General features: G+C 46.6%; 42 protein-coding genes (2 of these 42 cut by a window edge). 19 read left to right on the top strand and 23 right to left on the bottom strand.

Going from position 1 to position 57,671, the window contains the following annotated elements; translation table 11 throughout:
* Nucleotides 1–2,638, bottom strand: the 5' portion of a protein-coding gene (gene purL / locus GZ78_RS07265) for a phosphoribosylformylglycinamidine synthase (RefSeq protein WP_034833834.1). The gene continues 1,268 nt to the left of window position 1, outside the view; 2,638 of the gene's 3,906 nt are visible here — the first part of the coding sequence; it begins with the start codon at nt 2,636–2,638; its stop codon lies beyond the left edge, outside the window.
* A 198-nt stretch (nt 2,639–2,836) separates the two neighbouring features.
* Nucleotides 2,837–3,337 (bottom strand): tRNA adenosine(34) deaminase TadA, encoded by a 501-nt coding sequence (tadA, locus tag GZ78_RS07260; RefSeq protein ID WP_081869726.1) that lies wholly within the window; start codon nt 3,335–3,337, stop codon nt 2,837–2,839.
* Nucleotides 3,338–3,580: 243 nt separating this feature from the next.
* Between tadA and GZ78_RS07255 the strand changes: the two genes are divergently transcribed.
* The 9 genes from GZ78_RS07255 (at nt 3,581) to sctU (ending at nt 10,951) form a co-directional block, all read left to right on the top strand.
* Complete coding sequence (locus tag GZ78_RS07255; RefSeq protein WP_034833831.1) at nt 3,581–4,078, top strand: type III secretion system chaperone; 498 nt, start codon at nt 3,581–3,583, stop codon at nt 4,076–4,078.
* Nucleotides 4,079–4,184: 106 nt separating this feature from the next.
* A complete protein-coding gene (gene sctN, locus GZ78_RS07250; RefSeq protein WP_034834433.1) occupies nt 4,185–5,516 on the top strand; it encodes a type III secretion system ATPase SctN in 1,332 nt (443 codons plus the stop codon).
* A 5-nt stretch (nt 5,517–5,521) separates the two neighbouring features.
* Entirely contained in the window at nt 5,522–5,983 is a 462-nt protein-coding gene (sctO, locus tag GZ78_RS07245; protein ID WP_034833830.1) for a type III secretion system stalk subunit SctO, read from the top strand.
* A 96-nt stretch (nt 5,984–6,079) separates the two neighbouring features.
* Nucleotides 6,080–6,817, top strand: coding sequence for a type III secretion HpaP family protein (locus GZ78_RS07240; RefSeq protein WP_034833829.1), 738 nt, complete (start codon nt 6,080–6,082; stop codon nt 6,815–6,817).
* Nucleotides 6,818–6,872: 55 nt separating this feature from the next.
* On the top strand, nt 6,873–7,913 hold the full coding sequence (gene sctQ, locus GZ78_RS07235; protein WP_034833828.1) for a type III secretion system cytoplasmic ring protein SctQ: 1,041 nt from the start codon (nt 6,873–6,875) through the stop codon (nt 7,911–7,913).
* Nucleotides 7,914–7,981: 68 nt separating this feature from the next.
* A complete protein-coding gene (gene sctR, locus GZ78_RS07230; protein WP_051785907.1) occupies nt 7,982–8,641 on the top strand; it encodes a type III secretion system export apparatus subunit SctR in 660 nt (219 codons plus the stop codon).
* Nucleotides 8,642–8,835: 194 nt separating this feature from the next.
* Complete coding sequence (sctS, locus tag GZ78_RS07225) at nt 8,836–9,099, top strand: type III secretion system export apparatus subunit SctS (protein WP_034833827.1); 264 nt, start codon at nt 8,836–8,838, stop codon at nt 9,097–9,099.
* A 14-nt stretch (nt 9,100–9,113) separates the two neighbouring features.
* Nucleotides 9,114–9,905, top strand: coding sequence for a type III secretion system export apparatus subunit SctT (sctT, locus tag GZ78_RS07220; RefSeq protein ID WP_051785906.1), 792 nt, complete (start codon nt 9,114–9,116; stop codon nt 9,903–9,905).
* Nucleotides 9,902–10,951 (top strand): type III secretion system export apparatus subunit SctU, encoded by a 1,050-nt coding sequence (gene sctU / locus GZ78_RS07215; RefSeq protein WP_034833826.1) that lies wholly within the window; start codon nt 9,902–9,904, stop codon nt 10,949–10,951. Before sctT ends, sctU begins: the two co-directional genes overlap by 4 nt.
* Nucleotides 10,952–11,124: 173 nt before the next feature.
* Here the strand turns inward: sctU and GZ78_RS07210 are convergent, their stop codons facing one another.
* Nucleotides 11,125–13,455, bottom strand: a complete 2,331-nt coding sequence (locus GZ78_RS07210) for an inositol phosphate phosphatase SopB (RefSeq protein ID WP_034833824.1) — start codon at nt 13,453–13,455, stop codon at nt 11,125–11,127.
* Nucleotides 13,456–13,467: 12 nt separating this feature from the next.
* Nucleotides 13,468–14,076 (bottom strand): Yip1 family protein, encoded by a 609-nt coding sequence (locus tag GZ78_RS07205; RefSeq protein ID WP_034833822.1) that lies wholly within the window; start codon nt 14,074–14,076, stop codon nt 13,468–13,470.
* 231 nt (nt 14,077–14,307) lie between these two features.
* Here GZ78_RS07205 and aspA point away from each other — a divergent pair, with 231 nt between their 5' ends.
* From aspA to GZ78_RS07190, 3 genes are all read left to right on the top strand, one after another.
* Nucleotides 14,308–15,744 carry an aspartate ammonia-lyase gene (gene aspA, locus GZ78_RS07200; RefSeq protein ID WP_034833819.1) on the top strand — a complete coding sequence of 479 codons (1,437 nt, stop codon included), beginning with the start codon at nt 14,308–14,310 and terminating at the stop codon, nt 15,742–15,744.
* A gap of 686 nt (nt 15,745–16,430) precedes the next feature.
* Entirely contained in the window at nt 16,431–17,084 is a 654-nt protein-coding gene (locus GZ78_RS07195) for a response regulator transcription factor (RefSeq protein ID WP_034833817.1), read from the top strand.
* Between the two features lie 433 nt (nt 17,085–17,517).
* Complete coding sequence (locus GZ78_RS07190) at nt 17,518–18,024, top strand: response regulator (protein ID WP_034833816.1); 507 nt, start codon at nt 17,518–17,520, stop codon at nt 18,022–18,024.
* A 6-nt stretch (nt 18,025–18,030) separates the two neighbouring features.
* On the opposite strand, the gene sbcB is transcribed toward GZ78_RS07190, so the two are convergent.
* From sbcB to GZ78_RS07155, 7 genes are all read right to left on the bottom strand, one after another.
* On the bottom strand, nt 18,031–19,455 hold the full coding sequence (sbcB, locus tag GZ78_RS07185) for an exodeoxyribonuclease I (RefSeq protein WP_034833814.1): 1,425 nt from the start codon (nt 19,453–19,455) through the stop codon (nt 18,031–18,033).
* A gap of 2 nt (nt 19,456–19,457) precedes the next feature.
* Nucleotides 19,458–20,096, bottom strand: coding sequence for a YigZ family protein (locus tag GZ78_RS07180; RefSeq protein ID WP_081869703.1), 639 nt, complete (start codon nt 20,094–20,096; stop codon nt 19,458–19,460).
* A gap of 83 nt (nt 20,097–20,179) precedes the next feature.
* Entirely contained in the window at nt 20,180–20,545 is a 366-nt protein-coding gene (locus tag GZ78_RS07175) for a PilZ domain-containing protein (RefSeq protein ID WP_034833812.1), read from the bottom strand.
* A 35-nt stretch (nt 20,546–20,580) separates the two neighbouring features.
* Nucleotides 20,581–31,335 carry a hypothetical protein gene (locus GZ78_RS07170; protein ID WP_034833811.1) on the bottom strand — a complete coding sequence of 3,585 codons (10,755 nt, stop codon included), beginning with the start codon at nt 31,333–31,335 and terminating at the stop codon, nt 20,581–20,583.
* Nucleotides 31,336–31,512: 177 nt separating this feature from the next.
* A complete protein-coding gene (locus GZ78_RS07165) occupies nt 31,513–31,707 on the bottom strand; it encodes a hypothetical protein (protein WP_034833809.1) in 195 nt (64 codons plus the stop codon).
* Between the two features lie 216 nt (nt 31,708–31,923).
* Nucleotides 31,924–32,868, bottom strand: a complete 945-nt coding sequence (locus GZ78_RS07160) for a hypothetical protein (RefSeq protein WP_152558591.1) — start codon at nt 32,866–32,868, stop codon at nt 31,924–31,926.
* Nucleotides 32,869–32,994: 126 nt separating this feature from the next.
* On the bottom strand, nt 32,995–33,807 hold the full coding sequence (locus tag GZ78_RS07155; protein ID WP_034833805.1) for a hypothetical protein: 813 nt from the start codon (nt 33,805–33,807) through the stop codon (nt 32,995–32,997).
* A 315-nt stretch (nt 33,808–34,122) separates the two neighbouring features.
* Between GZ78_RS07155 and sodB the strand changes: the two genes are divergently transcribed.
* Nucleotides 34,123–34,704: a superoxide dismutase [Fe] gene (sodB, locus tag GZ78_RS07150; RefSeq protein ID WP_034834422.1), complete on the top strand. Its 582-nt coding sequence runs from the start codon at nt 34,123–34,125 to the stop codon at nt 34,702–34,704.
* Between the two features lie 88 nt (nt 34,705–34,792).
* On the opposite strand, the gene GZ78_RS07145 is transcribed toward sodB, so the two are convergent.
* The 3 genes from GZ78_RS07145 to GZ78_RS07135 form a co-directional block, all read right to left on the bottom strand.
* A complete protein-coding gene (locus GZ78_RS07145) occupies nt 34,793–37,201 on the bottom strand; it encodes a plasma-membrane proton-efflux P-type ATPase (RefSeq protein WP_034833803.1) in 2,409 nt (802 codons plus the stop codon).
* A gap of 89 nt (nt 37,202–37,290) precedes the next feature.
* Nucleotides 37,291–37,767: a hypothetical protein gene (locus tag GZ78_RS07140; RefSeq protein WP_034833794.1), complete on the bottom strand. Its 477-nt coding sequence runs from the start codon at nt 37,765–37,767 to the stop codon at nt 37,291–37,293.
* Between the two features lie 20 nt (nt 37,768–37,787).
* Nucleotides 37,788–38,828 (bottom strand): protein kinase family protein, encoded by a 1,041-nt coding sequence (locus GZ78_RS07135; RefSeq protein ID WP_034833792.1) that lies wholly within the window; start codon nt 38,826–38,828, stop codon nt 37,788–37,790.
* Between the two features lie 193 nt (nt 38,829–39,021).
* Here GZ78_RS07135 and gltS point away from each other — a divergent pair, with 193 nt between their 5' ends.
* From gltS to GZ78_RS07120, 3 genes are all read left to right on the top strand, one after another.
* On the top strand, nt 39,022–40,218 hold the full coding sequence (gene gltS / locus GZ78_RS07130) for a sodium/glutamate symporter (protein WP_034833791.1): 1,197 nt from the start codon (nt 39,022–39,024) through the stop codon (nt 40,216–40,218).
* Nucleotides 40,219–40,357: 139 nt separating this feature from the next.
* Nucleotides 40,358–40,567, top strand: coding sequence for a hypothetical protein (locus GZ78_RS29815; RefSeq protein ID WP_034833789.1), 210 nt, complete (start codon nt 40,358–40,360; stop codon nt 40,565–40,567).
* Nucleotides 40,568–40,951: 384 nt separating this feature from the next.
* Nucleotides 40,952–42,040: an AraC family transcriptional regulator gene (locus tag GZ78_RS07120; RefSeq protein WP_034833788.1), complete on the top strand. Its 1,089-nt coding sequence runs from the start codon at nt 40,952–40,954 to the stop codon at nt 42,038–42,040.
* Nucleotides 42,041–42,193: 153 nt separating this feature from the next.
* Here the strand turns inward: GZ78_RS07120 and GZ78_RS07115 are convergent, their stop codons facing one another.
* A complete protein-coding gene (locus GZ78_RS07115) occupies nt 42,194–43,363 on the bottom strand; it encodes an acyl-CoA dehydrogenase family protein (RefSeq protein ID WP_034833786.1) in 1,170 nt (389 codons plus the stop codon).
* 108 nt (nt 43,364–43,471) lie between these two features.
* On the opposite strand from GZ78_RS07115, the gene GZ78_RS07110 reads away from it, so the two are divergent.
* Nucleotides 43,472–43,858, top strand: coding sequence for a hypothetical protein (locus GZ78_RS07110; RefSeq protein WP_152558589.1), 387 nt, complete (start codon nt 43,472–43,474; stop codon nt 43,856–43,858).
* Nucleotides 43,806–44,468, top strand: a complete 663-nt coding sequence (locus tag GZ78_RS07105) for a hypothetical protein (RefSeq protein ID WP_161787330.1) — start codon at nt 43,806–43,808, stop codon at nt 44,466–44,468. Before GZ78_RS07110 ends, GZ78_RS07105 begins: the two co-directional genes overlap by 53 nt.
* Nucleotides 44,469–44,526: 58 nt before the next feature.
* Here the strand turns inward: GZ78_RS07105 and GZ78_RS07100 are convergent, their stop codons facing one another.
* From GZ78_RS07100 to GZ78_RS07075, 6 genes are all read right to left on the bottom strand, one after another.
* The gene (locus GZ78_RS07100) at nt 44,527–45,903 is read right to left on the bottom strand and encodes a DUF1329 domain-containing protein (protein WP_034833781.1); all 1,377 of its coding nucleotides are present in this window, start codon (nt 45,901–45,903) and stop codon (nt 44,527–44,529) included.
* 39 nt (nt 45,904–45,942) lie between these two features.
* On the bottom strand, nt 45,943–47,478 hold the full coding sequence (locus GZ78_RS07095) for a DUF1302 domain-containing protein (RefSeq protein WP_051785904.1): 1,536 nt from the start codon (nt 47,476–47,478) through the stop codon (nt 45,943–45,945).
* A 267-nt stretch (nt 47,479–47,745) separates the two neighbouring features.
* Complete coding sequence (locus GZ78_RS07090; RefSeq protein WP_034833779.1) at nt 47,746–49,122, bottom strand: DUF1329 domain-containing protein; 1,377 nt, start codon at nt 49,120–49,122, stop codon at nt 47,746–47,748.
* A 529-nt stretch (nt 49,123–49,651) separates the two neighbouring features.
* Entirely contained in the window at nt 49,652–51,037 is a 1,386-nt protein-coding gene (locus GZ78_RS07085; RefSeq protein WP_236631491.1) for a DUF1329 domain-containing protein, read from the bottom strand.
* A 229-nt stretch (nt 51,038–51,266) separates the two neighbouring features.
* Complete coding sequence (locus GZ78_RS07080; protein ID WP_034833778.1) at nt 51,267–52,640, bottom strand: DUF1329 domain-containing protein; 1,374 nt, start codon at nt 52,638–52,640, stop codon at nt 51,267–51,269.
* 112 nt (nt 52,641–52,752) lie between these two features.
* Nucleotides 52,753–54,528 (bottom strand): DUF1302 domain-containing protein, encoded by a 1,776-nt coding sequence (locus tag GZ78_RS07075; protein WP_034833776.1) that lies wholly within the window; start codon nt 54,526–54,528, stop codon nt 52,753–52,755.
* A 378-nt stretch (nt 54,529–54,906) separates the two neighbouring features.
* On the opposite strand from GZ78_RS07075, the gene GZ78_RS07070 reads away from it, so the two are divergent.
* Nucleotides 54,907–55,827 carry a hypothetical protein gene (locus GZ78_RS07070; RefSeq protein WP_034833775.1) on the top strand — a complete coding sequence of 307 codons (921 nt, stop codon included), beginning with the start codon at nt 54,907–54,909 and terminating at the stop codon, nt 55,825–55,827.
* 150 nt (nt 55,828–55,977) lie between these two features.
* Here GZ78_RS07070 and GZ78_RS07065 read toward each other — a convergent pair whose 3' ends face one another.
* Both GZ78_RS07065 and GZ78_RS07060 read right to left on the bottom strand, forming a co-directional pair.
* A complete protein-coding gene (locus GZ78_RS07065; protein WP_034834415.1) occupies nt 55,978–56,835 on the bottom strand; it encodes an SDR family NAD(P)-dependent oxidoreductase in 858 nt (285 codons plus the stop codon).
* A 187-nt stretch (nt 56,836–57,022) separates the two neighbouring features.
* A protein-coding gene (locus tag GZ78_RS07060) for an acyl-CoA dehydrogenase family protein (protein WP_034833774.1) crosses the window boundary here: on the bottom strand, nt 57,023–57,671 show its 3' portion. Its footprint extends 491 nt past the window's final position; 649 of the gene's 1,140 nt are visible here — the last part of the coding sequence; the start codon falls outside the window, past its right edge; its stop codon occupies nt 57,023–57,025.

The following is a 57,671-nucleotide window of genomic DNA, read 5'->3' as shown; positions in this document are numbered from 1 at the left end:
AGTCTGCTTCCAGACATTGCTGGATACCCTTAAAGAATCCTTTAAGGTCTTCAGCTGACGAAACATCAGGTGCGACGTCACCAATCTGGCCATACACCTGTGCCAGAGCAGAACCACCCAGACGATTCTGGTCACGACCCAGATCCACCAGCAACAGATCCGTTTCACCCTTATCAGTGCGAAGCTCTGGAGTCACAGTCTTACGAATGTCTGTCACGGGAGCAAAGGCAGAAATCACCAGAGACAGAGGTGAAGTCACACTTTTTTCTGCTTCGCCGTCCTTCCAGCTGGTACGCATAGACATAGAATCTTTGCCCACTGGAATAGCAATGCCCAGCTCCGGGCAGAGTTCCATACCCACCGCTTTACAGGTTTCATAAAGCTTGGCGTCTTCACCCGGATGTCCAGCAGCAGCCATCCAGTTCGCAGAAAGTTTCACATCGCCCAATTTGGCAATGCGAGTGCTGGCAATGTTAGTGATAGCTTCACCCACCGCCATACGACCGGATGCAGGTGCATCGATCAGGGCCAGAGGGGTTCTCTCACCCATGGACATAGCTTCACCAGCAAAGGTATCAAATGCTGAAGCGGTTACCGCACAGTCAGCAACCGGTACCTGCCATGGGCCAACCATCTGTTCACGCGCTACCAAACCCGTGATGGAGCGATCACCAATAGTAATCAGGAAGTTTTTACTGGCCACTGTGGGCAGCTTCAGAACCCGCTCACTGGCTTCTTGCAGAGAAATACCGGAAAGATCCAGCGCGCTCTGAGAGATATTCTCAGCCTGCACATCACGGTGCATACGGGGTGGCTTACCCAGCAAAACATCCAGAGGCATATCAACAGGATTATTGTCGAAGTGACTGTCTTCAACCAGCAGATGAGGCTCATTCGTTGCCTCACCCACCACAGCGTAGAGGCACCGCTCTCGCTTACAAATCGATTCAAACAGCTCCATATTTTCCGGAGCAACCGCCATCACATAACGTTCCTGGGATTCATTACACCAGAGCGCCAGTGGTGACATACCCGGTTCATCATTCAAAATATCTCTGAGCTGGAAACGACCACCACGGCCTCCATCACTGACCAGCTCAGGTAGAGCATTAGATAATCCACCAGCACCCACATCGTGGATGAAAGCGACAGGGTTCTCATCCCCCAGCTGCCAACACTGATCGATAACTTCCTGACAGCGGCGCTCCATTTCCGGATTGTCGCGCTGAACACTGGCGAAATCGAGGTCTTCCTGGCCTTCACCGGAAGTCATGGATGAGGCCGCACCGCCACCCAGGCCGATCTGCATGGCCGGACCACCCAGAACAATCAGCTTGGCACCAACAGGAATATCACCTTTCTCGACATGGTCTGCCCGAATATTACCCAGACCACCGGCCAGCATGATGGGTTTATGATATCCCCTCACCTCTTCACCGGCTGAACCTTTGGCAGTTGTTTCGAAAGTACGGAAGTAACCGCAGAGATTAGGACGACCAAATTCATTATTAAAGCCAGCACCACCCAGAGGACCGTCCAGCATAATATCCAGAGCTGTAACAATTCGATCTGGCTTGCCGTACTCTTTTTCCCAGGGCTGTTTGTAACCGGGGATATTCAGGTTGGATACTGAAAAGCCGGTCAGACCCGCCTTTGGCTTGGAGCCTCGGCCGGTAGCACCTTCATCACGGATCTCACCACCTGCACCGGTAGAAGCACCGGGCCAGGGCGAAATAGCCGTAGGATGGTTATGAGTTTCGACTTTCATCAGGATATGAATGTCTTCCTGATGATATTGGTAGTCTTTCTTTTCAGGAGACGGGAAGAATCGTCCTGCTTTAGAGCCTACAATGACTGAAGCATTGTCTTTGTAAGCTGAAAGCACACCTTCACTGTTCATATTGTGAGTATTGCGAATCATCTGAAACAAAGAATGATCCTGCTTCTCACCATCAATGCTCCACGTCGCATTAAAAATTTTATGACGGCAATGCTCAGAGTTGGCCTGGGCAAACATCATCAGCTCAACATCAGTCGGGTTCCTGTCCAACCCCTGATAGCTGGTGACGAGATAGTCAATTTCATCTTCTGCCAGAGCAAGCCCCAGAGCCAGGTTCGCTTCAGCCAGAGCTTCACGTCCCCCAGCAAGAATATCGACACAATTCAGAGGGGCAGGTTCAGTCTCTGCAAACAAAACTTCAGCCTCACTCGCATCAGCCAGAACCGCTTCAGTCATGCGGTCATGAATCAGGCTTGCTACCTGTTCTTTCTGGTGTTGACTGAGGCCTTCTTCAGCAGACACATAATAAGCCAGACCGCGCTCAATACGGTGAACTTTGCTGAGACCACAGTTTTCAGCAATGTTGGTGGCTTTACTGGACCAGGGAGAAATTGTGCCTGGACGGGGTACAACAAGAAACAGAGCGCCTGAGCACTCACCTTCCTGCATCCGGGGACCATAGGTCAGAAGCTGCTCCAGAACTTTCAGTTCCTGGTCAGATAATGCCTCGTCAACCCGAACAAAGTGCTGGTATTCAGCAAAAACACCGGCTATTTCAGGGATCCTGTGTTGCAGGGTTTCCAGCAGCTTTTGGCTGCGAAACGGCGATAGAGCCGGAGCACCACGCAAAATCAGCATGTTAAAAACTGTCCTCAATTGGACTCAGGGAGATAATCAGGTGCGGTATAATAATCGAAACTCCAGTATGGAAACCAGTGATTGATCTACGGATCTGGTCAATATCGAGACCAAAAAATGCATAAAGCTACTTTGATCAGGAGAAATACCACTAAAATACTGGAAGATTCTCAGCTCACAGAGCCTGAAACTATCGAGTCAGCAGAGCTTAAGGCGTTGCTTCTCAGCCTTTTTGGCTTCACGGCGAGCTTTAAAAAACGCTGAAATCATTTCACTGCATTCGTCTTCGAGAACACCTGCCGTCATTTCCACCCGATAATTCATAAAAGGCAACTCTAACGTTCTGGCCTGGCTGATCAGCGCGCCGGCTTTAGGTTCCAAAGCACCAAAAACTACCCGTTTGACCCGGCTGTGAATAATGGCACCGGCACACATAGTACAAGGCTCAAGGGTCACATAGAGCTCACAGTCCACCAACCGATAGTTGTCCGCGTGGGCTGCAGCCTCTTGCAATGCTAACACTTCAGCATGCGCCACCGGGTTGCAGCCACTGATAGGCTGATTGAATCCCCGACCTATGATTTTCCCTTCTCTGATGACAACAGCTCCCACAGGTACTTCACCTTTGTCCCGGGCCTTTTCAGCCTCCTTCAGGGCTTCTCGCATCCAGAAACTATCGGTGCTCTCTTGATCTACCAAAAAGAATCTCACTACTCAACGAAGAAAAAAAGTTCAAACAAGTATACAGACGTTCGTTACTTTGACCGATAAAGACATTTAATCGTTAAAAGACTTCAATCTGGCCGTGGAGTTCCCGGAACAAGTATCTAGCAGAAAACAATGTTCCGAATTCTTCAACGCAACCCAAAAGAGCGATATATACTGAAAGTTAGTTCTCATTATTTCAGTTTCTTACTAAGTACCATTGGAGGGTATGATCGAATGAGTTACAAGCAAAATGTAGAAGAGAATCTACAGCATTTTGCAGAGAGCATCGGTCTTGGCGAGCTCAGCTTAAATGAACACGATGCTTGTGGTCTCTGTTTTGATGATACCCTGATCGTGAATATGGAATACCTGGAAGAAGATGAAGCCTTGGTGTTTGTCTCTTCGGTAAAACCCATGGACGCCCACGACGACGCTAAAACCAGCCTCTACGAAAAGCTCCTGTCACTGAACCTTCAGCATCACAGTATGCAAGGGGCATTTAATGCCCTGAATCATGACAAATCTGAAGTTTTGCTGATTCGTTCAATGCTGGCTTCCTCTGACTACGGTAATTTTGAATCAACCCTTGAGAAGTTTGTAAACACACTCGAATGGGTTATTTCTGAAGTCGACAATACCGAGAGCGATGGCACTGCTGCTCCTAAAGAGAGTGGGCCAAAAACGCCTCCAACCGCTCCAGGCGGACCTGGAGATATGGGTATGATGGTCTGACTCTTGACTCAAGTGTCAAAAAAAGAGGGCTTTTTTAGCCCTCTTTTTATTTCCAGCAGATCAGCCCCCTAAAATAACAGTATGAGTGGCAGAGGAGACAGGGATCGTGGCCGAAGCACTTAACTACCTCACTTCAGCTCTGCAAGGTGCCGTCGAAAGCAGCCGGTTAGTGGATATCCGTGGTCGTGTGACCGAAGTTCAGGGCATGATCATTAAAGCAGCCGTTCCCGGGGTAAAAATCGGCGAGCTCTGTGAGCTGGTGACTCCCAACGATGAAAAAACCGGATACGCCGAAGTTGTTGGCTTTCAGGGTCATGAAACAGTGTTATCTCCCATGGGCGAAATCATGGGTATCTCCTCTACCACAGAAGTGATTCCCACTGGCAAAGTTCACCATGTAGGTGTTGGCAGTCACCTTCTTGGTCACGTACTGGATGGAATGGGCAACCCCTTAAACCCAAAGGCCTTTGATGGCATAGAGCCAGAAACCTGGTACCCGGTTTATGCCAACAGCCCGGACCCGATGACTCGCAGGATTATTGATAAGCCCCTGCCACTTGGTTTGAAAGCTCTGGATGGAGTACTCACCTGCGGTGAAGGTCAGCGGATGGGTATTTTCGCAGCGGCCGGTGGTGGTAAAAGTACGCTTCTCTCGATGCTGGTCAAAGGAGCGGAGGTCGATGTAACCGTTCTGGCGCTCATCGGTGAAAGGGGCCGGGAACTCAGAGAATTTATTGAGCATGACCTGGGCCCGGAAGGGGTTAAGAAATCCGTAATCATTGTTGCTACCTCAGATAAGTCTTCCATGGAAAGAGCCAAGGCTGCCTACACAGCCACGGCCGTTGCAGAATATTTCAGGGATAAAGGCAAAAAAGTCTTACTGCTGATGGATTCTGTCACCCGTTTTGCTCGTGCCCAGCGTGAAATAGGATTAGCGGCCGGCGAGCCTCCCACTCGTCGGGGTTTCCCTCCTTCAGTATTTGCCACCCTTCCCAAACTGATGGAGCGTGCCGGCATGTCGGACACAGGTTCAATCACAGCGCTCTACACCGTGCTGGTAGAAGGTGATGATATGACCGAACCCGTGGCGGACGAAACCCGATCCATACTGGACGGTCATATCATCCTTTCAAGAAAGCTGGCTGCAGCCAACCACTATCCGGCCATTGATGTTTTATCCAGTGCCAGCCGTGTCATGAACGCTATCACCCCGGAAGAACATAAAGCTGCTGCCGGTAAGCTCAGAGAGCTTCTCGCCAAGTTTGAAGAGATAGAACTACTGGTGAAAGTCGGTGAATACAAAGCCGGATCCGATGCTGTGGCCGATGAAGCTTTACAGAAAATTGATGCTATCCGGACTTTTCTAAAGCAACGCACAGATGAATTGAACGATTATGACGCCACTATTCAGCAGTTGCGTCAGGTAGTTGGAGTCTAACCTGAATGCTTCACGAGCTGCTCAAAGTCAAGCAGATCAGGGAAAGATCTGCTCGGGACGAAGTTCGTAAATGCGAGTACCGCCTTGAACAAGCTCAGCTAGAAGTCAAAAACAAAGAGCAGGAGCTGGAAGAGTACATTGACTGGCGATGTAAAGAAGAACAACGGCTCTACGATAACATTATCAATACCGAGATAAAGCAGAACGATCTGGATCAGCTGAAAGCAAAGGTGGCCCAGATGCGTGAAAAGGATGTACTGCTGGAACAGGCCATCAACGAAGCCAAACAAAATGTCGTTAAGGCCAAAGAACAGCTCGAGCAGGCCCGTGATAAGCACATGAAGGCCATGCAGGCTGTGGAAAAGTTTGAAGAGTTCACCAAGGTTCTGGACGAGGACGCCGCTAAAGAAGCTGCTCGCCTCGAAGACCTGGAGATGGAAGAATTTACTGTTCGCCCAAAATTCTAGGGCGCTCAGACAATCAGCCATGAGCAGAAAATGCCAGCCACGTTACTGGCAGGAACGTTGATCAAAGGCATTTTCATAATAAACAGGAGGCGAACCATGCAGCCGACCAATCAGAATCAGAATGTTCAGCAAAATACCAACAATAGCCAACCGACTCAGAATCAAAGCCAAAAGGTTTCTGAAGATCAGGCTTCTGACTTTTCCAAGAAGATGAAAAAGAAAGAAGATCCGAAGAGCGCCAAAGGGGAATCCAAGGACGATCAAAGTCTGGAAAGCCTGATGGCAGAGCGGAGAAAGTCTGCCAAAGAAGCTCTGGAAGGTAAGTTCAAGGATCAGGGCGGTGGCCGGGAAGGACAAAAGGGCCAGGAAGAAGGCGCCATGAAGTCCCTGCTTGAAGGCAATGAGCAAGCTATAGGTCAGGTCAGAGAAACCCAGCAGGCCGCTGAAGCTCAACTCAAAAGTATTCAGGCTGTTAGCGGACCCAAAGAAATCAACGAAGTGATCAATAAGCTGGTTGATAAGATCATGGTGTCTTCAAAAGACGCTATTGAAGGCGCTGAAGTACGCATCACCCTGAAGGATAATATATTACCTGGTACCGAAATTCGAATTCAAAGAGTTTCAGGTGAATTGCAAGTGACCATGAACACCTCTTCGGCTGATTCCCATAACTTCCTGGTAGCCAACGAAGCCAGCTTGATGAAAAGCCTGGAAAAGCTCGGAGAGAAAGTACAGGTCAATATCAACATGTCCGGCGGGGGCGGAGATCAAAATGATGGTCGTTCACAGCAGGAATATGTGGGTGAAGAAGAACAGGAAGATGATGACTCCTGAACCAGGAACTGCTGAGTGAGAAAAAACCTCAACAGCCCCTAACAGGTAAAAAGTAATGGAAGCGATACCACTGAAGTTTGAGTCAGTATCAGCAACTGAACTTCAGTTGGGCCAACTCCTGTGCCAACGTAAAACCTGCTACCAGATTAACCTGAATGGCATAGATTTCACCGTGTCCCTTGCTGGCCTTGACCACCAGACTTCCAGCTGGCAAGCAGACGTTGAGCTGGCTGGCTATCCAAGTAAATTATATCTGGGCCACCAGGTCCTGGATTTTTTATTGCCCAACAAGCTTGACCATCAGGTTATTAAAAAACTACCCGACGACCTTCGTGCAGCGGCTATTTCCAGCAGCCTGGCTCCCATTTTCAATTTCCTGAGCCAGATGCTGGGCCAGTCTGTCACGCTTAATCACCTCAAGCCAGCTGAGCAAACAGACGCCACGTTAATTGCTGTGGATCTTGAAACCGAAAACATCCATTCAAGAATTCAGATTGAGCACTCTCAGGTCATTGAGAATTTATTAAAGTCAATTCCACCTCATCAATCCATCTCACTGCCCGATATACCTTTATGGGTGTCCCTGCAAAAAGGCAGTACCGTGTTAGCGCGCAGCGAACTCAATCACTTGGAAAAAGGCGACATTGTTTTTCTTGAAAATCATGTCGGTGATTCAGAGGTGATTGTAAGAATCAAAAAGAATGCTGCTTTTCTCGGCACTCTTGAGGATACCCGGGTCACTATTTCACAGAGGCTTCAGGCTATGGAAGAATATTCTGCCGAAGAGCACGCTGAGCATGAAGAGCCTATGCCCCAGGAAGCAGCACCGGAAACTCCGGAAGCACCTGCGGCCCCGATTGACCTTCATGATCTGCCCGTGGTTCTGATGTTCGAAGTAGGTGAGCAACAGCTGACATTCGCAGAACTTCAGCATCTCACTCCCGGATATGTCTTCCAACTCAGTAACCCACTGGAAGCACCCGTAAGAATCAGGGCCAATGGTCAACTGATTGGGAAATGCCAACTGGTAGAAATAGAAGGCCGACTCGGAGCCCGGATCACAGAACTTAAAGGCAAGGAATCTGGCCAGGAATAAATAGCTTAGCCAGACTTCAGGGCTAAACCCTAACAACCCGGCAGTAATCCAGTTAAGCAGGTTCCCGCATGGAAAGCGGCATACTGAATCTTACCAGCCCATTTTATTTAATGGTGCCACTGGCACTGATGGCGCTGATCCCGTTCATGGCAGTAATGGGCACTTCTTTCCTGAAATTGGTGGTGGTCTTTTCCATTCTCAGAAACGCCACGGGTCTCCAGCAGATTCCTCCGAACATTGCCATGAATGCTTTGGCGATCATACTGACGCTCTACATCATGGCACCCGTAGGTTATCAGACCTATGAAATTTTAGAGCCAGAAAAGCTCAACTTTGATGACCTCTCCTGGATTGAGACCGTCAAGCTGGCCAGTGCACCCTACAAACAGTTCCTGAAAGACAACACCAATGAAAATGAACGCAATTTTTTCCTGAAGTCAGCCCGCCTGCTCTGGCCAAAAAAATATCAGCAAGAGCTTTCTGGAGATGACTTTATAGTACTGCTGCCTTCATTCTGTATTACGGAACTGACCAAAGCATTCCAGATCGGATTTTTACTCTACTTACCTTTCATAGTCATTGACTTAATCGTCTCAAACATTTTGCTGGCCATGGGTATGATGATGGTATCCCCCATGACAATTTCACTGCCTTTCAAACTGCTGCTGTTTGTCCTTTTGGACGGCTGGACTCGCCTGATCCAGGGGCTGATTCTGAGCTACGGCTAGGAGGTTGACCGAGAATAGACAGCCCGGCCTAAAATCCAGAAAGAACGGCCATCTTTTCCACTGAATTTGCTTAAATAGGTCAACTATTCGCACAAATTCAGTGAAAAAGCTGACTCGTTCTACTGAATTTTATGCTCGGACGCTATTCTCGGTCAGCCTCCTAGAGGCTACTTAATGCTTCAAGGGATAAGAACATGGTAGATTCCGACATCATCCAGCTAACAGCTCAGGCGTTAATGCTGACACTGATTCTCTCAATGCCTCCCATTATCGCGGCTGCCGGCGTGGGCCTGCTGATCAGTTTAATTCAGGCTCTGACCCAGATTCAGGAACAGACTCTGCCTTTTGCTTTTAAATTGATCGCCGTCATCATCAGCATCTTTGCAACAGCACGATGGCTTGGCCTTGAGATCTATCACTACTCGCTGGCGATCATGAACAAAATACCGGACCTCTAACCGGACAGAACACCATGATCATCCCAATTGATGAGCTTAAAGAGTGGTTTTATATTTTCACCATGGGCATGCCCAGGATTGTTGCCCTGTTCACTCTGATACCTTTCCTGCACAAACGAATGCTGGGTGGTGCCATGATGCGAAATGGCATTTGCGCCTGCCTGATTCTCTTTCTTCACCCCATGCTGGCAGAGCATAAGCCCGATGAAACCATCACTATCTATGCCACGGCAGGCATTGTCCTTAAAGAAGCTTTTATAGGCGCCATTATCGGCTTTTGCATCACTATCCCATTTTGGGCACTGGAGTCTGCAGGCTTTTTTATCGATAACCAACGGGGTGCTTCTATGGCGAGCGCCCTGAACCCTCTGTCGGGCGCAGAAACCTCTCCCATGGGAGTATTATTCTCCCAGGCTTTCACTGCCATTTTTATGGTCAGTGGCTTGTTTTTATTGTTGTTGCAAAGCTTGTTTATCAGTTACGACGCCTGGCCCGTATTCAGTTTTTACCCCAAACTGAATCCTGAAGCATCGATCTTTTTCCTTAACCAGTTTGACTTGATTATTGGACTGGCCATGTGGCTCGCTGCTCCTGTTGTTATTTCTATGTTCATCACTGAATTCGGCATTGCACTGATCAGCCGATCAGCCCCCCAGCTGAACGTATTTATTCTGGCCATGCCCATCAAATCCGGTGTGGCCGCAGCCATACTGGTGGTCTACGTCAGCACCATTCTCAAACTGGCCAAAAAGCATGACGAAGGCATTCCCATGATTTTCAGGACCGTGGGAGAGCTCTGGAAATGAGCGGTGAAAAGACAGAGAAACCCACACCTAAAAAACTGCGCGATGCCCGCAAGAAAGGACAAGTGGCCAAGAGTAAAGAGGTCTCCAGCACCTTTGGTATCATAGCCGTTGTCTGCACTATCTGGTTTATGAGTGAAATGTTTCTCACAACCATTCAGGAAATGGTCATCCTCCCTGCTACTGTCTATAACGAAGACTTTAACGACGCTTTCAAGATAGTTACCCAGGGAATTCTTGAAAAATCCATTGAACTTTTGCTGCCTTTGGTGATGGTTTCCATGCTGTCCGCCATCATTGGTAATGTGATGCAGTTTGGCTTTCTGTTAGCCGGCGAATCCATAAAACCTGATATCAAGAAGATCAGCCCTATCGCAGGCTTCAAACGAATTTTTGCCATCAAAAACCTGGTGGAATTTTTCAAGTCTGTTATTAAAATCGTTTTTCTTTCCATCGTTGTTTACTTCGTTATCAAGGGCAGCCTTGGTGATATGGTTAACCTTCCCTACTGTGGTAGTAGCTGCATTCTCCCTGTGGTTGGGATCTTGATGAAAAAACTACTGATTTATGCCATTGCCGCTTTCATAGTGATATCAGTACTGGATTTTCTCTTCGAAAAGCAGCAGTTCACCAAGCAAAACAAGATGTCTAAAGATGAAGTAAAGCGTGAGTACAAAGAGATGGAAGGTAGTCCCGAAATCAAAGGTAAGCGGAAAGAGATTCATCAGGAAATTCTTAACGAAGCTGAAAACACCAAAAAGTCAGATGTCGTGATCAAAAACCCAACGCACCTGGCTATCGGCCTGCACTATAAACAGGATGTCACACCCCTGCCTGTTGTCACTGTAAAAGGCCGGGGTGGACGGGCACGTTTTATCGTGAAAATTGCAGATAAAGAAGGCATACCTGTCATGGAAAACGTTCCACTGGCTCACGCCTTGTTTGATACCGACATTGCCAGCTACATACCCAGTGACTTGATTGAACCAGTAGCAGAAGTTTTCCGCTGGGTTGAAGATCTCAAAGAGAAACAGGGTCAGTTTGAATAGATCTGTTTTCTATCGGCCTATAGCCTATTAATACCCCCCCTCCAGTAGAGAGCCTCTGTTCATTCAATTTTTATAAGAGAAAATTTATTACTATCAGTTCGACCACCTATTCAAAAAAAACTCAAAAAAAACTCAAAAAAAACTCAAAAAAAACGCAAACCGATAAAGATCAATCAAGACCCTACAGTTTTAGACAGACCGCGAATTTCCTCACGGATAGCTGAGTCACCGACTCGCTCAGTAATCGATTTAACGCCCTCAGTCTTATATCCACGGACACCGACATTCTGCTCTTGAACTTCAAGGTTGCCACTTTCCTGAAGAATCTTCTGAAACAATTCTCTATCGGCTGGATCCTTAATAGGCCCTGGTTTTGGAACCTCTCCGGTACCCTGATCAATTCTGGCGGCAAGAAATTTGATTTCAGCATCCAGCATACCCGTTCTATCCTTACCACTCTTGCAGTTTGATAAAGGCACACCACCTACCATATGAGTCAGTAAAGCCACTCTGGCAGCCAGTTTGTATGCATCATGATGATGGTGGTGATGCTTACCCTTTCTGTAGATTTCCTGAATCTGCGCCGTGAGATCCTGCACCGACCGATGATCTTTGTTCAACTGATCCAGCTGGACATTCAACTCAGAGGCTTTTTCCATATTACCTGCGCTTTTGGCATCCCTTATTTGTTCTCTGATGGCCGAATTCTTTTGCGACGTTGCTCTGAGAAAATCAGCTGCCATACCACCAGGAATACCCGATTTATTCGGTTTGCCCACCAGCATTTCCATAGCAGGATCGTTCATCTTTTTCTGGAACTTCCGACCACCCGTCAATAGAGAAATGCCACCGACTCCCCCCCAGTTAACCGGAATATTAAAACGTGCCTGCTTGACATTAAGTTTGATTTTTCTGACCTGCCCATCCGGGCCTGGAAGTTCAAGTGTGATTGGCTGTTTGGATGGATCGGTAAAGTGCTTGAAAGCCTCATTCTGGGCCTTTTGCATTTTTTTCTCTTTACTGGACCCAAGGCCTGTCGTTACTAACGAAGTTGATGTCGTCATCAAGGTAGGAACAGGACCCCCTTCTGTCGCGGCCAAAGCCGCTTCAAAAATATCAGGACGGGTAGCCAGCGCAGAAAGAAGCACTTCCTTAGCCTTTGTTTTTCCACCTTCTGCCTTAAGATCCGGGGCTCCCTTGATACCATATGGATCGGCAATACCATGGCGTATTCCGGTATAGACATGCCTGTCATTGATGGAAAAGTCGCTGCGATTCAAATTCGAGGCATGATCTGTATTCTTCGTATCAACACAGCTGGTTCCGCACCCCTCATAATCTTTGTCATACAGGCGAGAAACGTCTCCTTGCGCGGACTCTGGTACTTTAATTTCAGCCGCTGGCTGTTGTCTGGAGTTATAATCAACCCCCGCCAATGAAAAAGACTTTTCTATTGTTTTCCATGGTCGGTTATTCAACTGCTCCACATAGGCAGCCCTGAAATCTTTTGCCACAGTCTGCTTATCCACACCTGCTGAAACCAGAGCATCCTGCAAAATTTTGGGATAGTGCTCCTTAGCCTTGTGCATCTCTTCTTTGCTGACAGGCTCATCGCCTTTCAACTGCACTGTCTGCTGCAGTCTTCTTAACTCATTCAATAACTGCCTATCCAGCTTGGTCAGCCGGGCTGCATCCTCTGCACGCCCCTCTCCCAGAGCCACCTGCACTTCATGCTTCACGACCCCCCTGGCTGAACTAAATTGCAATTTTTGCAACTTAAACAACTCCTTGTGATCGTGAGTGCTTCCCGGCACAGCAACTTCAGAATCAGATACAGGCATTTGATAATGATTCAACAAGGTCTGAGTGTCCCTGCTCCCTTGCAAATGGGCTTTGAACACGTCACCCGCCACTTCCCTGTCGACATTTCGCAGAGATAATTCATTGAGCAGCCGATGCGGAAGTTCTCTGAGGTCCTTTACCATCTCTTCTGTCACAGGCTCATCCATTTCAAGGATTTTCTGCTCATGCTGATTGATAAAGTCTTTCATCTCCAGGATGAGCTCACCGCTATCAGGCAACCCTCTGGCTTCACTGAGCACCTCTTTAGCAACAGAAACCGCTGCACTCTCATACTGGTTTCTTGCCTGCTGATAGGCCCGCTGTACCTCAGGACTGTCTCCCTGGCCCATTTCCACCTTGGCAAAGACATCCCCTACCTGCTTGAAGATAGTGTCAGCCTGTGCATGAGGACGAGTATTACCCGGCATCATTTTTGGCACAGGCTGACTGACTGAAGCAACTTGTCGTTGCTGGAGGGGAACAGCGCGAGGAGCCCGATGACCTCGCCCGGGCAATTTCTTCAGAACATTCTTGATAGACCTGACGGCTCTGTTCAGACGACTGCTGTGCCTGACCTCTTCCGTCTCACTCACATCTGATGATGTGGCATGAGGATTTATTGAAGTGGGCTGGATGCCCGTTGGGAGCTTGCTGCCGTCCATTGCTCTAACTCCTTAATCAGGAATAAATTCTGGTCCCAGTCCTAACTCCCAGAAAAAGACTGTGACCACTTTCATAGAAACCAGCATGACTAACGCCACACAGACAATGGAGCTGGCAAAAAGAAAGCCCCTCTCTTCTGGTATCTTCATAAACAGGGGCGTCCCCAGATACAGCAACCACGCAGACCAGCCAATTCCTGCCAAAATCAACAGCATTGTTAGAGGAATAGAAGGGTAGAGGCCACCGATTCCGGTCAAACAAAGAGGGACTGAGACATAAACAGAAAAACAGATACAGTCCATGTAATTTCTGTGACAGCCATAGGTTTTTTCCATCCAGTGAATGAAAAACCCCATAATGATGACTGCAGCAAAAATGGCGAGCCAGGAAAAAAATGCCATCAGCACAGCACTCTCTGCTGAAACTCTGACAGGAGTCACACCTGCAGCAGACCAACCCAAGTAAACTGCGCCGAAGAATGAGCAAATTCCGGGCACTGAAGACAGAATCAGTAAATCTCTCAATACCGCCAGAGGGGTTGTCTGATCAAACCGGGAACGAATTAGAGACCATTCATTTCTGGGGCTGAATAGTAAACCTGGAATATGGTTCAGTAACATTAGCAATAAGCCTTTGACATTCTATTAGAAGAATAGCCAAAGGCAGGCTTTATCACCTGTTATCGATAGTTATTAATATCCTAAATGATGACATTTGTAATAGTTTGATAGGTAGAATTTCATATTGCTGGAAGTTCTAAGCAGGAACAGACTAACCCTGTTTTTTGAGGTGGCGATTAACCAGATTCTCCACCTCTTGTTGCCAATACCCTTATTTATGGTGATACCTCAATGGCACTGGATAATACTGATCTGAACGAATACCGCATCGAGCACGATCTGCTGGGTGAAGCACCTGTACCTCAGGAAGCTTACTATGGCATCCAGACTCAGCGAGCCTTGGAGAATTTCAACATCTCCGGTGTCAAACTGAACCACTTCCCGAACATCCCGAAAGCCCTGGCCATGGTAAAAAAAGCCTGTGCAATGGCTAACCGTGACCTGGGAATGCTGGATGCCGCTAAAGCGGACGCCATTGCTGATGCCTGTGACGAAATTATTGCAGGTAAACTGCATGACCAGTTCACTGTCGACGTGATTCAGGGTGGAGCCGGTACATCCACCAACATGAATGCTAACGAAGTGATTGCCAACCGTGCGTTGGAATTGATGGGTTATCGTCGTGGCCAGTACGAACACCTGCATCCGAATACACACGTCAACATGGCTCAGTCTACCAACGACGTTTACCCAACGGCTATGCGTCTGTCCATGGTACTGAAGCACAACGAGCTGGTGGTAGCAGCCAAGAGCTTGAAGAATGCTTGCGATGTTAAAGCAGAAGAATTTAAAGATGTTCTGAAAATGGGTCGTACCCAGCTTCAGGACGCCGTACCTATGACTTTGGGCCAGGAATTCCGCGCATTCTCCACCACCATTGGTGAAGACATTGACCGTATCAAGGATATGGCCAAGCTGCTGTGCGAAATCAACCTGGGTGGTACGGCTATCGGTACCGGTATCACAGCTGACAATCGCTATGCACCACTGGCAGTTAAATACCTGTCTGAGATTTCTGGTCAGAACATGATTCTGGCGGGAGACCTGGTAGAAGCCACCTCTGATATGGGTGCGTTTGTAATCTTCTCCAGTGCTTTGAAGCGTATGGCTGTCAAGCTGTCCAAGATGAGTAACGACCTGCGTCTGCTCTCTTCCGGTCCTTTGTGTGGCTTTAACGATATTAACCTGCCTGAAATGCAGCCAGGTTCTTCAATCATGCCAGGTAAAGTCAACCCGGTAATCCCTGAAGCCATGAGCCAGATTGCTTTCCACGTTATCGGCAATGACATGGTAGTTACTATGGCTTCTGAAGCTGCCCAGCTGCAGCTGAACTACGCTGAGCCTGTACTGGTTTACAAGATTCTGGAATCCATTCAGCAGCTCACCAACGGTATGTTTATGCTGTCTGACCGCTGTGTGAAAGGCATTACTGCCAACGAAGACATTTGCATGGACTACGTCTACAACTCTGTAGGTCTGGTGACTGCTCTGAACCCATACCTGGGTTACGAGAACTCCAGCCGCATTGCCAAGACAGCCATAAAGACAGGTCGTCGTGTGGTAGATCTGGTTAAAGAAGAAGGTCTGTTGACAGATGAGCAGCTGACTGAAATCCTGAAACCAGAAAATATGATTGCACCTCTGGATCTGAGCAGCAAGATTCACTGATCGTTAAAATCAGTCGACAATCATTGTCCTTAGCGTAAGAAAAACCGCACTGTAACAGGTGCGGTTTTTTTGTTTAACTTCCTCTCACTCAAACAACAAAGGAGCCAGGAATCACTCCCACCCCCAAAAACAATCGTCTTACAAAATCCATTGACCGCCCTTGGGGCACGCAACTTACCGCATCTTTTGTCGACTAAATGTCGACTAAAACCTACCTTTCTAGCTGCTTACCCACACTTAATAAACATTGACAGTAGTTTTACCACTTGGAATGTATAATTTTTTCTATAAGATTGCGGATTCCGTGAGGCCATCAGTAGAAAGCGAAATCTTCTGAACCATTCAAACGTAATGACGACTTGGAAATATCGGACATCGAAAAAGCAGACTCAGTATACTGAGTTGCAGTGTGCAAGTACCTGTCCACCGAAATCCAGGCAGAGAAGCCCAGTCAGTGTAAGTTGTAAGCGGGTAAACAAAGCAATACACAGAAGAGACTTTTATGAAGCTCAGCTCCTCCAAGGCATTGTTAAAAACCTCTGCTACACTGAGATCGAATTCCACAGCCGTTAAGCAAGCAAAAGAATGAATGATGTGGTTCTACCTTCGCAAATTTTCTCCTGCCTGACGGCGTTTGATTGATAATCCGTTTACGGCAACTTTTATATAGTTACAGTGGAGTCGTTATGCAGCAACAGGATATGAAGCAGGAGCCCACCGTTTTCATCATCGACGATGACGAGGCTGTGCGTGATTCGCTGAAAATGCTGATGAACTCAGTTGGCCAGACAGTAGAAGCGTTTTCATCGCCTGCAGAGTTTCTGGAAGTTTATGATGAGAATCGCCCAGGCTGTATCGTTCTGGATATTCGCATGCCAGGAATGAGCGGGCTTGAGCTTCAGAGTAAGCTCAATGAAATGCACTGCATTTTGCCTATTATTTTTATTACTGGACACGGTGATGTGCCTATGGCCGTTCAGGCCATCAAGGATGGCGCAATGAACTTTATCCAGAAGCCTTTCCGCGACCAGGAACTTCTGGACCTGATTAACGACGCCTTGAAACTGGATGCGCAGCAGCGTCGTGAGCTGCTTGAGCATAAAGAGATTCTTCGTCGCCTATCTACGCTGACTGACCGTGAGCGTGAAGTACTTCATCATGTCGTTGAAGGCAAGGCGAACAAGGTTATTGCTGCTGACATCAACCTGAGCCAAAGAACCGTAGAAATCCACCGCTCTCGAGTGATGGAGAAAATGGGTACTAAATCTCTGGCTCACCTGGTACGTCAGGTCATGCAGGTTAAAGATCACCTGGAAGGCGAGTTTAACTTCAAGGTCTGATCAAATCCCCGGGGCACCCTTTCTGGATAACGCCCCGGATCAACACCCCACTTCTAGGTGTTGGCACACGGTCTTATTAGTCAATAGCACGCCAGTTCTACACCCTTCAATTATTTCTCTATTCGCTGCGAAGCCTTGCGCTGCCTTTTAGGTAGTCCCCGTACAACGTCTAGTACATCCCTCCATTCAGCAATTTTGAGTCTAATCCTAAACTCCTAGTACGCTATCAGAGAGCTGAAGGCAGACGTTATTTTTTTCTGAAGTGGGGGTATATATTCAGCTCCCAATGGGTTCCTGAATACTTTATTAACAACACCCCCAATAACTTCAGAAAAATCATCTGCCTTATTGCAACTGGATATTTTCTTTCGTTGCCTGAAAACGCTCTGTTGGATTTATCTGTTTTTATAAAAACGGGTGCTTCTTCCAGAGCATGAGTTACAGCAGAGATCCCAGCTTCTGCAGGGTACCCGATTACCCTTTGAAGCAGACGTCCCTGACTGACGACTCAAGTACTGTTATTGAATTGACCATCAAGGCCGTCCCTATGAGCTTGGCAACAAAAGTTACCGTGTATTTACTGGAACAAGATACGAATGTTACCGACACCATCCGTAGTCTGTGTGATGAAAAATCTATGCTACTGGAATGTTTCAACAACAACAGAGACTTGCTGACAGCCATGCAGGATGTTACTCCTGACTGCATCATTGCTGCGAATGAAAAAGAAAGTAAGGAAGCCCTGCAGCTTCTGGAAGCTCTGAACGAAGGCGAGCATAATATTCCGGTTATCGTTCTGGGGCACCATAATGATCTGCACACTGCTGTAGCGGTCATCAAGGCAGGTGCTGTTGATTATATTGAAAAACCTGTCATCTACGGTCGACTGGCAGAACACTTCAACCAGATAATCAGCAGGGAAATTGCTGCCGCTGTTTAAAGTATTTCAGTCAACCGATGACTCCAATCCCCTGACGTAATCGGTCAGTTCATCAAGTAAAGACTGCTGTGCGACAGAAGCCGTCCCTCGGGCTTCATCCATAGCCTGCCAAAAAGCTTTAAAGCCTAGAATCCGGCTGTCATCATCTGATAATCGAAGCTTCCGATAAGATTCCCACATACCTTTCTCCTCAGTATCCAATGTCTCAGGATAATGCCGGGCGCGGTAACGTAACAACATTTCGTCCAGACGAGCATCATCGAAAGAAAAACCCAGCTTCATCAAACTGGAAGGCTCAGAAGACCTGATAACCTGCATCCGCTCTTTATCGTCTTCAGAGAAAAAACCTCCTGAGTAAATCATCTGATCCGGATCACTAATCACATTTTCGGGTGGTGAGGCAAACACCTGTTGCACCTTCTGCATCACTTCAGGGTGTTGTAGCAACCAATCTCTGTTTGCCAAACAAGCTTTCAGGTCAATTCCGAGTCGCTGTTGATCATCAGGCCTAACCACTTTCAATGGCGCAACCACAGGGCACTTGTTGGTATGCAGCACTTTCAGAGCAATTCTTTCCTGCCCTTCTTTTGCCGAAGAAAACAGTCGTTCCTGAATTTGTTCTACCGTCAGGTCTACCAGTATTTCAGGCGATACTGACAGGTCATAAACAACCACCCCATTACGATTAATCGGATGCAGGGCGAGAGGCATAACCACTGCCAGACAATGTTTGTCAGCACCAAACATACCGGAGATATGAACTACGGCCTCTTTTTTTATCAGATTCAATTGCTGAGCAACGTCTCTCTTGTTGCGGAGGTTCAGGATAAAGTTGAAGACCTTGGGCTGTTTGTCTCGTATCAGTCGAGCCAGAGCAATCGTTGCTCTCACATCAGACAATGCATCATGAGCGTCGCCATGATCAATCCCGTTTGCCTGAGTTAACTCTTCCAGTTTATAGCTGTTAAACCCATCTTCTCTTTTTGGCCAGACAATACCTTCGGGTCTCAGCGCTCCGGTCAGCCTGACCAGATCAATCAAATCCCAGCGACTGTTACCGTTCTGCCATTCTCTGGCATAGGGATCGTAAAAGTTGCGATAAAGGCTATTGCGGGTCACCTCATCGTCAAAACGAAGGGTGTTGTAGCCCACAGCACAGGTTCCGGGCTGCATCATCTCACCATGAATCTGGCGTATAAACTCAGGCTCAACCATGCCTTTCTTATTCACGACCTGAGGCGTCAAACCTGTCACCATACAAGCCATAGGATGCGCCAGATGATCCAGTGGCAGTTTGCAGAATATATTGAGAGGTTCCCCGATTTCATTCAGATCAGCATCGGTTCTAATACCCGCAAACTGACAGGGCCAATCCGTTGCAGGGTTTGTTCCAAAGGTCTCATAATCGTGCCAGTAAAAGCTTCTCAGCATGCTCAATCCTGCCAATACAATGTAATCTGCCCTTTCAGGGATTCGGTAATCCTGGACGTAAAATTATTTCTGGAGACTTCGGGAAGCTCAATCAAGATAACAACTTCATGGGTATAATCACATTTGATAATCTTGCCTGCTACCGCTTCGAGTACATGTCGAAACACCTGTTCATTAGCATAATCCAGAACAGCAGTTCCCTGAATCATTGGTACACACTGGATCAGGGGTAATACTTCGCAACCTGCTTGAACAGATGCACCATAAGCCCGAACCAGGCCTCCCGCGCCCAGTTTAATACCACCAAAATAGCGTACCACGACCACTGCCACTTCTCCGATCTCACGATGCTGCAAAACATTCAGCATGGGCTTTCCGGCGGTACCACCTGGCTCACCGTCATCATCAAACCCAAGGACAGTATTCCCCTCGGGAGGCCCCGCAATAAAAGCCAGACAATGATGAGAAGCATCAGGAAACTGATGTCTCAGGGATTTTTGAAAGGAGAGAGCTTCCGCTCGAGATGAAACCCTGGAAAAGAAAGCGATAAAACGGCTTCGCTTGACCTCCGTTTCCCACTCAAAAGAAGCGCCTGATGAGAGATCTGGTATCCGATAACGGCCGGTAGTCTGGCTGAACATTCAATTCTCTTTGCACTCAGGGCGATGATAATGCAGAAAACAAAACGCAGAAAGATTTACGACTTTGTTCTCCGCTTAACTTATCAGCACTCAGTGAAAGAAAAGTACTCCTTGAGTGCTTCAACCAGATCAATAATATCATGCCCTGCATTGACAATACTGTACCCCGAATCAAAAAACTCCGGACCCACATCGGGTTTGCACCAGTGACACCGGGCATCAAAGTCAACAAAGTTTTTCTCTTCATCGCGTCCGGGCAGCATAATTCTCATACTGTAAACGGCTCCGATAAGAACCGGTACCGTACTGATCAGCATCAGACCATTACTGCTGATATTTCCAATACTGCCCATTTCCCTGAGCGTGTTTCTGTTATACACGGTCAGATACTCATTCAACTGGTGACGCATAATGCTGCGGCGCTCCTTGCCGCGTGGAACCATAGACATAATCTGTATTCCTTTACCGCCCTATCTGTAAATAATCAAACCAGTACCTTGTACAGCTTGCTCTGTCTCAACTCACTCTGCTTGAGCATCAACTGCTGCTCCTGCCTAGTGATCCTCTCTTGCTCTTTGGCAAAGGCATCAAACTTCTGCATTAAAGCCCTTTCGACTTCTTCTACACAGCCCTTGAATTCTTTTTTGACCGGATGCCGGCACAACTTGACGGCATGATCCAACTCGGCTTGTCTGCCCTGAAGCGAAGCAGACTGTTGTTGCAAGGCACTCAAGGCATTTTTATTGGGTATATAGCTAGCTTTAATAGAGAAGTGGCCTGGTGCAAGATCACAGTCCATAATAGCCTGCTTCGAGCACCCAATAAGGTTCCACTGCCCTTTCAGTCCCTTTTTCTTCCACCTGAATTTGTCACAGGATTGCTTCGTAGTAATGGCATCTTTCGGCACTTTAAGTCCATTTCTTTTCATTCGATCAATCCCCATCCCGTTGCTCTTGAGGGATAACTTCAAATCTGGACCGAAGTTGACGCACTGAGACACTACAGCCAATATTTTTTTCTCGGTGGCATCAACATCGGTGGTTGATGGATACACCACAATTTTCATAACAGCATCCATCATACTGCTGTAGGCTGACTCAATGATGGCTTCAGTTCTCATGGCTTCTTCAGAACCCGAGCTTGTTCTCAGCCTTATCATGCTCTCTTCCAGCTTGTTTATGATGACCTTGAAGCTCTCTTTACCTGATGCCCGATCCCCTAGCTTATCCACAATGGTATAAAGCGCTTCAATTCGACTATGAGCTTCTTTCAATGAGACCATGCTTTCGGCAATCAGCTTCTGGTTTGTCTCACTCACCATGTCTTTCCCATCCAGCTTGATGCCTTCTCTCTTCAGCCGGCTGAAATAACCGATGAGACGCTCACGCATCACTTTTGCATCCGCTTTCTCGACCAAATCCTCATGATCAACTCCAGGCTGAACAACTCGCCTTTCAACAGACTGTAGGAAACCTTTCACTTCAGCCTTGAGAGTGTTGGTCACAACAGGCACCGCTTCTCTTGGAATACCCTGAGCTCCGACTTTCAAGCCATCCACCAGACTGACACCTTCGTCGTTCAGCCAGCGATGCTCTTGCGCATAAACCTTATCCAGATGACTATTGGTTCTGGCCTGCATCAACTCTCGCTCACAGCTCAGGGTATGATGACTTTTCTCTCGATTGGCAATATCAACGGTCACCAGTTCAAGCCAGGCATTTTTACAGATCCATTGTCGGGTTTTCAGCATTACCAGTTCCTGAAATGCTTCTGGAGAAAGACCCAATTCTGCCCACTCTTTAGTACCCAATGCCCTTAGTTTTTCTTTTACCTGCGGTATGCTCGCTGAATAGCCTCTTGCACCTTCTTCTGAATTTTGAATAGGAATCGATACTGTTTGTTCAACTACTTTTTTCAGAGCAGATGGGGCTTTATCTATACCCTCTGGAAACAGATTTTCCTTCATCTGCAAGGACTCATTCATCTCTTGCAGAGCTTGATTGAATGTCTCTTTTTCCTTATCGGCGCCCTTAATGTCTTTAACTGCATCCAGATCTACTGCCATGAACACTCTCTGGGCCTTGTGCAAATCCTTACTGTCACGGGTTAAACGGCCAAGCTGCTGAACCAGATAATTCTCATTGGCTTCCCCCCCTGCCTGACCCACCAGACCATGGAAAATACCAACGGTAGCACTTCCCTGTGGCATGTCGGTTCCTACAGACTGCTCTTTACTTAAATAGCCATCGGTGCTCTGGCCACCATTGCGCCTGAGCTTTGAAACGGTTTCCGTAGAAGCTGTGGCTCCCTGCCCATAAACCGGGTCGTCCTGATACTGCATCTGTAGATTTTTGTCATGGTCATAATAAATGACCGATTTCTGGACACCCCCCATGGCCAGACGTTCCTGGTTCAAAGTCTTGCTCATCTGATGAGCTTTCAGTTTACAGTCCTCACCTGACTCAGCGCCGTCAAAGAGAATAACCTGAGGCTCAGGGCCTACTTTGTGCAAGACATCAGTGAGCAATTTTTTCCTGCCCTCAGACTCGGAGGAATTAAAAAACACCGGTTCGGCCAGAGAGAGGAAATGCCAGAAACGTTGATTAGTGGTGACAGGATCTGTTCTTGCTTTGAGGCGAACTTCTTCCACACTGCTTGCGGCACTAGCAAGAGCTGCGCAATACAGGGTTCCCAGTGTTGCAGATAGCAAGTGTCTGGCCTTACACCCAAACAGGAACTCCGAATGCTTCAGGTTAATACTTCGTGGCTCAACTTCGAAATCATACCCAAGTCCTGCAATAACAGTTTGGACAGCTTGAGCAACGGAAATCAGATCAGCTTCTGTATGAGGCACCATTGCGCTGTCAAACTCATCGGCAAAGACCATTGAGTTTCGGAGCAAATCGAGGCAATCATCCACTTTCGTCAGCAGCGCCTGCTTGTCTGGCATAACCCTTTCAGCGTCCAGCAAAGTCTGCTTTAAATGCATAAGAATCTGGACATCATTGATCGAGGCGCCTACTGGCACACGACCCTGCTCCAAAAGTGATTTTCTTGAACCCACCGGTGTCGTTGCTGGTAGCCCCAGCAAGGTATTCTCAACTTCTACCAGCTTGGCAACCGTTAATTCACAAGGCTGGGCAAAACTAGCCTCAAGATTCAATCGACAATAGTTCTGCCCCTTACGGGCATAGTATTCCCGCAACCCTTTATCCAGTTCAGCCTGGTTGGTTTTTGGAGCCATGACAATGACCGACCGATGGGTATCAGGTCCCAGCTGGGCTGAAGCATGATCCGTGAGTGCCAGTAGCAGTGTACTTTTACCGTACCCTGTCCCTTTATGAGACATCATGGCCACTTCATGACCCTTGGCCCATTGACTGACACCTTCGAGTGTCACAGCCAGTTCTTCAGCCTGGTCAGGAGACAACACAATGTGATGTCTTCTTTCAAACGATAAAAGCGCCAGATTTTTGGTATCCAGCAAGATGTTTTCGTAGCTACTGATTCTGTTATTCAGATTGCTCTGCCTGGAAGCCAGCAGAGCCATATTCAGGTTCCATTCCTGACAGCGTCTAATGTACTCATGAGGTTCCTTGACTTGTTCAAAGGCCGCAAAGTCCAAATCTTCAAGTTCATGTTGAAGTGCTTCAAGACGCTGACCAATCAGGCTGCTCTGTTCCAGATCAATATCCACCAGCATCAGCTGAGACATCCTTTTTATAAAACCATCAACATCCTCACCACCTGGAGCCAACCCGCGTTCAAAGTTACGAATAGCATGATCCAGAAGCTCTCCATCTGAAAAACCTTTCAAACCGTCTTTAGTGGCATTTCGGATATAAGTGACCAACCCATTCTCCAAGGCTTTTTTCAGCTGAAGGGTGCGTACACAATGTTTTCTGTTGTTAACGATGACTTTTTCAAAATTGCTCAGCACTGCTCGTCTGTTGTTTTTTAATGTCACGGGGTCAGGCACCCCGTGAAGCCCTGATGATTGCAACTCACAGCCTGAATAGACTGACAGGTTTTTGAATACCTGCTCCTGAAATGCCTTTTGCTGACCTTCCAGTGTTTCAGTCACACCATGAGCACTTTCATCCAGCAACTCTCTTTTAGCTTGGAGAAACGCTTTACTGACATGGCCAAAACTGGCATTTACCGTAAAACCGGTAAACTGTTCTGGATGAAACGTTTCCTGATGGGCACCGGTTTTTGGTTTCCTGGATTTTTCCTGGGCTATTTTCCTCAGCACAGGAAGTTCAACAGGCAGGCTTCTGACTCGCCCATCACAGGGAGTGCAGACAAAAGGCGGTTTCAGTAATTTACTGTCTACTTCCTTTACCACTTCCTTATAACAGCCATCCAACTGTTGCAGGGAAACATTGGGTAACCAGGTTTTGGTCAGTGATTCAAGTTCGATTACTTCAGCCGGGTAGCTACTATGTGCCCTTGCCGGCAAAGGACTTCCTGCTTTCAGAAAACAGGCCTTGCTCAGTAAATTGGCTTTTATCAACTCTGCCCTGGGATTTTCACCCCTGATAGGAACCGGAATGAGTTGATCATTTGAACCCAGCTCATACATAAAGCACTGCTGCTCTGTAGGTGTTTTTTGTGCAACTAGAATGACGGTTTGGCCTGAAGCACTTTTCAACGGAATCCAGTCTCGCTTTTTTTCTCTACCTTCAGCATTGATCTGGAAAGGTATCTCATAATTCGGATGATTATGCAGAAAAGCGGGGTCCAGAGACCAGGTCCGACCATCCAGCTGAATGTTCCAATGCTTGCCATCTTTCGAGAAAAAGACCAGTGAAGGACGACACCGGGCTCCTTCAGACAGCTCTATGTATTGATCTCCCGTAACCATACTGGTTTTATGGACAGCCGTTTTACTGAAACCGTTCATAAAACTGTTCATAAGACAGTTCGGATTCTGGGCCAGAGCACTGCATTTAAAGCCTGCCTGCTCCTGAACATGCTCTGAGACTTCTACCAAAGGCACTGGAGAACCTGACTGAAAACAGGCGATCTCCGCTTCATGGGGATGTTTCTGGCGCCGAAAATAATCGTCGTGGGTAACCCCTCTCAATTTCTGCTTGGGTAGCAAATTCCCTTCTTCTACCAGCAAGGTAGAGCATTGCTGCTCCAGTTTTTTACGACGTGTTTCTCTTATTTTCCTTGTTTGATAGTTTTCTTTGTGCTGTTTAATGGCAATGGCCAGAACCGATGACCCTGGTCTCTTCAGTTCCTTTTGCATGGTTTTCAGGACGTTGCTCATTGTCGGTGTAGCAGGCAATCCAAACTCATCCCTGATCTCACTGAGCCCAACCAGTGAAGCATCAGCATAACTGTAATCCATCCACTGCACTGTAGAACCTGATAATTTGCTAATACCTTCGTGCCCCTCCTGCAAACTGGACACCAGGGTTAACAACCTGTCGCAGATCTCAGGATCCTGAAGCATTTGCTCTTCTAACGTATTTCCAGCGAGCTCCTTATGCGCCCCACCCAGCTGTTCATCAAGTTTGGACTCAAGCTCTGCCTTACGACCTTCAACCAACTTCGATAAAAACAAACGACCTTGTTCAGGTACACTGACTCTGAGCCTGGGCGGTAAATGTTCAGGAGCCAGTCTCTGAAGCGAGTATTCATATTGCTGTAAAGCACGGTGTCCTTCGTCAGCCTCCTTGATGGTGGCAACCTTTTTTCTCCAGGACTCATTCAGGCGCTCCGAGGCCGATTTGACAATGGCGCAGACTGCATGTGTATAAAACTCAGTACCAATATCACCCGGATTCTTCGATAACACCGTTGCCATGTTGGTCAGCTCTGAATCAACAATGGCTTCAGGATCTTCCGGACCTGCCTCTGGTTTTTTCTGTTTCAACGCTTCAAGAGATGACGCGAGTTTTGCTACCTGTTCCTGAAACTCATCCTGCTTCTTTTCAAGCATTAGAATATTGCCCCGGGTCAGGACTTTGATCATTTCAATCTGACGCTTAAAATCATCGGTGAGAGGTACCTCTGATGTTGCTCCTGGCCTTATTGCCTTCTGATAATCATCATCAACAGAATCAAGCTCTTTTAGAAATTCCTCATGGAGCGACTTCACTCTCGTTCTATAGTTCGTTTTGCTGGGGAGATCATCGAGGCTGGTGAAATGATAAACGGCTAACTGTTTTTCCATCATTTCCTGCTCAGAAGCCACTTTAAACCAGGCGTTTCTCATTCGTAGAGTCAAGCCTGGTATGGCAAAGTTTCCTGGCTCCAGAGACTCGTAGTTTTCATCTTTGATCTCTAAAACGACTGGCCCAATTTCAGTCCATTTGGGCATAATTTCTGTCTTGGAACTTTTAGTAAGATCAAAAGTTTCTTCGGAGGATGGACTGATCAGTTCAGAGAAAGTCGTGGAGCCGGCAGACTCCGATCTGGAAAGGCCAGTAGAGGTCGCTGTATCTGACTCATTGCCTGAGTCACTTTGGTTGTCGCTGACTACCTGAAGTCTTAACTGCTTAAGTTCGTCAGACTCTCGTTGCAGGCTCTCATTGGCTGTCGCCAGTTCTGAAGACTTGATCTTCAGAGCTTTCTCTTTATCCAGGACAGCGGCTTCCAATGTTTTCTTTTCTTCTGTGAGACTGCTGACTCGGAATTGCTCAGCTTCCAGCAGGCTCTGCATCGTTGCTTTAGCCTTAAGCACCTCTTCTGACTGTAGATCAACTTCTTTCATTTTCTGTCTTATCTTGTCCAGCTCTTCCTGAGCACGGTGAAGATCTCTTCTTAACTCACTCGCTGTGGACGACAGTGTTTGGTTTTCCACACTTACAGTTTGAAGCTCAGCTAATTTGGACTGCAAACGGTTTCTCTCTGACTCTAAACTACTGATATCCCCCTCAAGCTTTTTCTTTTTCTGGTCACGATCACGTTGTTCTTTTTCAAGACTTTCAACTAATCCCTGATTTGCCAGCTCTTTCTCTTTCAAAGCAAGAGCATGATCCGTCTTTGCTTGCCTGGCTTGATCCGTTAAGACCTTTAACTCAGCCCTCAAGTTTTCAACCTCTGTCTGAAGGCTACTGACCTCTTCTTTTCTCTGCTCAAGGCCCTCAGACTTTTGCTGTATTTCAAGGTCTTTTTTCTTACCTTCCAGTTCTAGCAGCGAAACTTTGCTATCAACCTCATCTTTCAGATACTGAAGCTGTTCCAGCTTCCCTTTAAGATCGACGGCAATCCTCTCGTGTGAACTTGTAAGATGCTGCTTTTCTTCTTCCCAGCCAGATGCTTCGTGCTGATGCTTTCGTTCCTGAAGAGTCAGCTCTTTTTCCAAATGGCTGCTGCGATTTAGGGCCTCTTGCAATTCCCTTTCATGCTTAACATTCAGATCCTCAACTTGCCCCTGTAATCTGCGAGCTTCTATCTGGCTGTTTCTCAACTGCTCTTCCAGCCCTAAAACTTTTTCATCCAGTATTTTTCTTTGTTCTTCTGCTGTCTCAGAAAGCGTTTTAAAATGATCTCTATCTGCTTCAGCCAATCCAATCTGTCTGTTGAGTTCTGTAACCTCTATTGACCGACCCGCTTGCTCATCTTTAAGCTGCCTTTCCAGGTTTTTCAGCTTGATTTCAGCCTGTTCAAAGCTCCCCCTTACAAGGGACAACTCTTCTCCTTGTATCCGCAAGTTCGTTTGAGTCTGGTCCCTCTCCTTGGTAACCGTTTTTATCTCTAACTCCAGCAACCCATAGTTGCGCGTCAACTCAGAAAACTGGCCATCCAACTGCTGAGCTTTAGCCTGACTTTCTTCCAGACGGGCTCTCATGGAAGTCAGTTGCTCTTCAAACTTATGACGCTCTTCTTCTGCCTTTGTGGCTCTGCTGGTTAAGGTTTCTTTTTCAACTTCCCAGCCCATTTGCTCTCTCTGCAATTGCAGTTCAAGAGCACTTTTCTCTTTGTTTAACTGAGTGACTTTGGCGGTGAGTTCGCTGCTCGATAAGTCTGTAGTCTCATGAAGATGAGATAACTCTTGCTGAACAGAAACGAGCTGTTTATTGATAAACTCAATTCTTTGCTCTTTTTGTTCAAGGGTGGAGTCTTTTTGAGATAACTCAAGCTTTGTCTTCCTGACCTCCTCCCAAGACTCAAGAAGTTGCTGATCAAGATGTTGTTTTGTTTCAAGCAGCTGGTCATGCTGGCTTTTTAAATCACCAAAGAGTTGGTCCTTGGCTTCCTCAATTTTTGCTTTTTCTATCTCCCAGTCAGCCGATGAAACCTCGGCCTTATGCTGCAGAGTTTCGACTTCAAGTTTAAACTCTTTCCTCTCTCTGGTGAGCCTCTCTATCTCAAGGGCATGCTGACTCCTCAAACTTTCTACACTGATCTGAAGCTCTTGAAGTTCTTTCTTTACCTGGTTTCTTTCGCGGGTATGAGTATCTGACTCTGATTTAAAGTGGTCTCTTTTCTTTTCAGCATTTGAAAGACGACTTTCAAGTTCAGAAACTCTGGATTTTGATTCCTTGAGTTGGCTTTCCCACTTGGCTTTTTCAACTTCAACTGCATCACTATCTCTTTGTAAGCTGCGTTCAGCTTCCAGAATATTTTGCTTTGCTTCATCTCTCTCTTGTTCGATTCTGTGAATGGTCTCTTCCAGCTCTAGTACTTTACTGTCACTTAATTCTTTTTCAGGTGTGAGCTTCTGAATTCGGAACGTGAGTTGTTCAACCGTATGCGTCTGTTCATCTACTTGCAGACTCAGTTCACTGACCTTGTCTTGTTTTTCCTGAGTTCTTCTATTCGCCTTTTCAACTTCACTCCTAAACTGAGCTTCCGCTTCTTCAAGTTTGTGGATCCTTTCATCCTTCGACAAGATGGTAGATGACAGAGAATTTTCTTTTATTTTGGCTTCTGCAAGCTCATCTTCTTTGCTGGTTAGTAAATCCTCTAATCGAGCCACTTCCTTTTGGCTTAACTGAAGTTTTCTTTGATAGCGCTCTGAAGTCTCTCTCAGTTTAGGAAGCGTCTCATCGGCAATCGCTGAGTGCTCTCTCGCCTCTCTTTCCTTGCTCTTTGCATCTTCAAGCTTGCTTTTTAGCTTCTCTGCTTTATTTTCAGCTTCTTCAAGCTGTCTTATGTATTCTGTAACTTCCTCTTTCGACGACCGAGTTGCCCTTCGAGCCGATTCAAGTTCACTAAGAAGCTCTTCCAGAGAGGATTCAACCTTCCCTTTCTCATCTTCAAGCCTAACGCTTGTGACCGTTAACTGATTTACTTTTCTTCTCTCAACGACTAATTCCTGATCTCTTTGAGAAATATCTTCATCTTTTAAACGAAGATCTTTCTCAAGGCTGGCGATTTTTTCCTTGAGTTCCCGCTCCGTGTTATCCAGTTTGGACTGTAATTCATTCAGTTCCCTTTCTTTACTTCTGAGTTCAGTCTGTACCAGTTTCTCTGAACTTCTCGCTTTTTCGATCTCTAACTCTAATGCAGCCCTTTCTTTACGATGCTTTTCTTCTGCTTTACTGAGTTCTTCCCTGATGAGTCTCATCTCAGTTTCGTGAGACTCGCTCTCCTCCAGACCGTTACTATGAGCGAGCTGTAAACTCTGAACTTGTTCTTTCAGAGAAATAATCTCATTACTAGCATCAGAAAGTTGATGCTCAGCGGTGTCTTTCTCACGCTTATTGGTATCACGCTCTATCTTTGCTACCTCTAGCTCACTCTTATAACGATCAGCATCCCTTCTTGCAGTCTCTCTGACTTTCACCTTGAACTCAGACTGTTGTTTCTTAAGCGCTTTAACCTTTTCTCGAAGCTCTTTTTTAGTGTCACTCAGCTCTTTATTCAGATCTTTTTCACGAGCAAGAGCCCCTTGATAGTCACCTTCAAGGGCAACAAGCTCATCCTCTGCCGAAATGGCCCTACTTTGAGCTTCTTCAAATTTTTGTAGCTGAGCTATTTGTTGCTTATGAACTTCCTCAATACCATTGAGCTGTTCTTCCAGTTTCTTCGCTTCTTTTTCAACCTGTCGCTTCTTATCAGTGAGATCCACATGAGCTACTACCCATTGATCACGAGATTCCTTTAGATCTGCGACCTGCTTCTGAGCTTGAAGCTGTCTATTCAAAGCTTCAAGCTCATTTAACCGGGTATCCGTGCCCGCCAATCCACTGACACCTGAAAGAGAATCATTGAAGTTAATGCTTTTACGTTGCTTCTGACGTAACTGACGATCTTTATCCAGAAGCTCGTCTTTTAATTCAGCCTGCTCTTTCTCTAACTGATCAAGTCTTTCTGAAAAGCTCTCAGGAACTTCTCCTTCCTTCTGTTTGAGGGGCTCTTCTGCTTCCATCAACTCAGTTAACTGCTTACGTGTCTGCTGCAGCTCAGCACCTAACTCTTTCTTCTCTTTTCTGAGCTTTTTAACTTCCTGCTGGTTTTTTGATAACTCCAGACTTTCAGGAGACAGGACAGGCCCCTCAGGAGGACTAGGGATTGCAAGCGTTGGCACCAATGGTGGCAAGTCCAGTTTGCCCTTTCGGTTCAGTTCATCCAGTTCCCGAATCGGATCATATCTGTCGGGATGAGGCGAATTCCCTCCTGCTCTCGTGGGCTCAGAGTAAAATTGACAGTAAAATTCAGCCAAAGCTAAAACTTCACGATGCATTTTTTCCAGTTTGCACCTTTGTAACAGTCCCTTCTTCCAAGCTTCCTTCGATTGACCACTGGCAGTAATATCATCGGCAACTACTGTTTCCATCATCTCAATCTGATGAATCATGGATCGAACCATGGCCATAGTCATCAAATGTCCATCACGGCCATTCAAGCGGCTTTCCAATTGCCGGGAGTTAGCGGGCATTTTAAACCGCCACCCCAATTGACTGTGTATTTTGCCAACTCGTTCAGCCATCTCCTGCCTGGTTTTCCTGCTGGCCGTTTCAATCGTCTCGGGGGTAATACTTTCTCTCAACCTGAAAAGTGTATGCTCAGGAACCGGACTGTTTGGCTTGGCTGTGGCTCTGCAGGTCATACTGTAAGGCTTGGGAATGGAGGGAGCACCCACCTCAACACTGACAATGTCTCTTTCGCCGATTGGCTTTGTGATCGGACGATCACCCTGCAGAAGCTGATTGGGAACCTGGATCGAACCCACACCATTACGTCTCTGCTCCTCTGAAGTCAGAGGACCATGCACTGATGTAATGTTCAGGTGATGGCTATGAGATGCGCCAATACCACTGCTTCTGCGATCCATGCGGTCTACAACATCCGTTGAAAAACAACATATTTGCCAAGAAACAGCTCAAATTCTGGCACCAAAGACGTGGATTCAGATTCTATAAGGATGAATCCATTATTTCAGATTAGCAGTGGGTTTCGGTATTTTTTTGCAGTCCGGTGACTTGAAAACACAGCTCGTCAATAAGCTACTTCAATCGTCTTCAACCAGTCCATCAATAACAAGAAATTCGCCTTCAAAACGCTTGTTCAACTCATCCAGAATTTTCTGATAAACCCTTGATAACTCGATACTTTCATCTTGATTAAGTGAGGATTTCCTGAGTATTTTTTTGGCCAGTTTTTCAAGGCTTCGATAGGATATTTCCGTCAATTGAATGTCGCCCATAAAGGGTTCAAACGCTTCAGACCCAAACAGCAGCGAACCTCATGCTGGCAGTGAATGCCAGGTCACCCATCCTGTCCAGGATAGAGAGAAAGATCCAACAAACAAAATCACCCCTGACAAGGGCCGAGAATAACAACTTGAACGATCAGCATTCATGCTGTCCATACACTTTACTTCCGTTTAATCCACATCATAGAAGCCTTTTATCTGTGCTCCTTATCTGTGCTCCTCTGGCATAGCTTTGGTCGCGTCGCTCATGAGTTCAATAAAGTATGGAAGCAGCATCTTATTTATTTCTACCAGTGATTCAGTATCTATCCAGCCGGAGCCGTTTAAACGTCGTTTTTCTTCTAACTGCTTCCAACTCAACGTACAAGACCCCAAACTGTTAAACGTTTTATTCTCATCTTTGCCTGGAACTACCCAGTCAAAGCGAATCTTGCCAAGATAGGGTCTAATATTATTTTCCCTTACCGACAGGGACTGTTCGGTAATCACTCTGGAATTAGCAGAATAACGTGCACTCAGCAAAGCATCAGAATTAAACAGATCACTGGAGCCCATAATTATATATTTCAGAGATGAATGAGACTTGTACCAACGCTTGAGCCGACTTTCATCATAAATAGAACTCTCGTCGCCTAAACCAGCAAAGGACATCCACTTTTTGAATTGGCAACTATCTATATCTCGGGTCATGTTAGCAGGGCATGTATGCTCAATGCTGGATAACAGAGTCTGGTAAAAAGTCAGGCTGTCACCCACGCCACCCAATGGGAATTTAGATCTTAGAACTTTATAGAGTCGGGCACTGTTCTCCAGGTCTGGTGATAATGTCAGATCATTGGTCACCTTGATGACCGGCACCAAAAGCCCCTTCGAATTTGACTCCAGGCGTTCGAGAATATCTGCAGAAAAAAAACACTGACCTGTCAGAGTCATGCTTGCGCCAGGAACCAGAGACTGCATGGAGGGATTAACATTCTCCACCTGCCACTCATGAAAGAATGTCCAGTCAGATGGTTTTTCAACAACAGGTTTAACCGGTTCGGTAATGTCTGACTTCGTGTCAAACCAGTCAAGCACTGAGCAGGAAGATGTCATTATTGCTACAGCAACAACCAGACATAACCGCCCTGTTATGCGAAAACAGCCCATCATCAGCCCACAGCTCCGGAATGAATTATTGTTCTTTAATGTAGCCAGTTTAAGCTGGCTTCACGCTATTCATTGAATGAAAGGTTGTTTATGACCAACCGGGTGGCGAAACCACCCGGCAGTGGAAGATTACTCTAGCCCCAGACCTTCTTTGGGAGGCTGTGTCAGATCTCTGACAGTATCTTCCAGTTGTTGCAGCTTTCGGTTGACCTGAATCCGGAATGAATCAACAGCTTTAACGGCCTGTTGCTGATCTTCCACTTTTTTAGTCAATTCAGCTTGTAACTTCTTCTGATCAGCCACCAGCTTTTTCATTTCAGCCACCTGCTTGTTGAACTTGGTAAGGCTGTCGGTCATTTCACTCTGGGCAGCCAGCTGTTCAGTACTTATGGCTTTCATCAACTGATCCATCTCACGAATACGCTTTTGCAGTTCACTCAGCTGGCCATTCGCCTTGTCAGCGGTGTTGCCTGCCTCCTCAGCTTCCTTAAGTGCTTTAACGATATTATCCTTATTGATCAGGATCCATTGTCGGTTGCGCTTGTTCGCCACATCCCAGAGTTTGCGAATCTCAGAATCCATCACTTTCAACTCAGACCTTAGTGCTGAGCCGCTCTGATCAAGGTTCTCGCCAGTAGCAGTAACTTCTCCGGTCACGGTACTAAGCTTTTCCTGAGTGGCTTTCAGTGCCTGACGAGTCTCGGCCAGTTCTTGCTGCATCATCTTGAACTGCCAGACACCACCAGCGCCCAGCACGATAATCATCACCAATAAAAGCCAGGTCAGACCATTACCGCCTTTACCTGCAGGGCTCTTCCCTGCTCCCCCTTTCTTACCCGGGGGCGTTCCGCCGGTAGCTGCAGTTTTCCTGCGTCCTGGACGCTCGTCTGCGGCAATTGAGAAATCCGGTATATCGTTGATCGCCTTATCCTCTTCTCTCATGGGTTTCTCATCTATCTTGTTTCCGCCATGGGCAGTTGAGGCGCAATATTACTATGAAAAAGACACCAGAATAAGAGTAATAGCCTTTCTGATCCTTCTCCAAACTGAGAAATATAAGCCAAAAGCACTCATCACAATCAGGAGAAATCCCTTTCCATGGACAAATTCAGTGTTTTTATGAGACCCCGGGGTTGAAGAGGTACCACATGCCCCCACATTATCCCCCACATAGATTCGTAACCGCACCAATGTTAATATCGTCGCGCGAGACGAATCAGGTCAAACAAGATCAAACCCCAAGTGGAGAATGACAACATGGCTTTTGAACTGCCTGCACTGCCCTATGCACGCGATGCACTGGCTCCTCATATTTCTGAAGAAACTCTGAACTACCACTACGGCAAGCATCACAAGACCTATGTTGATAAACTGAACGGTCTGGTTGCGGGTACCGAACTGGAAAGCAAGAGTTTGGAAGAGATCATCAAGACATCTGAAGGTGGCATCTTCAACAATGCTGCCCAGATCTGGAACCACACTTTCTACTGGGACTGCCTGAGCCCTAACGGTGGCGGCGCGCCTTCCGGTGAACTGGCTGACGCTATCAACAAGGCTTTCGGTTCTTTTGAAGAATTTGTTGCGGCGTTCAACGACAAAGCCGTTAATAACTTTGGTTCTTCCTGGACCTGGCTGGTAAAAAACAGCGATGGTTCTGTAGAAATCGTTAACACCAGCAATGCGGGCACTCCTCTGACGACTGATCAGAAGCCTCTGCTGACCTGCGACCTGTGGGAACACGCGTACTACATCGACTACCGTAATGTTCGCCCGGAATACCTGAAAAACTTCTGGGCGCTGGTAAACTGGAACTTTGCTGCTGCTAACTATGCAAAATAAGTGATCCAGCACTGCCTGAAAGCATCAGACAGTCGCAAAATGGCACCTCCGGGTGCCATTTTTATTACTGCTCTTATTCAAGTTCCTTTCATACCACTCCTCTAAGCACTTTTCTGACACCGTTCAAAATGAACATCCATGCAAAAGCATAGAGCCATACAACACCGATTAGCTCGAAACTGATAGCAGGCATTAACAACCCGAATGCACAAATTAAAACGGCAACAATCTGAGTCAAAACAATAGCCAGAAACAGTTTGGGAGAAGGCCACGGTTTCATCCAGAACCAGTCATCATGACGACAAATAAACAACAGCAAGTGACCCGCTACAACCAACTGCAGAAACATCACAGTCTGCATCAGGTCAGTACTCAGTTGGTAAAACTGTGTCATCAAGGCCATCAAACCAAAGTTACCTATAACACTCACCAGCCCTAGCCCACTGGCCACTGTCAGTACTTTTTTCAACTGCCACTTCATAGGTTCTGACGAACTTCGGGTGTTGTCATAGGCAATAGTAATGATGGGGATATCATCCAATAATGCCAAGATAACAATCATAATGGCTGACAAAGGGACGACTCTGAGCAACAGCACTGATACAGCCACAAAAACCATCAGGTTTATGGTCATTGCAATACGATAATTTACATAGCTGATCATGCGCGCAAATATACGGCGGGCCTCTTCTACAGCCTGAATAATCACAGACAAACCCGGCAGTGTAAGTATCAGGTCTGCTGCAGCCCGGGCCGCATCCGTTGCGCCTGAAACCGCAATCCCGACATCCGCCTGCTTGAGTGCCGGTGCATCATTCACTCCATCTCCTGTCATTGCGACAACAAAACCTGACTTTTGCAGATTTTTCACAATACCGTACTTGTGCTCTGGAAAGACTCTGGCAAATCCTTCTGCTTCTACAATTGTTTTTTTGACAGGATCTGGAAGGTTCTCCATATCCGACTGGTCATCAAAAAGATCGTCCGCAGCCAATAACTCTTTCCCTAAACCCAGCTGGTCAGATATTTCTCTGCCTATCGCCAGATCGTCTCCTGTCACCATTTTCACATTCAAGCCATATGCCCTGGCTTGTGCAATTACTTCTTTTGAGTCTGCTCTGGGAGGGTCAAATAAGCTCAGTAGTCCTGTCAGTTGATAATGCCCCTGGTTATCTGTTCTGGCCACACCTAATGTTCGAAGCCCTTTTGCTGCCATTTCCCGAACATGTTCCAATGCATTGTCCCTGACCTCATTATTGTCCGTGCATAAATCGATAATGACCTGAGGAGCACCTTTAGTCACTTTGAAAAGCTGCTCTCCTTCCTTAATTGATGCTTCACTGCGCTTACTGACAGGATCGAACGGGATAAACTCAAGCCGCTCAAACGGTTGCATGCACTCACTTTTAACAGACCCACAAATCAAAGAATCTATGGCATCTTTGCCATCCGGGCTTGAAGCCATAGCTGCGACTAAATTCAAAGTTTCAGGAGAATCAGCAGCATAAAGAACAGGGTCACCAAACGTCAGCTTGTTCTGGGTGAGCGTTCCAGTTTTGTCGGAACACAGAATATCGACACTGGCCAACTCTTCAATAGCCTGCAGATGAGAAACAATGGCTTTCTTTTTCGACAGTAATAAAGCACCCAGTGCCATTGTTACTGATAACACAGCCGGCATTGCAACCGGGATAGACGCAATTACGAGCACAAGAACCAGCTCAATAATGCTTAAAACCGGCGCTTGCTGATACAGCTCTTTGGCGATGATCAAAACAGAAAAAAGCAAAGTGCCATAGATAAGAAACTTACCGATACCCAGCACAGACTCTTGAAAGTGAGAGATATTACCTGCGCTCTGAACCAGTTTTGCCGTATTACCAAAAAATGTCTGGCTACCGGTACTGGTCACCAATGCCTGCATATTCCCCTGTTTAACGACAGAGCCTGAATAAATGACGTCATTTACAACTTTGTCCACAGGCAGGGACTCCCCTGTCAGGGCAGCTTGATCCACACTCAAATATTTTCCATCACACAACAGACAATCGGCCGGCACTATATCGCCATTCTCGATATGAACAATGTCACCCGGTATCAACTCTCGAGCTGGCAGATCGGTCCATTTTCCATCACGCTTAACCCGGGCCTGAAGCGCCATGGACGACTTCAGCGCAGCCAGGGCATCTTGAGCTTTGCTGCTCTGAATAAATTCAATCAGTGAGTTCAACACCAGCATGAACAGAATGATAAAAAAATCCGGCCAGTGCCTTATAACCGCAGAGAGCACCGCAGCTATCTCAATTAGCCAGGGAATGGGTCCCCAATAAGTTTTGAAGAACTGTAACCATTTGCTTTCACGCTTATCCTCAAGCTCGTTGTACCCGAAGCGATGTAACCGGTCTTGAGCAGACTTTGATGAGAGTCCACTTAACGTGGTATCCAGCTGATCCAGAGCCTCTTTATAGGTTGCCCAGCCCGTTTGCTTTTCGGCCATAACAGAAACCACAGAAAGGAATGTTCGATGAAGATAGAGCTTAGATCATAGTTTGATGGATTCGAGTTTGAGGTTGACCCATCTGATCTCTACTTTCTAAAACAACTTCTTCCGAACAGACCTGTTTTTTGACATCGCTTCCTTTTCAAATGCAATCTCTGCTGGCTTTCCGGTTCTATATCAGACATGGCTTCCTTCAGATTTTTCTTCATTGATGCTAATGAACAACGCTTTTCTGCATCTCGATGCATAGCAGGGAAAACAACAGTGTTCATAACTTTCCCAGCTGTTCTACTTTCAGGTTTAGTATTCACAATGCATCTGCTCTGCAACTCCCCAGGCTTGAATGCATCTGTAATCATGGCTTTCTTATATCGAGTCTCTTTGTTATCAACCCGTTCTGTCTGATCGAAATAAGTTCGAAACTGACTAAAGAGCCAATCCAGATCAGGATGATGAGCATCCAACGACTTTTTCCTGTTCATCCAGACATAAGGAATTATCTGCCCGGTTGTCAGCTCCAGTAGAATCAATCCCGCTGAACAGATATCCGTTGATTCGCTCATCAACTCTCGTTGCTCACACGTCAATTCTTGAGCCATATAAAAACAAGGCGGTTCACTGTGCAGTGATCGTGGATTATCCATTCTGAAGTCAGACTGAAATCAATAATTTTAGGTACCAGTTTGCGATCCAACAGCACGTTGCCTGATTTCAAATCTCCATGAATCAATTTTAAAGAACTATGCAAATAACCCAATCCTTCTAATATACCTGCTTCAATATTCAATCGATTCACCAGAGGCTTTAATGCACACAGCATGGATTGCTGTTTTAGCAGGTTAGAGAAGACATAGGGTTCTTTTTCCATCACCAGTAACATAGGCAAACCCGTATGAAAGCCAAGGGCGCTGGCGATATTCAGATGGTTCATGGCAATCTGGGTATGAATTTCTCTAAGTCCGGAACGTTTCATTGAATCAGAAGCGCAGCCATCAACCTTGAACTCTTTTAAAGCCAAAGCCTCACCGGATTTCAAACGATCGGACTGAACAGAGTAAACCCGCCCAAAAGATCCCTCACCCAACAATGTTTTGTTGCTGATTAATGTCTTGACCTCTTCGGGTTCCAGAGCCCTGGCGCCCTGATTTCTCCCTGGCGTTAATAAATGCACTGTCTTGGGGGGTTTAGCCAGCTGAACCTCACGCCGGCTGTCTGCAATTAACTCAAGATTGAAGGATTGATCTGCTTCAGACTCAGCCTGAGAGCCAAATGCCCAGTTCAACACCTGATCAGAGTCCAGTTCAACCAGCCCCTGCGGCATTGCCAGGCTCTTCTCTGAGCGGATCACTGAAGATGGACTGGACTCAGGTGAATGACTCTCAGATTGAAAGCCTGATTCTGCAGGTGGCGTCAGATGACTCTTCACACAACCGGGAGGAGATACCGTTAACTCTCTGCCACTGGAAGTGGCCATTGAGCTGTGCCCACTGGATGACCGACTGCCAGAATGTGCTTTTTCAGGCGCGTGGAGCTTATCCTCAGACAATGAACGTTGCTTGAATTCAGAATTAACCGGTTGACTCTTCTGTATATAAGTCGGTGAATGCCCTGCAAACGGCTGCATTGATATTCCTCCATGAACATTGGCTGCATTAAAGCAGTGTTTTCACTGTCAGGTGGTAACAAAACCATTAGCAGCACTGACTATCTGCTCACTTTTTCAAGCCATGTCATAAATTCCATACTGGATGAATTTCAAAGCGATTAAGCACTGACTGCTATATTAAACTTGATATTTCAAATAATGAGCATTCTTCATGGTGCACCTGTCAGGCTTCTCTTTGCTCCTACTTGCCATCATTTCTTACAAAGTGGGGCGGTGGATTACCTCTCGGGTTTATTGCCTGCATCATTACCATATTCCCTCCCCAGTCACTGGTGGACTGCTATTCAGTGTTCTATTTGCCCTTCTGGACGGTTTCTTTGATTTCAAGGTGGATTGGGGGATTGGCCTCAGAGACGACTTACTGCTGATCTTTTTCTGTACGGTGGGCCTGAATGCCCGTTTCAGACTACTGGTTTCTGGCGGAAAAACTCTGCTCGTCTTGTTCTTTGTCATTTTCGGTTTTCTTGTTCTTCAAAACACCGTAGGTATATTGGCTGCCATAGGCTTGGGTGAGCCACCTATTCATGGACTGCTGGCCGGGACTATTTCCATGGCCGGGGGCCATGGAACGGCGATCAGCTGGGGCACTTTTCTGGAAGCACAAGGCTACCACCAGGCCACCGAATTTGGCCTTATGTCTGCCACCATGGGCTTAATCATGGGAGGGTTGCTCGGAGGACCTGTAGCCCATGCCCTGATCAAAAAACATAATCTGTGTCCTTCTCAAGCGGATACTAAAGGCTTTGCAATTCCCGAAAGTGTTGAAACACGTCAAATCAAACTTTGTATGCAGCAAATTTTAAATGTCATTCTCTTGATCAGTACCTGCATTATTCTGGGAAAATGGCTGAACGGTTATCTCAGAGCAGAAGGGATTGTGATGCCGAATTACTTACCCGTTTTGCTGATCGCTATTGTTTTTATCAATGTGTCTGATCTGGTGAACTATTCATTCAATGAACAGTTTATCAACCTGTTTGGCGATATCTGTCTGGAAATGTTCATCACCATGAGCCTGATGTCACTGAACCTGATACAGCTGGCTCACAGCGCTATGCCCGCTTTTTTCATCGTCATGATCCAGTCTCTGGTCATCTGCACGTTCGCCTACTGGATTATGTTTCGGGCTGCAGGCAAAGACTATGATGCCAGTCTGACTTCAGCCGGCTTCATTGGACTGGGACTAGGGGCAACCCCTGTCGGTTTAGCAAACATCAGCGCTCTGGCACATCGTTTTGGCCCCTCACCCAAGGCATATCTGATTGTTCCCCTGCTCGGCTCTGTTTATACCGACACCTTGAATGCCGTTATCTTACAGGGCTTCCTGAGCCTTTCTATTTTTCATTAAATTCGCCTTCAGAGCCCACTATCCCGGATACTTCATAAAATATCCGGGCCAGGTGCCTCATGGGTAGTTCACACGACAGACAACGTTCATAATCCTATGGACAATATCCGGGGATTTGTCCACAGGAAATCAGAAAAACATGACTACGCACACTCCTTCCTCCTGGAGAGTTGTCTTTTCTGCGGTACTCTCCCTGTCAGTTGTTCTGACGGGCTGTGCCAGCAAAAATGAGCAGGCAAGCTATGATCCCAATAAAACCTATACGCTGACTGTTCTGCATACCAATGATCACCATGGCCGCTTCTGGCAGAATGAAGACGGCGAATGGGGGATGGCTACCCCAAGCTGAATGATCATCCCGCGTACGTAGACACAGGTTATAAAGACGCAGACGTTCTTAAAGAGTTCGTAGAAAATCACACGTCTATTCGTGCAGATGCCTTCAGGCCTGAGGGGATCACAAGACTCTGATCGCAGTAAGGGAAAAGCCTCGCTTTTCCCTTTCCTAACCGCACAAAATACTCCTTCCTTAGAACCTTTTACTAAGACAAATGGCTGAAAATTGGATCAAGTCGACAAAATTTCATATCATGGCCGAACGGATCCATCCATTAGAAGAAGTAAATGCCTCTGACGCAAGAAAACGACCTACCCCTCCTGATCACCCCCTTTAGAGATTGGGTAGATTGTTTTTTAATCGCCAAGCACTGGATTACCAGGACCTAGAATAACGATGAGCGAGCAAGCCATACCCGCCAAATACGCACGACTGTTGCTCAAGGTAGCAGCAGAAAACGGCCATAAAGTAGATCAGATCGTTGAAGAGATCGGTTTCTCCTTCAACCCTATGGATCTGTCTCCTGATCAGCAACTGGAACAGGACATCTCGGCACAGGACTTCAGTCGTCTATACAGTCGGGTGTCAGACCTGCTCAAGGATGAATGCTTTGGAATTACCCGCACCAAAGTGCCCATGGGTACTTTCCGTATGTTCTGCTATAGCGTTATCCACAGCCCAAGCTTGCGTATAGCCCTGAGCAGAAGTGTGGATTTCTATGCCATGCTCTACGAAGCCAAAGGGCTAAATGTCAGTAAAGCAGCACCGTATTATCTGTCTGCGGACGGGGAATACGCGACTCTGGTGCACCGGACATTCCGGGTGGAGCCCTCTCATGACATGGACCTTCAGAAACAACTCACCATTATCAACTATATGTCCATGTGGCATCGTTTCATTTGCTGGCTGATCGGAACCTTTATCCCGATCAAAGAGGTCAAGGTTACTGGACCCGAAATTCTCAGCAATAGTGGCTACCGCTTCTATTTCGACTGCCCGATACATTTTCAACAGACAGAAAATGCCTTTACTTTCAAATCCCATTTTCTGGATGCACCTTTGGTGCATACCGAAGAGTCCCTGCACCAGTTCCTTAAAACAGCACCTCTGGAACTATTCACAATCGTCAATGAAGATGAAAGTGTGATTAAGAAAATTCGTTCACTCATCGGCAGTAATTTTACCCGCAAGATACCCGGGTTTGATGAAGTGGCAGAAATGTTGAACATTTCCTCCAGAACGTTACGCCGGAGACTGGAGAAAGAAGGCACTTCTTATCAGAGAGTAAAAGACGACTGTCGAAGAGATGCTGCCATTGATTATCTGACCCGTTCGGATATGAGCATTAACTCCGTCGCATCCCTGATGGGGTTTGATGAACCCAGCGCCTTCCACCGTTCTTTTAAAAAGTGGACCGGTATTACCCCGGGAGAATTCAGAAAGAGAAACAGTGTGAAGGAAACAGAAGCTGCAGTTGAGGAATAGCCCGGAAATAAATTCCTTAATTGCCCAAACCCCGTTCGGGCTGAGCTTATGTTTTAATCGGGAATTTATTTCGAGACAAATCCTTAACGGATTTTAGAACGGAAAAGAAACAAGGTGATGGAGCATCTGCATGACAACAGATGCTCCCAGACATCATCGGGCAGCTCTTCTCATACCCAGACCAAACATGGCAACCAGTTCACGCTGAACCTCGTTGACACCTCCACCAAAGGTGTTGATCTGACACTTACGGTACTCTTCTTCCAGCTCACCCTGAATCATGGCAGCCGAACTGTTCCGCTTCACCAATCCTGCAGGACCAACAACATCCAGCAACAGACGGTACACCTGAATCACACATTCAGTACTGTATACCTTAATACCGGACGCAAAAGCAGGATTCAGTTCATTTCTTTCCAGCTCCCAGGCCATGCGGGCATTTTTTACCTTCATGGCTTCCAGCAGGGTGTAGGCTTCTGCCAGTGCGCTTTGTACCCAGGGCTCATCAATCACACGCTGCCCATTAGGTTGTTCTTCACGAGCCCAATCCAACACTTTCTGATAGTTACCGATAGCGTTGATACCGATAGCTGCCAAACCTACACGCTCATGGTTCAACTGAGAGGTGATCAGCTTCCAGCCGCCATTCAGTTCACCCACAATCATGGAAGCAGGTACACGGACATCCTGGTAGTAGGTCATGTTTGTACGAACATCACCCATGGTGTAAATAGGAGCGACCGAAAAACCAGGTAGCTTAGTGTCCACCATGAACAAGGTAATGCCACCGTGCTTGGACTCTTTATCGGTTCTGGCTGCCAGCCAGATGTAGTCTGCACCTTCTGCACTACTGGTGAAGACCTTTGTACCATTGATGATGTAATCATCACCATCCTTGATAGCACTGGTATTCAGGGAAGCCAGGTCAGTACCGGCACCGGGCTCAGTGTAACCAATGGCAAAATGCACCTCTCCCTTGGCAATTTTTGGTAAGAACTCTTTCTTGTGTTCTTCAGAGCCATGGTCCATCAGTGCCGGACCTACCGTGTTCAGAGTCACGAAAGGAATCGGAGCACCAGCCAGTTCAGCTTCTTCAAAGAAGATCAGCTGTTCACTGGTTGAGCGACCCTGGCCACCGTATTCTTTAGGCCAGCCAAGAGCCAGCCACCCGTCTTCACCCATCTGGCGGATAACGCTCATATACGTATCTCCGCTCTCATTCCCGTGACAGGCTTCCTTAACCTCAGGCGTGATCAGTTTGGAGAAATACTCTCGCAGTTCGCGGCGAAGCTCTTTCTGTTCAGCAGTGTTTTCTATATACATGATCGTGTCCTTCACCAGGCTTAATAGCGCCTATGGCTGGAGCCGGTTTATTCTTTTTTTCACAGTAGCAAAACTACACCTCAGCCTGTAATCCCCTCAATAGCAAAAGTGGACAAGACGAACTCACAAATTCTACAAACAGATGAATTTGTGCTAATTTCTGGAACAGTTTTTCAAGAAAACAACTTTTCTTCCTTAATCTCTATTCCTGACTGGTTTGTCTCTTCTTTCTCCTTACCGGAGGCTCCAATGAAACACCTTTCAAGATTCTTTTTTCTGATTTTTCTGACCGCCGGATTTACCCAAGTCGCACTTTCTGACAACTCCGATGCAACGGACCAGCCTACGATCGCACAGGCGGCCTCTCTGGTAACGACAAGCTATTCCTGTCAGGACATAAACACGGGGAAATACTATGTGGTCAGCTTTCTGAACATGGAAGGTGTTTCAACGCCAGAGCTTGCATCACAAGCCCTGCGAACAGCACTACATTGAAAACGCCAAGTGCCAATCTACAGCGGATCTTGCCAAGCAGGCTGACCAGTCGGGTGAAATACCTGATCTCAGTGACACCAATATTGTGAAAAAAGTAGCTATCAAGCTCCAGAGTATGGAAACAGCGGCTAAAGCCGGCGGACTGACTCAAGCAGGCTACACTGGCAGCGAGAAGCTCGGACGCGATGTCTATATATCTCCAATAGAAGAAGACTTGAGAGGCGCTTCCTCAAAAATGAAAGCAGCACAGGTACTTGTTTGGACTCTGGCGCTCAGTGCCGCAGGGTTAGCTTTCTTTGGTACTTCTCTGGCACCTGCAGCCATTTCAGTTACCTTGGCAGTAGGAACCGGACTCCTGGCAATGGCTTTAGATTCCCATTTTGGTGCTACAAAAGCTTTTGTGATTTCGGGACTACAATTTGGACATAAATGGTTACTGCAACCTGTTTACACCCGTTTCTGGAGTTATCTCGTCAAACCTGCTCTCTACTACACCATTTTTAGCACTCTCTGGGTCCTTCAGTGGTTCAGCCCTGAAGGTATTCAGCAAGTACAGAACTACATTCTTCCTAAACTGGCACCTGCTGCGGCTGTAGCCAAAAATAACTAAGCATAAAAAAACGGCGTACCTGCTTCCAGATACGCCGTTTTTTTACGCAGTTAAAACATTAACGTACGCCAATCTTACGCAAGTTAGACGGGGTGAAGTACGAAATCTGTTTTGGATCCTGGTTTACGATGGGCTGAACAGGTTCTTTATTGAACAGGTCAGCAGCCAGATACTCCCGGGACACCAGGTCATAGTAAAGCACTGAGCGACGCTCGATACCTGGCATATCATACATGTTGATAGTATTGACCAGCGTAGTACGCCACAGTACGTCACGGTTATCGTACTGGTCTACTTGCATGACCATCCAGCTGTCTTCGTCCAGGAAGAACTCACGTGTTTTGTACACATGACGCTCACCTTCCTTCAGCTCGGCACGAACCACCCAGACACGGTGCAGTTCATAACGCATGTAGTCAGGATTAGCATGGCCTTGAGGCAGAAGCTCTTTGAAATCTACATCCTTGTTTTCAAACTTGTAGTTGTTGTAAGGAACATACATTTCCTTTTTGCCAACCAGCTTCCAGTTGTACTTGTCTGGAGAACCATTGTAACCGTATGAACCATCAGTCGTTCTCAGCTTGCCGAGCCCCTGTGGAGTATCATAGGAGACAGTTGGCGCACGACGTACACGACGAACTCCCGGTGTATAAGACCATGCTGCACGAGGCTGATCTTTTGGATTAATGTATTCGTAAGCCAGAACAGCCTTACCTTTTTCACGAGTAGGGGCCAGAGTCTGAACCGTCTGATACAAACGAGGTAACCTCTGCTCCTGGAAGGCATTCAGGGTCATCTCAGGGTCGTAGTAAGGTGCCAGACGAGTGACTGTCTGCCTACCGGATTGCTGCGAACCATTACGATACACCAGAACATCGGTAGCGGTTGCCTGCCAGTAGTGCGAACCACTCTTCAGCAGCATATTCCAGATCGCTTCAACGCCGCTCTGGGGGATCGGGAAAGGAGGTCCACCAAAAGCATTGATGACACCATCTCCACCATCGACCACTTCGGCGCGAGTGGCATTGGCAATGACATTATTCTCAGCAAACTCTGAGAATCGCCCATCACGGTGAGAAGGATAGATATTCATCTTGAAGGTTTCGGGGTACAGCTTGAACAGCTCAATCATACCCGGAGCCAGTTTATCCTTATACTGATTCGCGTTTTCAGCCGTAATAGTAAACAGTACCTTATCGTCAGCATAAGGGTCGACGTAGCGTGTACCGGGCCCCTGATAGCCTTCAGGAATTTTGAAATCAGGATTCCAGGCTGGAATAGTGCCTTCTTTGTTACCTGCCATCTCAGCCCCCATAGGGGTGAGCGTTTTACCCAGCTTGGCGGCTTCTTCAGGAGAAACCTTGGCCTGGGCAGTCGAGGCCAGTAAGGCCAGACTGGTAAGACCGACAGTGAGAAGGGATTTTGTTCTTATCATAATTACCTTTCCTTAACGACTGGCTCAGAAGCTGTGCTCTTAAAAGCTATATTTGGCATTGAACGAGACGTAGTCACGATCAGTGATCGCATTATCTTCATAATCACCGAAGAAAGCAGAGTAGTTGAAGGCAAACTCCAGACCACCCTGGTATATAAACTTGGCACCTACACTGGCACGATCCGAATTGTTACCGGTCGACGTAAAGTTACCAGCTTTTGAATGACCTTTAATGTTATGGCGGAAGCTGATTGGAACTTCCATATCAACACCAGGCAGAACGCTGTTGTAACTCAGGGTCATCAGAGCGGCTACGCCAGCCCCTTCTGATTCTTCACCTGGCTTGACCTTTGCACCCACCAGTCTGTTATAGCCAGCTTCACCACTGAGAATAAAATCATCGGAAAAAGGTGTAACACCAAAAGAATGTGTGAATGAAACCTGTGCCTGGATTGTGTCATCTCTTTCATCCAGGTTGTTTGTATTCAGAGCAACAGCACCTTTTCGATAGGCAACTTCTGCACCTACATTGGTTTCACCAATCAGGGTACCGGCACTAGCTCCGATAAGTTTCACATTCTCCAGATAATCCAGATAGTAAGCAGTAGGAACAACAGAATCTGCTCGTGGGTTAAATACAAAATCCGTCATCACCAGCGCAGGGGCTTTATCATGGTAATTCAGATAGTAGACACCAAATTCAGTACCACTTCCGACATTTTCGGCATAGTAGTTTAATGCAACCCCCCACTGACCACTGTCGCCTGGATCATTATCCTGCTTTCTTCTCAGGGGAGATAAATCTTTGCCTGCTTCGTCCAGCAAATCATTCGTGCTGAAATAACTTCCTGCTTCATTCAATTCGGTCTTGGACCATTCCCATTGAGAATACGCAGCCAGAGCAAGGTTGTCAGTCAGATCAATCTGGGCAAAAACCTGTCCAACCGGGAGCAAAATATCTTTAACTTCGACTCCCGGAATATTGGACTTAGTGCCATCTGCCGGGCTCATCGAGCTACTAATACCGGAGATAAACAAACTCTCTCCCCAGCTAACAACCTGACGACCCACACGAACATTCAGATTTCTATCCAGAACATCAAAGTTACCGTAAACGAACGCATCCAGCAGTCGGGCATCCTTTGCATGAGCATCCTGAGTTTTGTCACTGAACCCTGGATTTCCCAGCGCATCGTTATCTGTTTCGCCGAAATACGCATCGTCGTAGAAAGCACTACCTCGGATGAATGCACCATAATCACGATACTGAACACTGACCTCTGACAGAATCGATGCCCTGTTAGTAATCATGGCATCTTTATCAAAGTTCAGGTTACCGGTATTGGTACCCGCATCCTTATCAGGGCTTTCAGCCCTCCAGGCAGCGGAATAGGTCAGCGTATTATCCCAATCCACGAGTACTTCGCCAAACTCATAAGAGAGGGCGTGAGCATTCAGGGACATGGAAGAAACAGCAGAGGCGACGGCAATCGTTAACAGAGACTTTCGCACACCGATAGAACCGGCAAGGTGTGGATTTTCAGTAGCGTACGTTTTTTTTATTTTATACTTCATTACAACATCCTTGAGCGTAAGCCTGTCGGTGGGTACAAACAAATCTGCTTGTTTCCCCCCTGCAACAACCGCTCTTTAGAACAGCATTACAACCAACGTCAACGGCGAATAGTTTTTTATTATTCTGACACGCTGAAAAATACTCACTATCCCATATGCAAACAATGACAAAATCGGCCAAAACGCCAGAACACTTTTTGACATAGCGCACAAAAAGGGCGCCGGGCGCCCTTTTTGTAAACTGCTAACTATTATTAGCTTTGAAGCTTAGCGAACACCAAGCTTGCGAAGTGTACCTGGCTTAAAGTAAGCCACATCTTTTACATTGGTGTTAATGGGTTGCTGAGAATCTATGTAGTTGTTCAATGTATCAACCAGATACTCACGAGACAGCAGATCGTGGTACATAGAAGCTCGTCTTTTAACGCCAGGCAGATCAAACATATTGATGGAGTTCAGCATAGTTACACGCCACAGCACATCACGGCCATCGTAAAGATCGACGATAGAAGGTACCCAGCTGTCCTCATCCACATACAGCACTCGGGTTTTGAAGACATTACGCTCGTCAGCTTTCAAAGTCGCCTCAACCTTCCAGACACGATGCAGCTCATAGCGCATCAGATCAGGATTCGCATGGCCTGCTGTGAGCAACTGATCCATAGGTTCTTCAGCATTCTCGAACTTATAGGAGTTGTATGGGATATAAAGCTCTGTTTTACCCAACAGTTTCCAATCGTATTTATCGGTCGCACCATTAAAGCCGTATGAACTGTCTACAGGGTTAAAGTTACCCAAACCCTGAGGTGAATCATAGGCTACCGTAGGCGCACGCCTTACACGACGAACTCCAGGTGTATAGGACCAGGCAGAACGCGGGTTGACCGACTGATCAGCAGGCTCGTGAACCAGAATGGATTTCCCTTTATCCCGGGAAGGCAAAAAACGCTCCACTATCTGATACAGACGGGGAGAATTACTGCCCTGAAATGTCTCAATACTGCTACTGGGATCAAAATAAGGCGCCCGGGTCGTTACCTTTCTCTTACCAACCAGATGTGAACCATCTCGGTACACGACAACGGTATTCGTTGTAAGCACGTCAAAGAAGGCGGTACCACCCTGATTTAAATTCCAAGCTACCTGCTCACCATTGGTTGGAATCGGGAACGGTGCACCACCAAATGCATTTTTAACGCCATTCCCCCCTTCAGAAAGCGTCGCCCGGGTGGCATTCAGTACGGTATTTTTTTGAATAAAGTCAGAATAGCTACCGTCCCTGTGAGACGGATAAATGTGCATCTTGAAAGTTTCCGGATAGGTTTCAAACAGTTTGACCTGCCCGGGAGAGAGTTTGTCTTTGTGTTTATCTACATTCGCCGCTGTAATGGTAAAAAGAGGCTTTTCGTCCGCATAAGGATCCGGATATTCCGATCCACTGCCCTTATAATTCGCAGGCGGCTTAAAGTCAGGATTCCAGGCAGGAATCGTTCCTTCAGCATTACCGGCCCGAATAGCACCCACCGGGGTTAATTCTTTCCCCAGCTTGGCCGCTTCCTCAGGCGTGACTTTTGCAGATAGACCCGTTGCAGTGATTAATGCTCCTACAATACTACCGGCCAGAAGAGATTTTTTTATTATCATTTTTTCTTTCCTTGGCTTTTCATGGTGCTAAAGGCACTTGAACCGCAACTCATCGCCTCCCTCTCAGGCACAAGAGGATAAGGACAGATGGTTTTCTCCGACTGCGGCATTCGGTAAAGCAGAGACGATCACGGTACAGAGCAACAGTAGCTCAGACTGGTTCCTGAAAGCTTCAGGAGGCGGGAAAACTTCCGTGATTGTACGTTTATTACCTGTGACGGTGATGACAGCCTTAATGGCTGGAAGAAAGCACTCATCCCGCTCACAGCTCTTTATTGTTATTATTATTCTCATCAGTCTCGAGTGGCATGACTGGAAATTGTCGAACACCCTCAAAAACAGCTTTCACGTACAATTTCTAAGACAGAGACAGTTAAATTACATACTCCATTTCACATAGGGTTTTAATCAAAAACTATCTTCTAGCAGCGACCTCCTCAATGACGTTTTCGGCCATTTATCATTAACACAAAGCGCTCAGAATAAAAGCTACAGGGTTGAATTCGATTGAACCCAACCCTGTCCATAATTAACGAACGCCTAATTTACGTAATGTACTCGGAGTAAAATAACTCACATCTTTAATGTCAGTATTAATAGGCTTATTCTTACTCCTGTTATAAACCTCACCCGCCATATACTCTCTTGAGATCAGATCCTGATAAATAGAGGTACGTCTGGAAATACCCGGCATATCATAACGGTTGATGGAGTTTACAAAGGTTACGCGCCAAAGGTTGTCACGACCGTCGTACATATCCACAACAGCCGGAATCCAGCCATCTTCCTCAACATGAAGCACGCGCTTCTTGAAGACATTACGCTCGCCGTCTTTCAAGTTGGCCTCTACGACCCATACCCTGTGCAATTCATAACGCATATGCTCTGGGTTTGGATGGTTTGCAGGGAACATGTCCTTAAATTCAAGGGTTGGATCTTCAAACTTGTACGCATTGTAAGGAATATAAAGCTCTTTCTTACCGATCAGCTTCCAATCGTATTTATCGGTCGCACCATTAAAACCGAATGAACTGTCAACCGGCAGGAAGTTACCCAATCCCTGAGGGGAATCATACGCTACGGTAGGCGCCCTTCTCACTCTACGCACCCCGGGTGTATAAGACCAGGCTGCTCGAGCCATAGCACTCTGATCCAGAGGCTCATGAACTACGATGGACTTACCTTTGTCCCGGGTCGGAGCGTGCCTTTGAACTAACTGATACAGTTTGGGGTAGTTCTTGGCCTGAAACTCTTCAATGTCGCTATTGGGGTCAAAATAAGGAGCCAGACGAGTGACCGTTTTACTGCCTACCAGTTGAGTACCGTCGCGATAAACAATAATGTTACTGGCAGTTTCACTGTAAAAATAAGGCGTACCCGCCTGGTTAGCGTTCCAGATCACCTCTTCACCCGATCTGGGTATAGGGAAAGGTGCACCACCAAAAGAATTCACAACCCCATTACCACCGGGAGCCATTGTCGCTCGAGTGGCATTAAGAATCGTATTCTTTTCAGTAAAGTCTGAATATTTACCATCCCTGTGTGAAGGGTAAATATTCATCTTGAAAGTATCCGGATACGTTTTGAACATTTTCTGAGTACCCGGAGACAACTTGTCCTTGTACTGCTCAAAGTTCTTGGCGGTGATGGTGAAAAGAGGCTTCTCACCGGCATAAGGATCAACATAAGGACTGCCACTGCCCTTGTAGTCAGCCGGAGCTTTAAAATCGGGATTCCAGGCAGGAATCGTACCCTCTTTATTGCCCGCTCTTTCAGCACCCACCGGGGTCAATTCTTTACCCAGCCTGACGGCTTCTTCCGGTGAGACTTTGGCATGAGCCGACAATGCGGTCATGGTGGCTAATAAACTAACAACTGGGGCTGCCAATAGTGATTTTTTTATTTTTATTTTCATAATCATTCTATTTTTTCAGTCAGAGACTCAATGCTTTGGCAAGCAACCGCAAGCAGGCTTATTCCTGCCCCGGCACGTGAAAACGCTCGCATTCTCACGAAATACAGTCAGTTATCACAGCAAATACAAAAATAACTTTTTCATTGGAGAGTGATTTCAGCACGAAAACACTTTCTTCTGTCTGATCCTCGTTGAATTTAAATGGGGCTGATGAATGCCCCGGTTATAATTAACGCACACCCAGTTTTCTAAGTGTGCCCGGAGTAAAGTAAGAAACCTGTTTTGCGTTTTCGTTAACAGGCTGTTGTTCTTCCCTGTTATAAACTTCGTTGGCCAGATATTCTCTTGATATCAAATCGAAGTAGAACATGGTTCTTCTTTGAATACCGGGCAAATCATACATATTGATACTGTTCTGCAAACTCGTACGCCAGAGTGTGCCCCTGTTATCATACTGATCTATAAGTATGGGTAACCAGGTATCTTCATCTATAAAGAACTGACGTTTTTTATAGACATTACGCTCACCCTTTTTCAAATTGGCTTCCAGCACTAAAACCCGATGCAATTCGTATCGCATGAATTCAGGATTTGGATGCCCCTTTGGCAACAGTTCCTTAAACTCGGCGCCTTCCTGCTCGAATTTGTAGCTGTTGTAGGGAATGTACATTTCTTTCTTGCCGACCAGAGTCCAGTCGTACTTATCTACATTGCCATTAAAGCCATAAGAGCTGTCTGTCGTTCGAATTTTGCCCAACCCCTGCGGTGTATCATAAGAAATGGTTGGAGCTCTTCGAACTCGACGCACACCGGGGGTATAAGACCACGCAGCCCTTGGGCTTTCATCTCGATTCAGAAACTCATGGACCAGAGTGCTTTTTCCCTTATCTCTGCTGGGAGCATGAGACAGGTTGATTTGCAGCAGCCTTGGCAGCTCCTGATCTTCATAGCTCTTCAAATTGAGCTCAGGATCAAAATAAGGAGTCAACCTGATGACCGTATTTCGTCCCACAAGGTGGCGGCCATTACGATAAACCATCACATCATGAGTAGTGGACTCACGATACAGAGGTCCTGCGGCCACGGTCATATTCCAGACAACTTCCATACCCGTTTTAGGAATAGGGAAAGGACTGCCGCCAAAAGCATTTTCAATACCATTACCGCCGCTGACCACCTCAGCACGGGTCGCATTCAAACGGGTATTTTTAACAATAAAATCGGAATACCCACCGTCTCGATGAGACGGATAAACATTCATTTTGAATGTTCTGGGATACATTCTGAACATAGCGGCAAGTCCGGGAGACAGCTTGTCCTGATGCTCACGGTAATTCTCTTTGGTGATGGTCAGAATGGGTTTTTCATTAGCATAGGGGTCAGGATAACGATCCCCGGGCACATATCCTTCGGGCGGTTTGAAGTCCGGATTCCAGGCAGGAATCGTCCCCTGTTCGTTACCTGCTCGAATCGCTCCCATGGGCGTTAATTCAGAGTCCAGCCTTTTAGCTTCTTCTGGTGTCACTTTGGCGTTGGCATTCAGGGCAAATGCCACAGCCGCACATGCTACTAAAACAGGGGCCGCCAGAACCGTTCTTATCATTATTCTACTCCTTGTTCTGAAAATGCAGCGAACCCGTACTTATCATTACCTTACAAGTTAAAAGTACGCTGCATTTCAACGCTCCGGGCCAGAAGGCCCACTTACTCTTACATCAGAAGCTGTACTTCACGTTCAGAGCGACATAATCCCTGTCGGTATAAGCGTTATCTTCGGCTTTACCAAAATAGGCGTTGTAGCTGAGGCCGGCTTCCCACTGATCTTGATAGAAGAACTTGGCGCCAATACTCAGACGATCTGAGTTAGAACCAGTAGCAGTAAAGGTACCTGCAGCAGACTTGCCATCAATGTTGTGTCTGAAGCTGATCGGCACTTCCAGATTAGTGGCCGGGAAGATATTGTTGTATTTCAGGGTTACCATACCGGCTAAACCAGAGCCATGAAGCTCTGCGGTAGACTGAATTTCATCCTTATCTTTACCAAGAACCTGGTTGTAGCCAATTTCACCGGTGAACAGCACTTCATCAGCCAGACGGGTCACACCAAAAGAATGGATCATGGAAAGCTGAGCCTGAACTGTATCAGCTCTCATGGCAGTGCCATTTTGATCAAGTACAGTGGTGTCTTTTCGCAATGCGATCTCACCACCAACATTAGTATCTCCAATCAAAGTACCAAAACTGGTTCCAATCAGTTTGATGTTTTCAAAGTACTCGATATGATAAGTACCGATAGGTACCTGTGCTCTATTAGCCGCTGGAATGTTACTTTCATAGGTTGTGTTTAAAGCACTTAGAAATGGATTTGCCGCTACAGCTGCATCAGAATATGGTTGATAGTTACTTAGACTTCTGACAACATTCGCCGGTGTTTTTTCATGATAGTTAATATAATAAAGACCAAACTCTGTACCATTACCCAAATTCTCAGCAAAGTAATTGAAGGCTAGACCCCACTGCCCATCATCATCAGCATCAATATCTTTACCTCTTCTTATTCCAGGTGCATCTATAGAGTTAGCACCTACTGCACTAGCCACTGGAGCTGGAGCATTGGCTATAATGCCTTGTCTCATTAATTCAACATTCTGCTCCAATGTTGCAAATTGCTCAGCTGGCAAGAGACTTTCACCACCTTCATCAATACCATCACTGACACTGAAGAAACTACCAACAGCATTTGTCTCAGTTTTTGCCCACTCCCATTGACTGTAGGCTGCAACACTAAGATTTTCTGTCAAGTCTAACTGTGCAAAAACCTGGCCTACTGGCAAATAGATGTCCTTAACCTCAACCCCTGCCACATTACTTTTAGTGCCATCAACCGGACTCATTGCCAAGCCAATATTACCAATAAAAATACTCTCACCCCAGTTAACAACCTGTCGGCCAACTCGGACATTAAGGTTTCTGTTTGCAACATCAAAATTGCCGTAAACAAAAGCATCCAGCAAACGGGCTTTTTTACCGTGAGCATCTTTAGTCTCGTCGGTGAACTCGTTATAGGCCACTGAGAGATTGTTATTGGTTAATGGGCTATCGTTATCATTTTTACCAAAATAGGCGTCATCATAAAAAGCACTACCCCGGACGAAAGCGCCCATATTCTGATAACGAATATCCATTTCACTCAGTACAGAGAAACGGTTGGTAACCATCGAACCTTTTTCAAAGTTACGGTTACCATCGTCACCCAGCGAATTACCAATCAAATCATCGTTATGATCACTCATCCGCCATGCGGCTGAATAGTTGAGTGTGGTATCCCAATCAACAGAGACTTCGTCCGTAGGCTGGAAAGAAAGCGACCAGGCAGGGGCAGACATACTGGCAACCACGGTGGCGATAGCCACTGGCAGCAGTTTGATGCGATTATTGCTTGAATGAGAAACAGCGTCCTGCTTAACAGTCTTTATTGTTTTATTTTTCATAAGAGGCCCCGAAGAGGAGGCTGAGATGCTTGCAGAAAACTCCCTTACTGCTTATGACGCATGCTCTACTACCAGCCTTGTGTGTTATTTTTTTTCTTATAAGTTGGCTGGTGTTAACACTATTCGGAGTCCTTGTTATGGACAATAACAAATCTGGCCATTCGAGTTTTACATAATCAGCCAAGCACCCGGATTCTAACCAGCCGCGTAAATGCATAAACAGGAAAACAGCGGATTAAAGTGACAGAATTTAAGCGCTTCAGGAACTTTTCACCCTATATTGAATCTCTAAGAGGCTGACCGAAAATAGCGTCCGTAACGAGGACAGCAAAAAATGCCCGGCCAGCTACTCAGAAGCATTCAACCGGTAAAGACGTAATGAGAAATATTAATATTTTCCTGCTACTTGCCCTGTTTTCATTAGGAAGCGAGGCTTATGATAAAATGGATGACAATCTGGCCCCAGTTTATCAAGCAATAACTGAAAAAGCTTTGCCAGGTATCTCAGGGTTTATTAACGCCCTTATTGAGGAAGAGTCAGACGATTTCAGCGATAACTGGTTTGTTATCAGGGCTCAATGCGCCTATTTCAGTTGGGCTAATGCAGTCAACAGAGCCATTACCAACAACCAGGACCTGCCAGACAACGGCCAGTTAATCCATGACACATTTGACTCTGTGTACTGTTTCAATCTGCCACAAAACAGCCAAATACAGATTCCAGATCTATCCTCCTCGCAGCCTTTTTCACACAATACCCCTCACTACCCAACAGAATCTGGCACTTATATGCCATTTTCTTCCACAGCATCTTATGTTCAAAACATGCCAAGCTATGAAGAACTCGACCCTGAAGACTTTGAAAGTGCAGACCTCATGAGAAGCCGTATCGTTCTCGAAACAATTCTTTTTATGCTCGGTACAAAGACTCAGGAACCAACAACGGTATGGAGGCAATTTCACTCCAAACACTTTAGAGCCGCTATGAGGCCGTTTCACTGTAGTCGATTTATTGAAGAAGATTACAACCAATATCAAAACTGCTTAACAATGCAAAGCAGCGACGATATCAAGCGTTCAAACCATGCCATTAAACTGACAAACATAGCCTTGGGTGATTACCAACCTAGCATGCAACCAGACATCCACTCTTTTGATAGTTATGGCTATCAATCGGGTTTTGCCATTGCCGCAAACAACGCTAACTTCATGCAGATTAGCCGTTATCATACGGGCTATTCTGTTGTGGCAGAAACCTTTATATTTTTGGCTCTTCTGAGAAACACGCTGTTACACTGATATAGAAAAAAATCGTTCGATCTTGCTTTTCAGACTCGATAGTTACCATATTTTTCTTTCACGACATTCATACCAATCATCCTTTCAAAATGCTCTATTACGAAGCTATTTGAGATTTGAAAGGTTGATTGGTATAACCAGGATAACTATCTACTCAACAATTGCAGGATGAGCTTGAACCGGTGCTCCTAACATATCGCTATAGCTCGGCTTTTTATTGCCGTCGACATCCAGAATTCCGTATTCATCAGCCTGTTCAGCAACCACCAGTACTTTACCACTGAGCGCCATTCTTTGAGGATCATCGTGAATCGCATTGACCACCATACCGGTCAGCTGCGGACTCTCTGCCACAGGCATAAAGTCTTTGTACTGCTCCGGATTTTCTTCCCAGACTTTTTCTGTTCTTTCCGTTCTGAGCGGCCCCATCCAAAGAGAAACAGCCGTAACATTATGATCACGAAGATCCACGCCCATATCCTTGGCAAACTTATCCACACCCACTTTCTGGGCGCCATAAGCCGGGCCATGCATATAGCAGCTACTACCAAAAGATGAAGTGAAGGCAATGACACCGCTTTTTTGTTCTACCATCATCTGGGCTGCATAATAGCTGACAATATAGGCAGAACGCAGACCCACATCCAGAATGTTGACCAGGTCCAGCGACTTGGTCCAGAAACCACCCGGCTGAATCAATTGATCATGGATCGTTGTGGCGTTATTAACGACCACATCCAGACGACCAAAGTCTTTCTTGATGGTATCAAACAAAGCACGAACGTCGGCATCATTACTGTGATCAACCGCAACCGCGACACCACGACCACCGGCTTCATCAATTTCCTTAGCCGTTTGATAAATAGTACCGGGTAAGGGTGCTTCACCTTCCTGCTTGGTTCGACCGGTAATAATGACGGTTGCACCACTCCTGGCCAGAGCCAGCGCAATGCCTTTACCGGCTCCCCGACTGGCGCCAGTCACCAGACAAATTTTTTCAGTGCCCATTTTATCTCTCTTATTATTGTTTGTTACAGAAGCTAAGGAATAGTCCGTAAATAACTTCCTTATTTGCCCCCCCTCCGTTCGGGCTGAGCCTGTCGAAGCCCAGAGCCGCCACCCTTCGACAGGCTCAGGGTGAACGGAGTTCATGTTTTAATCGGGAAGTTATTTCAAGACAAATCCTGAGTGACTCTTAAAAGCCACTCAGTGTCGCGTAACGCTGGTAATGAAAACGTTCATCACCAAGAAGAATTTGTGACAGTCTGGCACGCTTGAGAAACAAGCCAATATCCAGCTCATCGGTCACACCTATACCACCATGAAGCTGAACTGCTTCGTTGCTGACCAGCTCGGCCACTTCTGAAATCTTGGCTTTGGCGCCACTGACCAAAGCCGGAGCATTATCCGCACCTGACTCAAGCGCGTTCAATGCATCCATAAGGATGGTTTTACACACCTGAACTTCGGTGTACATGTGGGCCGCCCTGTGCTGCAGCGCCTGAAAGGTTCCAATCAGCACACCAAACTGTTTTCTTTCCTTGAAGTATTCAACCGTACGCTCGAAGGCTTCCTGAATACTGCCAAACATTTCTGCCGCCAGACAGATTCGCGCCACATCCAGAGCCTTATCCAGAGGAGCAAAACCTTGCCCTTCTTCACCCAGCAGAGCATCCTGAGCAACCACAACATCACTCAATTCCAGACGGGCATAGTTCCGACTGTCTGTCAGCACTGTACGCTGAACATCAACACCCTGAGCTTCTGGATCTACCAAAAATAAACTGATTCCGTCTTGTTCACCTGCCTGACCCGAGGTTCTGGCCACCACCAATAACAGATCG

The organism is Endozoicomonas numazuensis (assembly GCF_000722635.1).
GTDB lineage: Bacteria > Pseudomonadota > Gammaproteobacteria > Pseudomonadales > Endozoicomonadaceae > Endozoicomonas_A > Endozoicomonas_A numazuensis.
This window is presented reverse-complemented; position numbering and strand designations above follow the sequence as displayed.

Excerpts from the sequence above, each read along its gene's own strand:
- GZ78_RS07195 (WP_034833817.1), top strand. The coding sequence starts at position 16,431 with ATGCAGCAACAGGATATGAAGCAGGAGCCCACCGTTTTCATCATCGAC.
- sctR (WP_051785907.1), top strand. The coding sequence starts at position 7,982 with ATGGAAAGCGGCATACTGAATCTTACCAGCCCATTTTATTTAATGGTG.
- GZ78_RS07085 (WP_236631491.1), bottom strand. The coding sequence starts at position 51,037 with ATGAAAATAAAAATAAAAAAATCACTATTGGCAGCCCCAGTTGTTAGT.
- GZ78_RS07095 (WP_051785904.1), bottom strand. The coding sequence starts at position 47,478 with ATGAAGTATAAAATAAAAAAAACGTACGCTACTGAAAATCCACACCTT.
- aspA (WP_034833819.1), top strand. The coding sequence starts at position 14,308 with ATGGCACTGGATAATACTGATCTGAACGAATACCGCATCGAGCACGAT.
- sodB (WP_034834422.1), top strand. The coding sequence starts at position 34,123 with ATGGCTTTTGAACTGCCTGCACTGCCCTATGCACGCGATGCACTGGCT.
- GZ78_RS07175 (WP_034833812.1), bottom strand. The coding sequence starts at position 20,545 with ATGTCTATGGTTCCACGCGGCAAGGAGCGCCGCAGCATTATGCGTCAC.
- sbcB (WP_034833814.1), bottom strand. The coding sequence starts at position 19,455 with ATGCTGAGAAGCTTTTACTGGCACGATTATGAGACCTTTGGAACAAAC.
- GZ78_RS07075 (WP_034833776.1), bottom strand. The coding sequence starts at position 54,528 with ATGAAAAATAAAACAATAAAGACTGTTAAGCAGGACGCTGTTTCTCAT.
- sctS (WP_034833827.1), top strand. The coding sequence starts at position 8,836 with ATGGTAGATTCCGACATCATCCAGCTAACAGCTCAGGCGTTAATGCTG.
- GZ78_RS07135 (WP_034833792.1), bottom strand. The coding sequence starts at position 38,828 with ATGCAGCCGTTTGCAGGGCATTCACCGACTTATATACAGAAGAGTCAA.
- sctQ (WP_034833828.1), top strand. The coding sequence starts at position 6,873 with ATGGAAGCGATACCACTGAAGTTTGAGTCAGTATCAGCAACTGAACTT.
- GZ78_RS07255 (WP_034833831.1), top strand. The coding sequence starts at position 3,581 with ATGAGTTACAAGCAAAATGTAGAAGAGAATCTACAGCATTTTGCAGAG.
- GZ78_RS07090 (WP_034833779.1), bottom strand. The coding sequence starts at position 49,122 with ATGATAATAAAAAAATCTCTTCTGGCCGGTAGTATTGTAGGAGCATTA.
- GZ78_RS07100 (WP_034833781.1), bottom strand. The coding sequence starts at position 45,903 with ATGATAAGAACAAAATCCCTTCTCACTGTCGGTCTTACCAGTCTGGCC.
- GZ78_RS07160 (WP_152558591.1), bottom strand. The coding sequence starts at position 32,868 with ATGATGGGCTGTTTTCGCATAACAGGGCGGTTATGTCTGGTTGTTGCT.
- GZ78_RS07115 (WP_034833786.1), bottom strand. The coding sequence starts at position 43,363 with ATGTATATAGAAAACACTGCTGAACAGAAAGAGCTTCGCCGCGAACTG.
- GZ78_RS07080 (WP_034833778.1), bottom strand. The coding sequence starts at position 52,640 with ATGATAAGAACGGTTCTGGCGGCCCCTGTTTTAGTAGCATGTGCGGCT.
- sctU (WP_034833826.1), top strand. The coding sequence starts at position 9,902 with ATGAGCGGTGAAAAGACAGAGAAACCCACACCTAAAAAACTGCGCGAT.
- GZ78_RS07190 (WP_034833816.1), top strand. The coding sequence starts at position 17,518 with ATGAGTTACAGCAGAGATCCCAGCTTCTGCAGGGTACCCGATTACCCT.
- GZ78_RS07210 (WP_034833824.1), bottom strand. The coding sequence starts at position 13,455 with ATGGACGGCAGCAAGCTCCCAACGGGCATCCAGCCCACTTCAATAAAT.
- GZ78_RS07165 (WP_034833809.1), bottom strand. The coding sequence starts at position 31,707 with ATGGGCGACATTCAATTGACGGAAATATCCTATCGAAGCCTTGAAAAA.
- GZ78_RS07240 (WP_034833829.1), top strand. The coding sequence starts at position 6,080 with ATGCAGCCGACCAATCAGAATCAGAATGTTCAGCAAAATACCAACAAT.
- sctT (WP_051785906.1), top strand. The coding sequence starts at position 9,114 with ATGATCATCCCAATTGATGAGCTTAAAGAGTGGTTTTATATTTTCACC.
- gltS (WP_034833791.1), top strand. The coding sequence starts at position 39,022 with ATGGTGCACCTGTCAGGCTTCTCTTTGCTCCTACTTGCCATCATTTCT.
- GZ78_RS07140 (WP_034833794.1), bottom strand. The coding sequence starts at position 37,767 with ATGAGCGAATCAACGGATATCTGTTCAGCGGGATTGATTCTACTGGAG.
- GZ78_RS07070 (WP_034833775.1), top strand. The coding sequence starts at position 54,907 with ATGAGAAATATTAATATTTTCCTGCTACTTGCCCTGTTTTCATTAGGA.
- GZ78_RS07170 (WP_034833811.1), bottom strand. The coding sequence starts at position 31,335 with ATGGATCGCAGAAGCAGTGGTATTGGCGCATCTCATAGCCATCACCTG.
- sctO (WP_034833830.1), top strand. The coding sequence starts at position 5,522 with ATGCTTCACGAGCTGCTCAAAGTCAAGCAGATCAGGGAAAGATCTGCT.
- GZ78_RS07145 (WP_034833803.1), bottom strand. The coding sequence starts at position 37,201 with ATGGCCGAAAAGCAAACGGGCTGGGCAACCTATAAAGAGGCTCTGGAT.
- GZ78_RS07065 (WP_034834415.1), bottom strand. The coding sequence starts at position 56,835 with ATGGGCACTGAAAAAATTTGTCTGGTGACTGGCGCCAGTCGGGGAGCC.
- GZ78_RS07180 (WP_081869703.1), bottom strand. The coding sequence starts at position 20,096 with ATGTTCAGCCAGACTACCGGCCGTTATCGGATACCAGATCTCTCATCA.
- GZ78_RS29815 (WP_034833789.1), top strand. The coding sequence starts at position 40,358 with ATGACTACGCACACTCCTTCCTCCTGGAGAGTTGTCTTTTCTGCGGTA.
- GZ78_RS07155 (WP_034833805.1), bottom strand. The coding sequence starts at position 33,807 with ATGAGAGAAGAGGATAAGGCGATCAACGATATACCGGATTTCTCAATT.
- GZ78_RS07120 (WP_034833788.1), top strand. The coding sequence starts at position 40,952 with ATGAGCGAGCAAGCCATACCCGCCAAATACGCACGACTGTTGCTCAAG.
- GZ78_RS07205 (WP_034833822.1), bottom strand. The coding sequence starts at position 14,076 with ATGTTACTGAACCATATTCCAGGTTTACTATTCAGCCCCAGAAATGAA.